General features: G+C 67.7%; 38 protein-coding genes, 1 tRNA gene and 1 pseudogene (1 of these 40 only partly in view). 23 read left to right on the top strand and 17 right to left on the bottom strand.

The window, feature by feature from the left end; translation table 11 throughout:
- The 3 genes from E5A74_RS04605 to E5A74_RS04595 form a co-directional block, all read left to right on the top strand.
- Positions 1–1,208, top strand: a 1,208-nt coding sequence (locus E5A74_RS04605) for a calcium-binding protein (RefSeq protein WP_135983043.1), incomplete at its 5' end; no start/stop codon positions are given.
- A 234-nt stretch (positions 1,209–1,442) separates the two neighbouring features.
- Positions 1,443–1,901: a MarR family winged helix-turn-helix transcriptional regulator gene (locus E5A74_RS04600; RefSeq protein WP_135983042.1), complete on the top strand. Its 459-nt coding sequence runs from the start codon at positions 1,443–1,445 to the stop codon at positions 1,899–1,901.
- Positions 1,898–3,178, top strand: coding sequence for an MFS transporter (locus E5A74_RS04595; RefSeq protein WP_135983041.1), 1,281 nt, complete (start codon positions 1,898–1,900; stop codon positions 3,176–3,178). The genes E5A74_RS04600 and E5A74_RS04595 overlap by 4 nt, the downstream gene beginning before the upstream one ends.
- Before the next feature lie 2 nt (positions 3,179–3,180).
- Here E5A74_RS04595 and E5A74_RS04590 read toward each other — a convergent pair whose 3' ends face one another.
- From E5A74_RS04590 to E5A74_RS04555, 8 genes and pseudogenes are all read right to left on the bottom strand, one after another.
- Complete coding sequence (locus E5A74_RS04590) at positions 3,181–4,782, bottom strand: methyl-accepting chemotaxis protein (protein WP_135983040.1); 1,602 nt, start codon at positions 4,780–4,782, stop codon at positions 3,181–3,183.
- A gap of 83 nt (positions 4,783–4,865) precedes the next feature.
- The gene (locus tag E5A74_RS04585; RefSeq protein WP_240699641.1) at positions 4,866–5,999 is read right to left on the bottom strand and encodes an acyltransferase family protein; all 1,134 of its coding nucleotides are present in this window, start codon (positions 5,997–5,999) and stop codon (positions 4,866–4,868) included.
- Complete coding sequence (yihA, locus tag E5A74_RS04580) at positions 5,996–6,634, bottom strand: ribosome biogenesis GTP-binding protein YihA/YsxC (protein ID WP_240699640.1); 639 nt, start codon at positions 6,632–6,634, stop codon at positions 5,996–5,998. Before yihA ends, E5A74_RS04585 begins: the two co-directional genes overlap by 4 nt.
- Positions 6,631–8,367 (bottom strand): membrane protein insertase YidC, encoded by a 1,737-nt coding sequence (gene yidC / locus E5A74_RS04575; RefSeq protein WP_240699639.1) that lies wholly within the window; start codon positions 8,365–8,367, stop codon positions 6,631–6,633. The genes yihA and yidC overlap by 4 nt, the downstream gene beginning before the upstream one ends.
- A 22-nt stretch (positions 8,368–8,389) precedes the next feature.
- Positions 8,390–8,602: a membrane protein insertion efficiency factor YidD gene (gene yidD / locus E5A74_RS04570; protein ID WP_135983037.1), complete on the bottom strand. Its 213-nt coding sequence runs from the start codon at positions 8,600–8,602 to the stop codon at positions 8,390–8,392.
- Positions 8,599–8,910, bottom strand: a pseudogene (gene rnpA / locus E5A74_RS04565) (ribonuclease P protein component); the annotation flags it as partial. The pseudogene rnpA and the gene yidD, both read right to left, overlap by 4 nt.
- A gap of 26 nt (positions 8,911–8,936) precedes the next feature.
- Positions 8,937–9,071: a 50S ribosomal protein L34 gene (gene rpmH / locus E5A74_RS04560; RefSeq protein WP_135983209.1), complete on the bottom strand. Its 135-nt coding sequence runs from the start codon at positions 9,069–9,071 to the stop codon at positions 8,937–8,939.
- 87 nt (positions 9,072–9,158) lie between these two features.
- On the bottom strand, positions 9,159–9,488 hold the full coding sequence (locus tag E5A74_RS04555; RefSeq protein ID WP_240699637.1) for a hypothetical protein: 330 nt from the start codon (positions 9,486–9,488) through the stop codon (positions 9,159–9,161).
- 164 nt (positions 9,489–9,652) lie between these two features.
- Between E5A74_RS04555 and E5A74_RS04550 the strand changes: the two genes are divergently transcribed.
- The gene (locus tag E5A74_RS04550; RefSeq protein WP_135983036.1) at positions 9,653–11,161 is read left to right on the top strand and encodes a YifB family Mg chelatase-like AAA ATPase; all 1,509 of its coding nucleotides are present in this window, start codon (positions 9,653–9,655) and stop codon (positions 11,159–11,161) included.
- A 3-nt stretch (positions 11,162–11,164) separates the two neighbouring features.
- Here E5A74_RS04550 and E5A74_RS04545 read toward each other — a convergent pair whose 3' ends face one another.
- Together E5A74_RS04545 and E5A74_RS04540 are read right to left on the bottom strand one after the other, a co-directional pair.
- Positions 11,165–11,824 (bottom strand): LamG domain-containing protein, encoded by a 660-nt coding sequence (locus E5A74_RS04545; RefSeq protein ID WP_135983035.1) that lies wholly within the window; start codon positions 11,822–11,824, stop codon positions 11,165–11,167.
- 31 nt (positions 11,825–11,855) lie between these two features.
- Positions 11,856–13,250 (bottom strand): glycosyl hydrolase family 18 protein, encoded by a 1,395-nt coding sequence (locus E5A74_RS04540; protein WP_166745600.1) that lies wholly within the window; start codon positions 13,248–13,250, stop codon positions 11,856–11,858.
- A gap of 292 nt (positions 13,251–13,542) precedes the next feature.
- On the opposite strand from E5A74_RS04540, the gene E5A74_RS04530 reads away from it, so the two are divergent.
- A tRNA-Leu gene (locus E5A74_RS04530) sits at positions 13,543–13,631 on the top strand.
- Between the two features lie 19 nt (positions 13,632–13,650).
- Here the strand turns inward: E5A74_RS04530 and E5A74_RS04525 are convergent.
- The gene (locus E5A74_RS04525) at positions 13,651–15,258 is read right to left on the bottom strand and encodes an ABC-F family ATP-binding cassette domain-containing protein (protein WP_135983032.1); all 1,608 of its coding nucleotides are present in this window, start codon (positions 15,256–15,258) and stop codon (positions 13,651–13,653) included.
- A gap of 739 nt (positions 15,259–15,997) precedes the next feature.
- Between E5A74_RS04525 and E5A74_RS04520 the strand changes: the two genes are divergently transcribed.
- The 16 genes from E5A74_RS04520 (at position 15,998) to E5A74_RS04445 (ending at position 32,955) form a co-directional block, all read left to right on the top strand.
- On the top strand, positions 15,998–17,389 hold the full coding sequence (locus tag E5A74_RS04520; RefSeq protein WP_135983031.1) for an exopolysaccharide biosynthesis polyprenyl glycosylphosphotransferase: 1,392 nt from the start codon (positions 15,998–16,000) through the stop codon (positions 17,387–17,389).
- 107 nt (positions 17,390–17,496) lie between these two features.
- Positions 17,497–17,694: a hypothetical protein gene (locus E5A74_RS04515; protein WP_135983030.1), complete on the top strand. Its 198-nt coding sequence runs from the start codon at positions 17,497–17,499 to the stop codon at positions 17,692–17,694.
- Positions 17,695–17,967: 273 nt separating this feature from the next.
- On the top strand, positions 17,968–19,128 hold the full coding sequence (locus E5A74_RS04510; RefSeq protein WP_135983029.1) for a porin family protein: 1,161 nt from the start codon (positions 17,968–17,970) through the stop codon (positions 19,126–19,128).
- 13 nt (positions 19,129–19,141) lie between these two features.
- Positions 19,142–20,008 (top strand): polysaccharide biosynthesis/export family protein, encoded by an 867-nt coding sequence (locus E5A74_RS04505; RefSeq protein WP_135983028.1) that lies wholly within the window; start codon positions 19,142–19,144, stop codon positions 20,006–20,008.
- A gap of 23 nt (positions 20,009–20,031) precedes the next feature.
- Positions 20,032–21,372, top strand: a complete 1,341-nt coding sequence (locus tag E5A74_RS04500) for an ATP-binding protein (protein WP_135983027.1) — start codon at positions 20,032–20,034, stop codon at positions 21,370–21,372.
- The gene (locus E5A74_RS04495) at positions 21,369–22,730 is read left to right on the top strand and encodes a GNVR domain-containing protein (protein ID WP_135983026.1); all 1,362 of its coding nucleotides are present in this window, start codon (positions 21,369–21,371) and stop codon (positions 22,728–22,730) included. The genes E5A74_RS04500 and E5A74_RS04495 overlap by 4 nt, the downstream gene beginning before the upstream one ends.
- Complete coding sequence (locus E5A74_RS04490; protein WP_135983025.1) at positions 22,727–23,476, top strand: CpsD/CapB family tyrosine-protein kinase; 750 nt, start codon at positions 22,727–22,729, stop codon at positions 23,474–23,476. Before E5A74_RS04495 ends, E5A74_RS04490 begins: the two co-directional genes overlap by 4 nt.
- Positions 23,477–23,486: 10 nt before the next feature.
- Complete coding sequence (locus E5A74_RS04485; RefSeq protein WP_135983024.1) at positions 23,487–24,293, top strand: WecB/TagA/CpsF family glycosyltransferase; 807 nt, start codon at positions 23,487–23,489, stop codon at positions 24,291–24,293.
- A gap of 10 nt (positions 24,294–24,303) precedes the next feature.
- The gene (locus tag E5A74_RS04480) at positions 24,304–25,554 is read left to right on the top strand and encodes a polysaccharide biosynthesis protein (protein WP_240699636.1); all 1,251 of its coding nucleotides are present in this window, start codon (positions 24,304–24,306) and stop codon (positions 25,552–25,554) included.
- The gene (locus tag E5A74_RS04475) at positions 25,551–26,924 is read left to right on the top strand and encodes an O-antigen ligase family protein (protein WP_135983022.1); all 1,374 of its coding nucleotides are present in this window, start codon (positions 25,551–25,553) and stop codon (positions 26,922–26,924) included. The genes E5A74_RS04480 and E5A74_RS04475 overlap by 4 nt, the downstream gene beginning before the upstream one ends.
- Positions 26,921–27,847 (top strand): glycosyltransferase family 2 protein, encoded by a 927-nt coding sequence (locus E5A74_RS04470; protein WP_135983021.1) that lies wholly within the window; start codon positions 26,921–26,923, stop codon positions 27,845–27,847. Before E5A74_RS04475 ends, E5A74_RS04470 begins: the two co-directional genes overlap by 4 nt.
- On the top strand, positions 27,844–28,791 hold the full coding sequence (locus tag E5A74_RS04465) for a glycosyltransferase family 2 protein (RefSeq protein ID WP_135983020.1): 948 nt from the start codon (positions 27,844–27,846) through the stop codon (positions 28,789–28,791). The genes E5A74_RS04470 and E5A74_RS04465 overlap by 4 nt, the downstream gene beginning before the upstream one ends.
- Positions 28,792–29,757, top strand: a complete 966-nt coding sequence (locus E5A74_RS04460) for a glycosyltransferase family 2 protein (protein WP_135983019.1) — start codon at positions 28,792–28,794, stop codon at positions 29,755–29,757. It abuts the gene before it with no gap.
- The gene (locus tag E5A74_RS04455; protein WP_135983018.1) at positions 29,754–30,914 is read left to right on the top strand and encodes an endo-1,4-beta-xylanase; all 1,161 of its coding nucleotides are present in this window, start codon (positions 29,754–29,756) and stop codon (positions 30,912–30,914) included. Before E5A74_RS04460 ends, E5A74_RS04455 begins: the two co-directional genes overlap by 4 nt.
- Positions 30,911–31,999 carry an acyltransferase family protein gene (locus tag E5A74_RS04450; protein WP_135983017.1) on the top strand — a complete coding sequence of 363 codons (1,089 nt, stop codon included), beginning with the start codon at positions 30,911–30,913 and terminating at the stop codon, positions 31,997–31,999. The genes E5A74_RS04455 and E5A74_RS04450 overlap by 4 nt, the downstream gene beginning before the upstream one ends.
- Positions 32,000–32,001: 2 nt before the next feature.
- Positions 32,002–32,955 carry a glycosyltransferase family 2 protein gene (locus tag E5A74_RS04445; RefSeq protein ID WP_135983016.1) on the top strand — a complete coding sequence of 318 codons (954 nt, stop codon included), beginning with the start codon at positions 32,002–32,004 and terminating at the stop codon, positions 32,953–32,955.
- On the opposite strand, the gene E5A74_RS04440 is transcribed toward E5A74_RS04445, so the two are convergent.
- From E5A74_RS04440 to E5A74_RS04425, 4 genes are all read right to left on the bottom strand, one after another.
- Positions 32,927–34,192, bottom strand: coding sequence for a glycoside hydrolase family 16 protein (locus tag E5A74_RS04440; protein WP_135983015.1), 1,266 nt, complete (start codon positions 34,190–34,192; stop codon positions 32,927–32,929). The genes E5A74_RS04445 and E5A74_RS04440 overlap by 29 nt on opposite strands.
- A gap of 239 nt (positions 34,193–34,431) precedes the next feature.
- Positions 34,432–35,775: a UDP-glucose dehydrogenase family protein gene (locus tag E5A74_RS04435; RefSeq protein ID WP_135983014.1), complete on the bottom strand. Its 1,344-nt coding sequence runs from the start codon at positions 35,773–35,775 to the stop codon at positions 34,432–34,434.
- Positions 35,776–35,801: 26 nt separating this feature from the next.
- Positions 35,802–36,695, bottom strand: a complete 894-nt coding sequence (gene galU, locus E5A74_RS04430) for a UTP--glucose-1-phosphate uridylyltransferase GalU (RefSeq protein WP_135983013.1) — start codon at positions 36,693–36,695, stop codon at positions 35,802–35,804.
- A gap of 101 nt (positions 36,696–36,796) precedes the next feature.
- On the bottom strand, positions 36,797–37,828 hold the full coding sequence (locus tag E5A74_RS04425) for a LacI family DNA-binding transcriptional regulator (RefSeq protein WP_135983012.1): 1,032 nt from the start codon (positions 37,826–37,828) through the stop codon (positions 36,797–36,799).
- A gap of 131 nt (positions 37,829–37,959) precedes the next feature.
- Here E5A74_RS04425 and E5A74_RS04420 point away from each other — a divergent pair, with 131 nt between their 5' ends.
- Both E5A74_RS04420 and E5A74_RS04415 read left to right on the top strand, forming a co-directional pair.
- On the top strand, positions 37,960–39,396 hold the full coding sequence (locus tag E5A74_RS04420) for a glycoside hydrolase family 28 protein (RefSeq protein ID WP_135983011.1): 1,437 nt from the start codon (positions 37,960–37,962) through the stop codon (positions 39,394–39,396).
- Positions 39,397–39,403: 7 nt separating this feature from the next.
- Entirely contained in the window at positions 39,404–40,723 is a 1,320-nt protein-coding gene (locus tag E5A74_RS04415) for a pectate lyase family protein (protein WP_135983010.1), read from the top strand.
- Here E5A74_RS04415 and E5A74_RS04410 read toward each other — a convergent pair.
- Positions 40,720–41,709: an alpha/beta hydrolase gene (locus E5A74_RS04410; protein ID WP_135983009.1), complete on the bottom strand. Its 990-nt coding sequence runs from the start codon at positions 41,707–41,709 to the stop codon at positions 40,720–40,722. The two genes, E5A74_RS04415 and E5A74_RS04410, sit on opposite strands and share 4 nt — an antisense overlap.
- A 27-nt stretch (positions 41,710–41,736) precedes the next feature.
- Positions 41,737–42,721, bottom strand: partial view of a carboxylesterase/lipase family protein gene (locus E5A74_RS04405; RefSeq protein WP_135983008.1) — the 3' portion only. The gene runs 566 nt beyond the window's last position; the window shows 985 of its 1,551 coding nt (coding positions 567–1,551); its start codon lies beyond the right edge, outside the window; the stop codon is at positions 41,737–41,739.

Below are 42,721 nucleotides of genomic sequence, written 5' to 3'. Positions count from 1 at the left end.
CGGACGCCCTCGGCACTGGCGATCTCAACTTCACCGGCAACGGCTTCGGCCAGTATCTGTTCGGAAACGCCGGCGCGAACCGTCTCGACGGTGGTGGCGGCGCCGACACGATGACCGGCTTCGACGGCCACGACTGGTACTATGTCGACAATGCCGGAGACGTCGTCGTCGAGGCGGTCGGTCAGGGGTGGGACCGGGTCTATGCGTCGGCGAGCTACACACTGACCGCGGGCGCCGAGATCGAGGAGATTCGCACCACCGACGCCCTCGGCACTGGCGATCTCAACTTCACCGGCAACGGCTTCGGCCAGTATCTGTTCGGAAACGCCGGCGCGAACCGTCTCGACGGTGGTGGCGGCGCCGACACGATGACCGGCTTCGGCGGCCACGACTGGTACTATGTCGACAATGCCGGGGACATCGTCGTCGAGGCGGTCGGTCAGGGGTGGGATCGGGTCTATGCGTCGGCGAGCTACACGCTGACCGCGGCCGCCGAGATCGAGGAAATGCAGACGACCGATATTGCCGGTACTGCCAGCATCAACCTCACCGGCAACGGCTTCGGCCAGTATCTTTTCGGAAATGCCGGCGCGAACCACCTCGACGGTGGTGGCGGCGCCGACACGATGACCGGCTTCGACGGCCACGACTGGTACTATGTCGACAATGCCGGAGACGTCGTCGTCGAGGCGGTCGGCCAAGGGTGGGATCGGGTCTATGCTTCGACGAGCTACACGCTGACCGCGGGCGCCGAGATCGAGGAGATTCAGACGACCGATATTGCCGGTACTGCCAGCATCAACCTCACCGGCAACGGCTTCGGCCAGTATCTTTTCGGAAATGCCGGTGCGAACCGCCTCGACGGAGGCGCCGGAGCCGACATTCTTGAAGGATTCGACGGCAATGACAGCTTTGCATTCACCACTGCGTTAGGAAACGGAAACGTGGATGCGATCGTCGACTTCCAGGCGGGTGACAACATCCTCCTCGACCATGCCGTGTTCACTGGTCTCGAACTCGGTGCACTCATCGGCGGAGCTTTCCATCTGGATGCCAAGCCTCAGCACTTGAATGATCGCATTCTCTACGATGCCGCCACCGGCAGTCTCTATTTCGACGCGGACGGCATTGGTGCCGCAAATGCCATGCTGTTCGCTACCATTACTCCGTGGACCCACCTCAGCGCCTTGGACTTCCAGGTGATCTGACGTGCCCGTGGTCAGAATTCCCGAAGCGTGCAGAACGAAAATAGCGATTGTTCGGCGCGACCGTGCCTGGTTCTGCTCGGCAAGTCCGTAGCGGTGCGGTGACACAACGCCGGCCGCGCCTCGTCAAACCAGCGAACGCCGGTATCCGGCCGGGAGCGGAACGGCAGTTTCATTAGCCAGACGCTGGCCGGCCGCCAAACCGTCTTGCGCAACCCATAATGATGCATATACATCATGTATATGCATCATGATTCGCCCGCCGCATCGGCCGCCTGTGCCTGCACCACGCTTCGCAAGGCCGCACGGGCAGTGACGCGCGCCTATGACGACGCGCTCGCCGTCAACGCGATGACGACCGCACAATTCGCCATCCTGCGGTACATCGCCCGCGGCGAGCCGCTGCCGCTCAGCCGGCTCGCCGAGCAGCTCGCGCTCGACCGGACCTCGCTCTACCGCGCGCTCGCGCCGATCGAGGCCAAGGGTTGGGCGATCGTCGCTGCGGGGGAGGGGAAGACCAAATTGGCTTCGCTCACCGCCGCCGGGCGCGCGGCGATCGCCACCGCGGAGACGGATTGGGAAGGCGTGCAGGAACGGATCGTCGGGGCGATGGGGAAGGAGAAGTGGGTGGAGCTCGAGGCGGCGCTGCAGCTGGTCACCGAACTGGCCCAGCGCGGCCCGGGAGCGCGCGCATGACCGCGATGCTCCGGCGGCTGCCGGTCTCGACGCGCGGCTATGCCGGGATCGTCGTCGCGGTGACCTTTCTCGCGCTCCTCGTCTCGGCGGGGCTGCGCTCGGCGCCGAGCGTGATGATGCTGCCGCTCGAACAGCATTTCGGCTGGGACCGCGCGACGATCTCGGCCTCGGCGGCGATCGGCCTGCTGCTCTACGGGCTGGTCGGGCCCTTCGCCGCGGCGCTGATGCTGTCGATCGGGATCAAGCGGACCATGCTCGGCGGGCTGGTGCTGATGGCCTCGGCGACCTTCGCCAGCCTGTGGATGCGCGAGCCGTGGCAATATGTGCTGAGCTGGGGCCTCGTCTCGGGCGTGGGCAGCGGCGCGGTCGCGTCGGTGCTCGGCGCGGCGGTGGTCAATCGCTGGTTCGCGACGCGGCAGGGGCTGGTGATGGGCATGCTCACAGCCAGCACCGCGACCGGCGCGCTCGTCTTCCTGCCGATGCTGGCCTGGCTCGCGCAGGGCGGCGCGTGGCGGCCGGTCGCGCTCGCGGTTTCGATCGCCTGCGCGGCGATGGTGCCCTTGGTGCTGCTCTTCGTCCCCGAACGGCCGCAGGACGTCGGGGTGCGCCGCTTCGGCGAGACCGGGGACAGCGCACCGCCACCGCCGCTCAAGCAGGCGGCAACCGCGAGCCTCGCCTTCACCGCGCTGTTCCGTGCCGCACGCTCGCCGATGTTCTGGCTGTTGTTCGGCACCTTCTTCGTCTGCGGGCTCACCACCAACGGACTTGTCGGCACGCATCTGATCGCCTTTTGCGGTGATCACGGCATCGCCCCGGTCCAGGCCGCGGGTCTGCTCTCGCTGATGGGGCTGTTCGATCTGGTCGGCACCACCGCCTCGGGCTGGCTGACCGATCGCTATGATCCGCGCAAATTGCTGTTCGTCTATTACGGCATTCGCGGGCTTTCGCTGCTCGCTTTGCCCTTTCTCGATTTCAATGCGCCGAGCCTGTTCCTGTTCGCGCTGTTCTACGGTCTCGACTGGATCGCCACCGTGCCGCCGACGGTGAAGCTCGCCAATCTCAGCTTCGGCGAGCGCGACGCGCCGATCATCTTCGGCTGGGTGATGGTCGGGCACCAGCTCGGCGCCGCCACCGCGGCGTTCGGCGCGGGCGCGATCCGGGCGTGGATGGGCACCTACACCCCGGCTTTCCTGATCGCCGGCGCGTTCGGCCTCGCCGCGGCGGTGGCGATCCTGGCCGGGCGGACCGAGCCGCGGGCGCTCCAGCCCGCGACCTGAGATCAGGCGGCTTCGAGCGTCTCGATGAAGCTGCGCATCTCGCGCATCAGCAGCTGGGTCTTGTCGACGAGGTCGGTGGTCACCGTGCCGAGCTCGCCGGTCACCTCGGCGGCAGCGTCGGCGGCCTGCTCGGCGATGGTCGCGCTGCCGTGGAGGTTCGAGGCGAGCGACGCGGCCGAGCCGGCATATTGCTGGATCGACCGGATCACATTGCCCTGCCGCGCCATCGCCTGCTCGACGGCGCCGGCGACTTCGCTGATCCGGTCGAAGCTCGCGCGCATGTCGCCGACGATGCTCGCCGTCGAATTCACCGCCTCGGTGATTTGGGTGAGCCGGCACCGAATGTCCTTGGTCGCGACCGCGGTCTGCGAGGCGAGTGCCTTCACTTCCTGCGCGACGACCGCGAAGCCATGCCCTGCCGCGCCCGCACGCGCCGCCTCGATCGAGGCATTGAGCGCGAGTAGATTGGTACGCGCCGCCACTTCAGCGATCAGATCGGCGATCGTCCCGGCGCTGCTGGCATAGCCGACCAACGTGGCGAAGCGATCGTCGGCGGCGAGCGACAGCGTGTGGAGATGCGCGGTGGTGGCTTCCTGCGCCGCGATGCTCGTTTCGACGGCCGTGCGCGAATGGCCGAGATTGGCGGATTCGCCGAGCAACACGCTCGCGCCCATCTCTGCCTCGCCGACATTGCCGACGACGCTGCGGACCTGATCCTGCGAGGTGCGCGCGCTCAGCGTGAGCAGCTCGGCCGATTGGCGCGTCTGATCCGCCGCTGCGGCGAGATCGGTGATGCTGCGCACGAACAGATGCTCGAACCGGTTGGCGATCCGGCGGACCTCCTCGTCGCGACTGCGCCGGCTCTCGGTTTCGGCGCGGGTGCGCGCCTCGGCGGCGGTGGCCTGGCGCTGCCACTCCTCGCGCTGCGCCTCGGCGCGGAGCAGGTCGCGCTCGTGCTCGGCAAGCGCGCGCGCCTGGCCCGATTCGAACTGGCTCGCGACCAAGGCGGCCTGCTCGACAATGAAACGCCCGAGCAGCATCACGAACACCGCAAGGAACACCGACATGCCGAGGGGCATGTCCCATAAAACCGCGAAGGCGAGTGCGACGAGGTTGGCGGTGAACAGGAAGGCCAGGCTCGCCGGCGGAAGCGCGGCATAGCGGAGCGCACCGACGGCGATCACGCCGGTGATCACGGTGGCGACCACGACGCGCTCGTGCTCGCTCGCGCTCATTCCGCAGGCGCCGAGAAATACCATCCAGCCCGTGGCGGCCATGGCGGCCTGCGCCACGGTGATGCGAATCGATCGGCGCGCATCGTCGACCTGCCAGTTGCGCTTCTGCTGACGCAGATACCGTACCAGCAACGTGCCGAGGATGCCGAGATGGATGATGAGCGCGATGCAGCGGAAGACGAGATGCTCGGTTTCGCGGAACATGGCCATCATGCCGATGCTGACGATGACTCCCATGGTGAACGTGAACGGGAAGCCGTGCGAAGTCGACTTGATCTGGGTGCGAACCAGATCCTCGGGCAGCACCACCCAGCGACCGTAAACGGTGCGGGCGACGCGTGAGGTCAAGGATCGCAGCGCGGAGATCATCAACCTATTTTAGCGCGAAGATGCGCCGCTACGCGTTTTCACAGGGGCGCTAAGTAGTTGAACGTAGGCCTATCCGGTGTGGCTCACAGCCGCAAATGGATGCCGCGGCGATGGAATGGGAGCAGCGCGGCCAGCACCAGCGCCAGCGCGATCAGCGCATAGGCGAACGAGGCGACATAGGGATCGGGGATCAGCGCGTTCAGTCGCGCGAAGCTCCACGCCTGCACGCTCTCGGCGCCGATGAACAGCCGGAAGCCGGCGATGCCGATCAGCACCGAGAGGATATAGCCGAGGATCGCGTTCATCCCGAGCATGTGGAACGGCGCGAGCAGACGCGGCACGCCTCTGCGGGTCGCGGCCATGCACAAAGCGAGGAGGAGTGCCGCGCTTCCCGAGGTGAAGATCGCGAAGCTGCTCGTCCACAGCTTCTTGTTGATCGGCAGGATCGGGTGGAGGAGCAGCCCCAGCGCGATCAGCGCCGCGCCGGCCAGCGCGATCCGCAGCGTCGCTCGTTCGGGTGCGCGCTGCCACGCGATCGCGGCGAGCATGCCGAACAGCACATTGGCGAGCGCGGGGAGGGTCGAGAGCAGCCCTTCGGGATCGTAGACGATGTTCCCCGCCGCATCGGTGCCGCCGCGCCAGATATGCGCGGTGGTGAACACCAGCCGGTCGACATAGCTCGCGAGATTGCCTTCCGGGCTCAGCTGGCCTGCGCCATGGCCCGGGACGGGCACGAAGGCGAGGAGCGCCCAATAGACGAGCAGCGCGCCCAGCGCTCCGGCGAGGATCGCGCCCGCGCGCAGGCTCCGGCGCCCGTCGGGCAAGCGTGCGGCACAGGCGATCGCGAAGCCGGCGGCTAGCGCGTAGCAGAGCCCGATCCGCTGGAGCACGCCCGGAAAGCGGAAGCTGGCGAGTTCGGGGCGTGCGAGCAGCTGGAGCCCCCAGCCGATCGCGATCAGCAGCAGCGTGCGCCGCGCGATCCGCGCCCAGGTCGCGCCGTCCACCTTGCGCGGAAAGGAGAGGGCGAGCGCCACGCCGACCGCGAACAGAAAGGCGGGGAAGACGAGGTCGGTCGGCGTCCAGCCGTGCCATTCGGCATGATCGAGCGGCCACCAGAGATGCGCCCAGCTCCCCGGCGTGTTGACGAGGATCATACCCGCCACCGCGAGCCCGCGGAAAATGTCGAGACCGGCGAGACGCGGCCTCGCCGCGATCAACCCACGGCCTCCAGCACCGCGGCGCGGAGCTCGGCAAGGCCCATGCCCTTCTCGCTCGAGGTGGCGAGGATATCGGGATGCGCGGCGGGGCGCTTGCGCGCTTCGGCCTCGGTGCGCGCGCGCACCTCGGCGAGCTCGGTCGCCTTGATCTTGTCGGTCTTGGTCAGGACGATCCGGTAGCTCACCGCTGCGGCGTCGAGCATGTCGAGGATCTCGTTGTCGACTTCCTTGATGCCGTGGCGCGAGTCGATCAGCACGAGCGTCCGCTTGAGCACGTCGCGCCCGCGCAGATAGTCGTTGATCAGATAGCGCCACTGGCGCTGCATGTCCTTGGGCGCTTTGGCGAAGCCATAGCCGGGCATGTCGACCAGCCGGAATTTGAGCGGCTCGCCCACGTCGAAGAAGTTGAGCTCCTGCGTGCGCCCCGGCGTGTTCGACGTGCGCGCGAGCGTGTTCCGGCTGGTGAGCCCGTTTATCAGCGACGACTTGCCGACATTCGAACGGCCGGCGAACGCGACCTCGGGCACCGCCGGGTTGGGCAGATGCTCAAGCTTCGGTGCGGATTTCAGGAAGGCGATCGGGCCGGCGAAGATCTTTCGCGCGGCCTCGATCTGATCCTCGTCGAAGCTGCTCACTTCGCCTTGGCTTCCTTCTTGGGCGGATCCTTCTTGATCGGCTCCTTGAGCGCCGGGTGCTTCTTGTAGAGCAGCCATTGCTGGCCGATCGTCAGCACGTTCGACGTGATCCAGTAGACCTGCAGGCCCACCGCGAAAGGTGCCATCAGGAACATCATCATCCACGGCATGATCGAGAAGATCTGCTTCTGCATATCGTCCATCGGCGCCGGGTTGAGCTTGAACTGGAAGTACATCGAGATGCCGAGCAGGATCGGGATCACGCCGATCGCGATGAAGGTCGGCGGCGCGAAGTTGAGCAGCCCGAACAGGTTGAGCGGAGTCAGCGGATCGGGTGCCGAAAGATCGCGGATCCACGCCACGAAAGGCTGATGCCGCATTTCGATCGTGAGCAGCAGCACCTTGTACAGCGCGAACATGATCGGGATCTGGATCAGGATCGGAAGGCAGCCGGCGAGCGGATTGACCTTCTCTTCCTTGTACAGCTTCATGATCTCCTGCTGCTGGCGCTGCTTGTCGTCCTTGTAGCGTTCCTGCAGCGCCTTCATCTTGGGCTGCACCGCGCGCATCGCCGCCATCGAGGCGAACTGGCGCTGGGCGATCGGGAAGAGCAGCAGGCGGATCGTGATCGTCAGCAGGATGATCGCGACGCCGAAATTGCCGACGAGGCGGAACAGCCAGTCGAGATAATAGAAGATCGGCTGCTCGATAACGCCGTACCAGCCCCAGTCGATGGCATGGCCAAACTTCACGATGCCCAGCTCGTCCTGATATTTGTCGAGCAGCTTCACTTCCTTCGCGCCAGCGAAGAAGCGGCTATTGTAGGTGACCTTCTTGCCCGGGGCGAGGTTGATCGGATCGCTGAGCTGATAATCCGCCTGATAGCCCTTGGCCGGGGTCGGGCGCTGCTGGAGCGCGACGGGGACGCGCTGATCGGGGACGAGCGCGGTCAGCCAATAATGGTCGGTATAGCCGACCCAGCCGCCGGTGGTGGCGAATTGCTGCGCCTCCGCGTCGACGTCCTTCCAGTTGACATATTTCGCCGCGCCGCCGGCGCTCGCGATCGGACCGACATGCGCCGCCCATTGATCGGGGTCCGCCGAGCGCTCGGCGCGCGAGATCAGCGCGAACGGCGTGATCGATACCGGCGCGCTGCCGTTGTTCGCCACCGTCTGGCGGATGCTGAACATGTAATTTTCATCGACCGAGAGCTCGATGCGGAACAGCTGGCCGGTCGCGCTCTGCGAGGTCAGCGTCACCGGGGTGGTCGGAGTCAGCCTGGGGCCGCTCGCCTGCCAGATCGTGTTGGCGTCCGGCGTCTCCGCGCCCGCGCCCTGCCAGCCGAACTGCGCGAAATAGGCGCCCTTGGCACCGCTCGGCGAGAGCAGGTGGATCGGCGGCGAATTCTTGGCGACCGTCTCGGCATATTGGGTGAGGACGAGATCGTCGATCCGCGCGCCCTTGAGGTTGATCGAGCCGCGCAGGCTGGGAGTCTCGATCTGCACGCGCGGCGTCTCGGCGAGCACGACCTGACGATCGCGCAGCGCCTTGGGCGAATCGGCCGCGGGATCGGTGCCGGCATTGGCGACCGGCTTGGTCTTGCCGCCCTCGATCTTGACCGAGGCGGGCTGCTGCTGCGGGAAGATCCAGTGAGTGATCTGCGGCCAGCCGAACAGGATCAGTGCGGCCAGCACTGCGAAGATCACGAAATTCTTTTGATCGTCTTTTTTCACCGAATAGTCCCCGGAAAGTCCGTCATGGCACGGGATCGTAGCCGTGCCCGCCCCATGGATGGCAGCGCAGGAGGCGCCTTGCGGCAAGCCAGCCGCCCTTGAGCGCTCCATAGCGGCGAAGCGCCTCGATTGCATAGGCCGAACAGCTGGGCGCGTAGCGGCAGCTGGGCGGCAGGATTCGCGACGGGCCGATCTGCCAGAATCGCGCGATCAGGATGAGGACGCGCGCGATCATCGACCGAGCTTCGCGCACGCCTTGGCCAGCTCGGCCCGGAGCGCGGCATAATCGCGCTCGATCCCGCCGTTGCGGCCGATCAGCACATGGTCCGCGCCGGGAATCCCGGCCTCGGGCAGCACTTCGCGGGCGAGCGCGCGGAAGCGCCGCTTCATGCGGTTGCGCACCACGGCGTTGCCGACTTTTTTGGATACGGTGATGCCGACCCGAATCGTCGGATCGGCATCGTCACGCGCGCGCACCAGCAGGACGAAGCCGGGCATGGGTGCCCGCTTCCCCGCATTGGCGGCGAGATAGTGCTTGCGCTCGGTGAGCCGCGCGAGCGGTACGGCGGTTAGGCCGACAGCTTCTTGCGGCCGCGGGCGCGGCGGGCGCGGATCACGTTGCGGCCACCGACGGTCGCCATCCGCGCGCGGAAGCCGTGCCGGCGCGCACGCACCAGGTTGCTCGGCTGAAAGGTCCGCTTCATCGCTCATCCTCGGTAATCTGGAACGTAAAAGGGCCGCCACAGGGGCGGCCGCGTGTCGGGTGCCCATACGCAGCTCGAGGCCCCAAGTCAACGCGGGTCTGCGGGAAAGCCGAGAACGCGCGCTTCGGCCTCGGCCAGCGCCATCTCCTTGGCACGTTCCTGGCGTCGGCGGAAGCTGCGCCGGCGCAGCGCCATGTCGCTGTAATGGCCGAAACGCGGCCAGCGCCGCTTGAGTCGCGCGAAATGGCGGCGGGCCCAGGTCGCGTTCTTGAGCACCAGCACCAGCCCGAGCGCGAAGACGAGGATCCCGCCGGGGCCGGGGATGATTCCGACCAGCGGCGACGCCGCCATGATCGCAAATCCGAGCACGACCAGTGCGGTGCGGACGAGATGGGGGCGGGTGTTTGAGTTCGCCATGACACCGATGTGGGGTTGCCGTGCGCCGCTGCCAAGTATCCCTTGCCCGATTGTGCAGGTCTTCGTCGCGGCGCGGGCGCGAGTCGCCGATCTCGCCGTTTCGGAGGAGTTCGGTTCCATCGCGGACGAAAGCCGGTAAGAACAGGCGCTGGGGAGGGCGGCGCATGATCGCGAGCGTTTCGACGGTGGCCTATCTGGGGCTCGAAGCGCGCGCGGTCGAAGTCCAGTGCAACCTCGTCGCCGGGCTGCCGAGCTTCGTCGTCGTCGGATTGCCCGACAAGGCCGTGGCCGAAAGCCGCGAACGCGTCCGCGCCGCGATCGCCGCAATCGGGCTCGCGCTGCCGCCCAAGCGGATCATCCTCAATCTGTCGCCTGCCGACCTGCCCAAGGAAGGCGCGCATTTCGATCTGCCGATCGCACTCGCGCTGCTCGCGGCGATGGGCGTCGCCGATGCCGAGACGCTGTCGGGCTATGTCGTCGTGGGCGAGCTCGGCCTCGACGGACGAATCGCGCCGTCGCCGGGCGTGCTGCTCGCCGCGCTGCACGCTTCGGAGACCGGCAAGGGGCTGGTCTGTCCGGTGGCGCAGGGCCCTGAAGCGGCGTGGGCCGGATCGGTCGAAGTGGTCGCCGCGCCCGATCTGATCGGGCTGCTCAATCACTTCAAGGGCAACCAGCTGCTCCCTGCCGCGCCGGCGGGCGAGATCGAGGCGGCAGGGTACGGCCCCGATCTCGCGCAGGTGAAGGGGCAGGAGACGGCGAAGCGCGCGCTAGAGATCGCCGCGGCGGGCGGGCACAACATGATCATGGTCGGGCCGCCGGGCGCGGGCAAATCGCTGCTCGCGTCGTGCCTACCAGGCATCCTGCCGCCGCTCGACGCCGCCGAGGCGCTCGAAGTCTCGATGGTGGCCTCGGTCGCCGGGACGTTGTCGAGCGGTCAGCTGACGCGCACCCGGCCGTTCCGCAGCCCGCATCATTCGGCGTCGATGGCGGCGCTCACCGGGGGTGGGCTGCGGGTCAAGCCCGGCGAGGTCAGCCTCGCGCATCTCGGCGTGCTGTTTCTCGACGAGCTTCCCGAGTTCCAGCGCGCGGTGCTCGATTCGCTGCGCCAGCCGCTCGAGGCTGGCGTGGTCAGCGTCGCGCGCGCCAATGCCCATGTCACCTTTCCCGCGCGCGTCCAGCTGATCGCGGCGATGAACCCGTGCCGCTGCGGCCATCTCGGCGATCCCGCGCTCGCCTGCGCTCGCGCCCCGCGCTGCGCCGCCGACTATCAGGCCAAGGTCTCGGGGCCGCTGCTGGATCGCATCGACCTGCACGTCGAGGTCCAGCCGGTCACCGCCGCCGATCTGGTGCTGCCGGCCGCGTCCGAGAGCTCGGCGGAGGTCGCGGCGCGCGTCGCCGCTGCCCGTGGAATCCAGACAGCACGTTATTGCGGGGCCCCCGCGCGCACGAACGCCGAGGCGGAGGGCGAGATGCTCACCGAGGTTGCGACGCCCGACGCGCCCGGCAGCCAGTTGCTCGCCCAGGCCGCCGAAGCGCTGCGCCTTTCCGCGCGCGGCTATACCCGCGTGCTCCGCGTCGCGCGCACGATCGCCGATCTCGCCGGCGCGGACGGCGTCGGGCGCATGCACGTGGCAGAGGCGCTGAGCTATCGCCGTCAGGTTCCGCGCAGCTGACGCTCATCCGGGCCGGACGCGGACATCCGAGAAATAGCCGATCGTCTCGGGCCCGATCTGCAGCGCCACCGCACCGGCCCCATCCGGGCCCGAGCGCAGATCGTTGACGACGAGCGCAGGCTGGTCGCTGCCGTTGAGGTACAACCGCGCCTTGTCGCCGCGCACCTCGATGCGGAACTTCACCCAGCGGCCGACCGCGACATCGGCATAGCTCTCATATTGACCCGGCGCCGAGGCGCGCAGCCGATCCCAGGGGAAGTCCGGCTCATATTCATATTGCACCGTGCGGTTGCGCCGCAGCTGATCGGGCGCGCGGCCATTGGTCATCCGCACATAGAGGACGTCGTAGCGCTTCGGCACGCCGTTGATGCGGAAGGCGATCCCGACAAAGCCGCGCGCCCCGGGCGAGCTGCCCGGCGTCGGCATGCCGGTGAGATAGCCGTCGATGACGCCGTCATGAAACGCCGGGCCGGGGAGCGGCACCAGCCGTTCGGCGCTGACGAGCCCCGCGCGATCGACCACCCGTGTCGCCTTGCGGCCCGCATGGCTTGCCTGGGTAACCTCGATCGCCGGGCTCTGCGTTCCCGACGCGAGCGGCAACGCCACCGCCACCGTCGTGGCCAAAGCCACTGCGGCGCATGCCGCCATGGCCCCCGCGATCATGCCGTTCCTTGCCAATTTGCCTCGATCCGATTCAGCGCTGGAGGAAGCTGGTCTTCGCCGCGGTGAGCAGCGGGTTGGTCTTGCTGCCGGGCAGATAGCCGTAATTGACCGTCCAGATGATCGCCCCGCCCAATTTGGTCTCGCGCACCCATTTGCCCTTGGCGGCGATCGAGGCTTCGTCCTCGTAGCTCAGAAAGCCCGCCCGGCTGAGACTTGGCTCGAGCGCGGGGACGTAGCCGCCGCCAGGATAGGAACGATAGCCGACCTGCGAGATCTCGTCCCAATAATAGGTGCCGTGCGAGAGATAGCCGAGCCGCACCAGCTCCGAATAGCGCAGCGCGACGTCGTTGGTTTCGAAGATGTTGTTGTGTTCGGTGTCCTGGCGCGGCCCCGTGATCGTCGGGCCGTAGAAGATGCCGTAGAAGCCGATGCCGATGCCGATGCGTTCGCGCGGCACGCCGGTCTTCACATAGGCGGTGATGCTGCTGTCGAGATCGCGCGGCGTGGTGCCGGTGGCGCCGAAGATCGGCGAGGAGAACCACGATGACCAGCCCGCTTGGTTCCACGCGGTGCCGATGCCATAGCTCATCAGGTTGAACTGATCGACGAGGTTGGCGATGTCGGCCTGCCATTGCTGGACCTTGCCGCCCGGTTCGAGGTCGTTGATGCTCACCGTATAGTGCGGATAGGTGATCAGCACGCCTGTGTTCGGCGCCTGATAGCGCGGGCGCGCATTGGCGGCGGCGCGAACGTCGATGATCAGCTGCTTGAGGCGGCGGCGCGCTTCGATCGGATCGATCTTGGCATCGCGGGTCTCCTGGGTATCCGCGAGATAATTTTCCCAGTCGACATCGACCCCATCATAGTCATGGGCGACGAGGTAATCGACGATGTTCTTGACGAAGGTCGGGCGGATATTGTCGGCAGTGGATTTGTAGAATCCGATCCCGTCCGCGCCGTCGCCGCCCAGCATCAGCAACGCCTTGGTGCCCGCCGTGTGCGCGCGCCCGATCAGATAGTCCTCGACGGTCTTGTTGGGATCGGGGCGCTCGGGGTCATGCGGATCCTGGGAGCTGCCGCCGCCAGGAACGAGTTCACCCGGAACACCCCCCGGCAGCGACCCGCCACCCGGTGCCACGCGGCCGAAGACGAAGTGCGTCATCGCGCGCATATCGACCTGCTCGGGCGGATAATCCGGCCAGAAATAGCCGACATAATAGCCGGTCACCCAAGGCGTGGCCGACGGCGTCGGGGACGGTGACGGCGAGGGAGTGGGGGAGGGGGAAGGGGTGGGTGAAGGGCTCGGCGACGGGGAGGGGCTGGGCGAAGGCGCAGGCGAGACGATGCCGCCGCCACCTCCGCCGCCGCCGCAGCCGCTAACGGCGAGCGCCAGCGCGGCCGCGAGCGTCGCGCGGGCGGCGGGCATGCGGGGAGCGGCTCTGTGGATCGAACGCATAACTGTTCCTCCCGATCGGATCGCCGGTCGATCCGGCGGACGGGGCGAGGGAGGCCTTGCATACTTAAGCCGGACTTAAAGCCATCACGGGACATCGACGAAGGGGTGATTTCCTGTCGACGAACACGGATCGCGCGGCGCGAAACTATCCACGGATTTGCCCCTCACGGTGGCATTTCGGGATATGGCAATCTGAATCGCGCCGCCCTATAGGCTCGTGCGAGGCATCTTCTGCGCCGCGGCAAAGGCGGTCTCACGGGATGCGGGTGTGGCGGAATTGGTAGACGCAGCGGATTCAAAATCCGCCTCTGAGTGATCAGATTGTCGGTTCGAGTCCGACCACCCGTACCAGAATGGTTTCCGCCTCCGCCTAGACTTTAGCCCCGCAATAGTCCGGCGGCAGCGCGATGCGCCGATCGATGCCGATCGCCGCGAGGAAGCACTCGTCATGACTGACGACGAGGAGCGCCCCGTCATAGGCGAGCAGCCCGGCCTCGACCGCCGCGACCGCCTCTAGATCGAGATGGTTGGTCGGCTCGTCGAGCAGGAGCAGCGCCGGCGGCGCGGGATTGGCGAGGATGCACGCCAGCCCCGCGAGCAGCATCTGCCCGCCGCTCAACGAACCCGCCGGTTGATCGGCCGCCTCGGCGCGGAAGCGGAAGCGGGCGAGCGCGGCGCGGCAATCATTCTCGCTGACGCCGGGATTGAGCCGCATGAAGTTCTCGGCGATCGTCTCGCCGGGGCGCAGGATGCTGACATGCTGGTCGAGCAAGGTGAATGCGCCATGCCGCGTCACGCTTCCGGACCGGGGCGCCAGCGCGCCCGTGATGACGCGGATCAGCGTTGATTTGCCCGCGCCGTTCGCGCCGGTGACTGCGATCCGCTCGGGCCCGGTGATCTTCAGCGACAGGTCGCGCAGGATCGGGGCGCCTTCTGCATATCCGGCGGTCACCTCGTCGAGGGTGAGCACCTCGTGCGACGGGTTGAGGCCGGTCGAAGCGATCCGGACCGAGAGCGGCTCGACCCGCTCGATCTGGTCCTTCGCCTCGGCCACCGCGCGATCGGCCTCGCCGAGCTGCCGCTGCGCCAGTCGACGATTTTCGGCGCCGCTATTCTCCGCGCGTTCGCGCCGCGCACCGAGCAGGATGCGGGGCATCCCGCCGCGCGCTGCCGCGCGACCACCCGCCGCGTCGCGGCGTTGCTGGCGCTCGGCGGTAAGCTGCGTCCTGCGCGCGATGTCGGTCCGCTGTCGCCGGGCGACCTCGAGATCGCGCTCGGCCGCGGCGCGCTCGACCGCCTTGCGCGCGCTATAATCGCTCCAGTTGCCGCCATAGCGGCGCGCGCCCAGCGTGGTGAGCTCGACGATCGCATCCATCGTCTCGAGCAGCGCGCGGTCGTGGCTGACCACCACAGCGCCCGCGCGCCAATTCTCCAGCAGCGCACGGACAAGGTCACGCCCTTCGCGATCGAGATTGTTGGTTGGCTCGTCCAGCAGCAGGAAATCGGGCTCAGCAAAGACCAGTCCTGCCAACGCCGCACGAGTCCGCTGGCCGCCCGACAGGCGGACGAGCGGAGTCTCGAGCGCAAAGTCGAGGCCTGCCGCGGCGAGCGCTTCGGCCGCGCGCGGCTCCAGCGTCCAGTCGGCCTCGGCCAGATCGTCCATCGTCGCGGTGCCGTTCTCGGCCCGGCGCAGGATGGCGAGCGCCTCGCGGATGCCGAGCAGATCGGACAGGGTTTCGTCAGGCGCGACCTGAACGGTCTGCCGCAACGCAGCCACCGTGCCTTGAACGTGGATGGTGCCCCGCGCCGGCGCGAGCTGGCCCGCCAGAAGCTTGAGCAAGGTCGATTTGCCGACGCCGTTCCGTCCCGTCAGTCCGGTGCGCTCGGCGCCGGCGAAGTCGAGGGTCAGGTCGTCGAGGACACGGTGTCCGTCAGGCGTGGACCAGGCGAGATGGGAAACGGAGATCGAAGCGGACATGGGCAGAGCTTTCCTTGGCGGCAAGGCGGGTGGGCATTGCAGTCAAGGTGAGGTCCATCGTCGCGTACTCCTGCGTTGAGGCCGGAGGTAGGTGCGGGGCATTCGCGGGTCAAGTCGAGCGGCGCGAGCATGCCGATACGGCGGAGGCGCCCGCGTGGATTGCGCTCGAAAGCGTTGCCCTGATGCGGTACAGTCGCATTCCCGGAACGAAACCCCTAAGGGCGTTCCGTATGAGAGGATGCGATGTCTGAAGGATCGGGCGGGCCATGGACCTCGTCTGGAGCGCATGTATCGGCGCCCCCGCACGAAGTTGGTCGAAGCGAAAACGTCGAGCCGGCGCGCCCTGAGGGCCGTCTGCCGGCGTTCCCGGCCGAGCGCGCCGAACGCGGCATCCAGCTCGTCTCGCGACTCGCCGGGCCCGCCGTGTTCGTCCTCGCGCTGGGCGGAATCGCATGGTGGTTGATCAAATAGCCAAGACCCGCGACTCCCGCGCCTGGCCGACCGGCGCGACGACAGGAGCGGATCGCAAGACGCGCTGAAAACTTCCGATACGCGAACGTATCGATGATCTCGCTCCGGGCACGGGTCGTCCCGAAAAGTCCCCTGGTTCGCCGCCGCCCGCTTGCCTTCGCCGGATGCATATGGCCCTGCTGCGCCGCAGCAAGTTCTACGCGTTTATCAGTACGTGGAATTGCTGGCCCGCAAAGGGTGTGTTGCGTCAGGGAGTATCGGGTGTCGCATGTCAAAGATTGACCTCGCGATCCGCGGCTATCCGAGTCGAACGCCGTTCGTCTCGGCAGCGAGGCGAAGCGCCAAGATATGGTTGTGCCTCGCGCTGATCGGCGCCGATGCGCTGGCGCTCTTCATCGGCTTCGCGGTCGGCCTCAGCGTCGAGCAGCCCGGCACGATCTCGGGCAATGTCTGGACCTCGATGCTCGGCGCGATCCTCGTCTTCGTGGGCATCGCTTTCCAGAACGAGGCCTATGCCAGCAAGAGCCTGACCAGCGGCGTGACGAGCTGCCGCCAAGCGCTGGTCTCGATCGCGGCGACGCTGCTGCTCTTCCTGCTCGTGGTGTTCTCGCTCAAGGTGACCGGCCGGATGCCGCGGTTCGCGCTTTCGCTCGGCATCATCTCGACCGTGGTGCTGATCCTCAGTCAGCGCATTCTGATCTGCCACCTCGTCCAGCGCCTCTATGGCAGCCAGCTCCACACCGAGCTGGTGATCGTCGACGGCGGCAACGTGCCCGACGCCTATCTGGGCAGCGACATCGTCGATGCCGGCGTCGCGGCGCTGCGCTCGGACCTCGACGACCCCTATATGCTCAACCGGCTCGGCACCTTGCTGCGGCATTATGACCGCGTCGTCATCAGCTGCGCGCCCGAGCGCAAGGTCGAATGGGCGCAGGTGCTCAAGGGTGCCAACATCCAGGGCGAGATCATCGTCCCCGAGATCGGCGAGCTCGGCCCGCTGGCCGTGCACCAGCTGAGCGGCGCCACCACCGTCGTCGTCTCGCGCGGGCCGCTCAGCCTCGCCGACCGCGCCAAGAAGCGCGCGCTCGACATCGCGCTGACCGTGCCGGTGCTGATCATGCTGCTGCCGCTGATGGTCGCGGTGGCGCTCGCCATTCGCCTCGATTCTCCGGGTCCGGTCTTCTTCCGTCAGGAGCGGATGGGGCGCGGCAACCGCATCTTCCACATCCTCAAATTCCGCAGCATGCGCGTCGAGACGAGCGACTCGGACGGCACGCGCTCGGCGAGCCGCGACGATGATCGGATCACGCGGATCGGCCGGCTGATCCGGCGGACGAGCATCGACGAACTGCCGCAGCTGATCAACGTGCTGCTCGGCGAGATGAGCCTTGTCGGGCCGCGCCCGCACGCGCTCGGCTCGCTTGCCGGCGACGAGCTGTTCTGGCGCGTCGACCGCCAATATTGGCACCGTCATGCGCTCAAGCCGGGCATCACCGGTCTCGCGCAGGTCCGCGGCTTCCGCGGCGCGACCGAGCATCGCCGCGACATCGTCAATCGGCTCGAGGCCGACCTCGAATATCTCCAGGGGTGGAGCCTGATGCGCGACATCGGCATCCTCGCGATGACCGCGCAGGTGCTGACGCACAAGAACGCCTATTGAGCCACGCGCGGGCGAAAAGCCGCTCGCGCTCGATGTTAATGATCGCCAAAAAGCTTCCATAAAGGATTTTCGGCGATAGCCGCTGCGGGCAACAAGGATCGCGGGCAGTGGCAAAGAAACTGGTGATGGCGAACGATGCCGACGCGCGCGTCGCCGAGCAGGCGCAAGCGCAGCCGATGTGGCTGATGCCGGCGGACGTCAACGAACCTCTATCCGAGCGCCTCGTCCAGGCGGGCTCGCGTTGGGCGGGCATCGCCAGTTTCGTGGTCGCGCTTGGCGCGGTCGGCCTCTGGCTGCTCGGCTGAATCCGACTCGCGTCGGCAGCTGCGGGACGGTCGTTCCCGTCCAGAAACGAACAAGCCGTGCCTCGGGTACGACCAACCGAATTAACTAAGGTGGGCAGCGGCGACCGAACGCTCTAGCATGACCAAATTGCTGCACTGCAATGAGGTCCTGAGCGCGTGCTTTGCTCTGGCGAAAGCGTATCTAATCTAAATTGTTTCGCAGCTGCGAAGGGCTGGGAGACTGTGCGACGACGCGTGTTCAAGCGTCGATCGGCCGAGCTTTTTGCGGGCACTATGTTGCTCTGCACAATGTCGGTCGCATCGGCGCGGGCGCAGGAAGTCGATCGACCCAAGCCCAAGGCGCAGCCGCAGGCCGAGCAAGGGCTGCGGATCGAGCCGTCATTGTCGATCGTCTATGACGACAATGTCTATCGCGTCGATTCCGACGCGGCGGATCCCGTCGCCGATGTGATCGTCACCCCGGCGATCGAGGCGCGCTTCGATCGCGACATCGGCGTCCGCGCTATAAGCCTGCGCGCATTGGTCGGCTACGACCGGTTCGTCTCGGAAAGCGGCCGGAGCAAGCCGCGCCTCGAGCTCGAGGGTTCGGGCAAGCTGCTGATCGCCGGCACCTGCGCGGTGAAGCCTTATGCGAGCTATCGCCAGCAGCGCGCCGATTATGGCGACATCAACAGCGCCAGCGAGAACCTTCAGAAATTCTCGACGCTCGGCGTCTCGGCCGATTGCGAGCGGCCCGCCGGCCTCTATCCGGTGGCGAGCTGGCGGCGCGACACCACGCGCAACGGCGATGGCTTCGAATATGCCGATCAGACCAGCAACCTCTGGCGTGCCGGGGTGGGCTACGCCAAGCCGAGCCTCGGCAAGCTCACTGCCTATTACGAGCACGTCACCAGCGACCGGCCGGCGCTGGCGGCGGAGAATCGCAGCGACGCCTGGGGGCTGTCCTTCTCGCGCGCGGTCTCGCCGCTGACGTCGATCGACGCCGATTTCCGCTGGATGCACGTGACGAGCACCTCCGCGGCGATCGGTGACTATGACGGCCCGGGCTGGGCGGTGCGCGTCTCGACAATGGCGATTCCGCGCGTGAAGCTCACCGCATCGACCGAGCGGACGATCGTCAACGACAGCCTGATCGCCACCGGCTTCGCGATCCGTACGGCGCATCGTCTCTCGGCCGAGGTCGGGCTGAGCGAGCTCACCACGATCGGCGCGTTCGGCGAGCTCGTCCGGCGCGATTTCCGTCAGGACGCTGCGATCCGGCCGTTCAGCTACACCCATGATCGAACCAACCAGTTCGGTTTGATTGCGCGGCGCAAGATCAGCGAGGCGCTCGCGCTGGATCTGTCGCTCACGCATCTCGACCGCGCCACTAACAGCGATGTCTCGAACTATCGGGCGAACCGTGTCTCGCTCGGCGCAACCATGAGGTTTTGAACCTATGAGGTACATGCAACATCACCGAACCCGCCTTCCGGCCCTCGCGCTGGCAGTATCGATCCTCGCTTTTCCGGCGGCCGCGCAGACCAGCGGCGCCGGACTCGCCGCGGCGACCCCGCCGCCAGGGGCTGCCGCTGCTGCGCCGCCTGCTGCGGCCGCCGCCGCGACGGCACCTGCTGCCGCGCCCGGCTACCGGCTCGGTCCCGACGATGAGGTCAAGGTGTTCATCTATGGCCAGCCCGATCTCTCGGTCACCACCCGGGTGAAGGCCGACGGAACGATCCGCCTCGCGATGCTCGGCGCGGTCGATGTGCGCGGCAAGACCACCGCCGAGCTCGCCGATGCGATCGCCAGCGGCTATGCTTCGGGCGGCTATCTCGAGCGGCCCTCGGTCAATGTCGAGGTGTCGCAGTTCGTCAGCCGCTCGGTCGCCGTGCTCGGCAACGTGTCCGAGGCGGGCAACTATCCGCTAGACCGGCCCTATACGGTCGCCTCGATGCTCGCCAAGGCGGGCGGGGCGAATGCGACCGGCGCCAATGCCGTGATCCTGACGCCCGCGGACGGCAGCGGCCCGGTGCGGATCTCGCTGGCCGACATGAACGCCGGCGCCAATCGCCCGCTCGGCCCTGGCGACATCCTGTTCGTGCCGCCGGCCGAGAAGGTCTATGTCTATGGGCAGGTGCAGGGCCCCGGCGCCTTCAACTTCGTTCCCGGCCAGACCTTCCGCCAGGCGCTCGCGCTGGCCGGCGGGCCGACGCTCGCCGGGTCGACCAAACGCATCAAGGTGCGCCGTGCGGGCAAGGAGATCGAGGGCATCACCCTCGATGACGCCGTCCAGCCCGAGGACGTGCTGATCATCCGCGAGAAACTGTTTTGAGCGTAACCCACGGGAACCACGACATGGGCTGGACCGAACGATTGCAGCATTGGCTGCAGAGCCTGTTCTCGGGAGAGCCGGGCGGCAGGCGCATTCCTGAGCGCCTCGAATATGCGGCGCCGGCAGAGGACGAGACCCCGGTGATGCCGATTTCCGGCGGGCGCGGGGCCGGCGGGCAGCCGGCGATCGCGTTTCGCCGGAATGCCGTGTTCGCGGCGTTCAACACTGCGGTGCCGGTGAGCGATCGCCATGGCCTTGCCGGCCGCAAGAAGGAGCTGGCGCGGCTGATCGATGCCGTCGTCAAGCAGCGCAAGCACGCGCTGATCTATGGCGCGCGCGGATCGGGCAAGACCTCGCTCGCGCGCGTCTTCGGCGATCTCGCCGATGAGGCGGGCTGCGTCGCGCTCTATGGCTCGGCCAGCGAAGGCGCCGATGTCGACGGGCTGTTCCGCCCGTTCCTCGACGAGCTGCCGCTCCAGCGTGGCATCGCCGCATCGATCCCCGCAGACAAGCCGCTGGGCATCCAGCAGATCGCCAATCTCTTCGTCCAAGGCGTCAACCAGCGCACCTTGCTGATCGTCGACGAATTCGATCGCGTCGCGGCCGAGCGCACCCGGCACGAAGTCGCGTCGCTGCTCAAGCTGCTCACCGACATGCATTCGACGGTGCAGATCGTGCTCGTCGGCATCGCCGGCAATGTCGACGGGCTGCTCGCCGCGCATCCGTCGCTGCGGCGGCATCTCGCGGCACAGCCGGTGGCGCCGATCGAGCGCGACGAACTCGCCGGTTTGCTGCGGCTTTGTGCGCAGCAGGCGGGGCTGTCGTTCGAGGAGGAGGCGGTTCAGACGATCGTCTCGGCGGCGATAGGCTCGCCTTATCATGCCCGGCTGTTCGGCATGCACGCCGCGCTCAACGCCGAGGCGGCAGGGCGCGACCGCATCGTGCTGGCCGACGCCCAGAAGGGCCTCGCCGAGGCGCTTGCCGAGTGGAGCGATCTCACGCCGGACATGTGTCGGGTCTTCGAGCGCGCGCTCGCCCAGGCGGGTTCGTTGCGCGGGATGATCGCGCTGGCGGGGGTGCTCGCGGCGCATGCACCGATCCTCACCTTCGAACGGCTCACCGCGGCAGGCACCGACCTGTTCGGCGAGGAACTGGGTGGGGCAACCGCAGTCGATCGCACGATCGGCCTGATCGCCCCCGCGCTCACCGAAGACGGCATGCCGGGCGAGCTGCAATTCGCCGATTCGCTGTCCCCGCAATTCCTCGTGCTGATGGCCAATGGCGCGGCGCGAACCCGCGACGCCGCATCGGTGGCGCGTGACACGCTCGACGCGCGCGAGCTTCTGCAGGGAGTCGGGCTATGACCATCAAGGCAGCCGATCTGGTCGAGGCGCTCAAGGCGCGCTGGCTGCTCGTTGCGGCGATCGCGGGCGTGCTGTTCGCTATCGTCGCCGCGATCGCGCTGGTCCAGCCGCGGCAATATGTGGCGACGTCGTCGCTGCTGCTCGACCTCTCGCAAACCGATCCGACCGACAGCACCCAGCAGCAGCAGGGCCGCGTCGAGACCGATTCGATCATCGCCACCCAAGTCGATCTGATCCGCAGCGCCAAGGTCACCGATGCGGTGGCGAAGGCGGCCGGCTTCCTCGACGCGATCCCGGCGGACGTTCCCCCCGAGGCGCGGCTCCAGCAGGCCGCGGCGCGGGTGCGCGCGGGGCTGACGGTCACCACCGGCCGGCAGAGCAACGTGCTGCAGATCCAGTTCCTCGATCCGGATCCGGCGGTGGCGGCGCGCGTCGCCAATCTCGCCGCGCAGATCTACATGCGCGAGCAGGTCAGCCTGCGCGCCTCGGCGGCGCAGGGTTCGGCGCAATGGTTCGAAGCGCGCACCGCCGACGTCCGCCGCCGCTACGAAATCGCGCAGAAGAAGCTCTCTGACTTCCAGCGCGCGCACGACATCATCGGCATGAACCGCATGGATCTCGAGGCGGAGAAGCTCAAGAACCTCTCGGCGCATCTCGTTCAGGCGCAGGCCGATGCCGCCGCGGCGCACTCCAAATCGGGATCGGCGGCGGTGCCCGAGGTCGCGACCTCGCTCGTCGTGCAGAATATCGAGGAAGCGGTCGCCACCCAGGCCGGCAAGGTCGCCCAGCTCGCCAAGTCGCTGGGCCCGAACCATCCGCAGATGGTCGCCGCAAAGGCCGAACTGGGCGAGCTTCAGGGCAGCCTGCGTGCCGCGCGGGCCAACCAGGCTTCGTCGATGACCGCCAACAGCAGCGCGGCCAGCCGTCGCGAAGGCGAGCTGCGCGGCGAGATGGCGGCGCAGGAGGATCGCATGATCCGGATGTCGGGCGTGCAGGACCAGCTGATGGTCATGCAGCGCGACGTCGAGGCGGCGCGGCAGACCTATGACACGGTCCGTCAGCGCTTCAACGAGGCGGCGCTCAAGAGCCAGATCTCGCAGCCCAATGCCAGCCTGCTTGATCAGGCGACGGTGCCGCTCTTCCCGGCCCGGCCGAGCCTGCCCCTGTGGTTCGCTGGCGGCATCGCGCTCGGGCTGCTCGCGGGTATCGCTACGGTGATCCTCGGCGAGATCCTGCGGCCGCGCGTGCGCACCCTCCACGGGCTCGCGGCGTCGACCGAAGTCGAGGTGATCGCCGATCTCTCCCCCAACTCCCAGCCGGCCGGTGGCTGGTTCATCCCACGTGAGGAGGCTGCATGAGGCTCCGTTCCACTGCGGGCGCAAACCCGCTGCTCGCCGAGGCCGCGTTCCATCCGGCCGATGCCGAAGCCCCGGGGCAGGGCGGTCTTGCGCTGCTCGCGCGCGGCGACGACCGTGTCGATCCGCTGGTCACCGCCGCGTTCGACGCCGACGATGCCTATGTCGCCAAGGTCCGCAAGGTGCGCGCCAAGCTGCTCGCCACCGCGCGCGAGGCGAGTGGCGCCGACGGGCGGCTGCGGCTCGCGATCCTCTCGCTCCAGGCCGGCGACGAGGCGTCGATCCTCGCCGCCAATCTCGCCACGGTGATGGCGCAGATGGACGGGCCGACGATCCTCGTCGACGCCGATATCGAGCGACCCTCGCTCGACCGGCTGCTGCGCCTGCCCAACCGCATCGGGCTTGCCGAGCAGCTGGGCGGCATGGCGTTGCGCCTGCCGGTGACGCAAACCGCGATCGAGCGGCTCTGGCTGATGCCGGCGGGGCAGGCGGCAGGCGGCGCGGCGACGTTGGTCGAGAAGGGCTCGCTCGCCGAGGCGGCCGCCGGCTGGAACCTGCCCGAGGCCAATCTGCTCGCCTATCTCGCCGAGCGCGCACGGGGGGCGACGGCCTTCGGCAACATCCTCGAGAAGTTCGATGCCGTGGTTGTCGTGGCGCGGCGCGGAGTCACGCCGGTGTCCGAGATCCGCCGCGTGATCGACGATCTCGATCGGCACCACATCCCGATCGCCGGCTCGGTGGTCAGCTGAGGAGCGCCCGATGCACGGAAGCACGATAGAGCTCTCGCTGCGCGAAAGCGGGGCCGGCGACGGCCATGCCGAGACCGCATGGGTGGGCGGCGTGCCAGTGTCGACGCTGTCGCTCCGCGCGCTGATCGAGAAGATGCTGCGCGATGCGCCGCTGGGGCTGGCGGCGGGCGAACGGCCCGCGCTGGTGTTCGATTGCAACGGCCACGGCCTGTCGCTCAACGCGACCGACAAGGCCTTCGCCGCCGATCTCGCCGAGGCCGACCTGATCCATGCCGACGGCCAGGTGATCGTCAAGGCCTCGGAATGGCTCGGTGGACCGAAGATCGCCGACCGCTCGAGCACCACCGACATGTTCATCGACAGCCTGCCGGGCGCCGCGGCCGCCGGAGTGCGCTATTATCTGCTCGGCGGCACCGAGCAGGTGAACGCCGATTGCGCCGCGCGCATCACCGGCTCGACGCCCGGGCTCGCGCTCGCCGGGCGTCGCAACGGCTTCTGGAAGCCCGACGAGGAGGCCGCGGTGATCGATGCGATCAACGCCGCAGCACCCGATGTGCTGTGGGTCGGCACCGGCAAGCCGCGCGAGCAGGCGTTTTGCGTGCGCAACCGCGATCGGATCAAGGCGGGCTGGATCGTCACCTGTGGCGGCCTGTTCAACTACATCACCGGCGATTATCCGCGCGCGCCGCAATGGATGCAGAATGCCGGGCTCGAATGGCTGCACCGCATGGCGACCAATCCGCGGCATCTCGCCTGGCGCTATCTCACCACCAATCCGCACGCGCTGTATCTGATCTGGAAGCACCGGAATGGTTGAGGCTGCTGCCTTGCCTGTTGAAAAGAAACCCCTGCGCGCCACGCTGGCGCGCTTCGGGCTGGCGAGCATGTCGTCGGCGGCGGTGTCGGTCAGCCATTTGCTCGTCCAGCTGGCCTCGGTGCGCCGGCTCGATGCGGCCGAGATCGGTACGCTCGCCTTCCTGCTGGTGATCATCCAGTTCGGCTATGGCCTGTCGAACGCGCTGGTCTCGACTCCCTATGCGATCGCGGTGAACCAGCACGAGGAAGAGGGCGAGGGCTTCGACTTCTTCTATCCGGTCAATCTGCTGCTCGCGCTCGCGCAGGGGCTGCTCTGCGGGACGATCGGCTGGGTGATGGCCGGCCCCTGGGCGGCGGCGGCGTTCGGGCTGGCGGGAGTGTTCTCGCTGCTCCGCTGGTTCGGCCGCGCCAATGCCTATGCGCACCACACCCCGGGCGGTGCGGCGATCTCCGATCTCGTCTATGCGGTCTGCGTGGTCGCCGGCGTCGGCGCGACGCTCGCCTTCGGGGCGCATCTCGAGCTGTTCGGCGCGGTGATCGCGGCGGCCGGCGCGGTGGCGCTGATCCCCTTCGGCGCGCGCTTCCTCGCGCGGCATCGGCCGGTGGGGCTGGGCAGGGCGCTGGCCGATTATCGTCCGGTGTGGAAGCGCCAGTCGGCCTGGACGCTGATCGGCGTGGTCACCACCGAAGCGACCTCGAACGCGCACAGCTACATCGTCACGCTCTTTGCCGGCCCGGCGGCGTTCGCGCCGATCGCGGTGGGCATGTTGTTCTTCCGTCCGGTCAATGTCTGCATCACCGCGCTCACCCAGCTCGAGCGGCCGCGCATGGCGCGCGCCATAGGCAAGGGCGACGCGCGCGGCGCGCGCGGATCGGCGCGCGCGTTCATGGCCGCGCTGGTGGCGATCTGGATCGCGACCGTCGTTCTCGCGGGGCTGATCCTCACGCTCGTCCCGCAGGTGATCATCAAGCCGACGCTGTCGGTGCCGACGGTGATGACCGCGGTCGCGCTCTGCGCGGGGCTGTCGCTCGTGCAGTGTCTGCAGGCGCCGATGAGCGTGCTCACCCAGGCGCGCGGCGCGTTCCGGCCGCTCGCCGCGACCAGCGTGCGGAGCTGCATCGTCGGCGTCGCGGCGGTGGTGGCGATCACGCTCTTCGCGCCGTCGGTCTACACGATCGCTGGCGTGGTGCTCGCCCAGCTGGTGATGATGCTCGGCATCTGGCGGCTCGACCGGCGCGCCCGGCGCGGGGAGGCGCAATGAGCCTCGCGCTTCCCTGGCACCGCGGACGGCTGCCCGAGCGCAGCGGCGGCATCGCGCAGCCGCGCGCCGAGGCGCTGATCCCGGTCGCGCAGTTCGTCTATTACATCTTCCTGATGCTGATCTTCATCGGTCAGCAGCCCTTCTCGTCGCGCAACCAGGAACAGCTGGTGGCGATGGCGGCGAACAATGACGGGTCGGACCCGTTCAAGCAGGCCTTCTTCATCGGCTTCGCGCTGGTGCTGACGCTGCTCGAGCTCGTCCGGCGCTATCAGCCGCAATATCGCTTCACCTATTGGCCGCTGCTGCTGATGCTCGCCTGGTTCCTGATCAGCTGCAGCTGGGGCGTCGACCCGTTCGTCTCGTTCAAGCGGGTGATGCAGCAGGTGATCGTGATCTACATCACCTTCCTGTCGCTCGCGCTGCTCGGCCCGCAGCGGCTCTATCACACGCTCGTCGCGGCGCTGGTCACCTCGCTGCTGATCTGCTGGGTGTCGCTGCCGCTCACTCCCAATGCGGTTCACCCGCCGACCGAGAGCGACAAGGCGCTGATCGGCGCGTGGCGCGGCTTCTTCTTCCACAAGAACATCGCCGGCGCGGTGATGGCGCTCACCTTCGTGGTCACCGCGCACGCCTATTTCACCTCGCGCAAATGGGTTTTCGCGCTGTTCTCGGTGATGGCCTTCGTCTTCGTCGTGGGAACCAAGAGCAAGACCTCGCTCGCGCTCTGCTTCGCGATCCTCGCGGTGAGCTCGGTCTATCGGCTGCTCAGCCAGTCGGTCGCCAAGCGCGCGGTGCTGCTGCTGCTCGTCGGGCTCGGCATGCTGCTCTTCCTCGCGCTCTACATCGCCTTCCAACCGATGATCGAGCGCTGGTTCGCCGATCCCACTGCGTTCACCGGACGCGTGTCGATCTGGAAGGTGGCGATCGACTATCTCGGCGATCACCCGTGGCTCGGCGCCGGTTTCGGCGGCTTCTGGCAGGTCGGCGATCTCTCGCCCGCGCACGACTATCTCAACCAGAAATTCCAGCTGCTCACCGCGCATTCGCACAATGGCTATCTCGAGATCCTCGTCACCACCGGCCCGGTCGGGTTGGTGCTGCTGCTCGTCTCGTTCGTGGTGCTGCCGGCGTGGTGGTTCCTCACCGGCACCACCAAGGCCAACGCCACGCTGATGGCGAGCGCCTTCGCGATCTGGAGCTTCGTCCTCTACCAGAATCTGCTCGAGACCTCGTTCTTCGACAAGGACCGGCAGGTCTGGGTGATCTTCCTTTCGTCGCTCGCGATCGCGCACGCCTCGTTCAAGGCGGTCGAGCGGCCGCGCTGGCGCCGCCAACCGACGCGCGCCGTCGCCCCCGGAGTTCCTGCATGACCGAGATCGCCATCTGCATCGCCACGCGCCAGCGACCGCAGGGCATTACCCGAACGCTGCGCTCGCTCGCCGGGCTCGTCACCGAACGCGCGGTCACGGTGATCGTCGCCGACAATGACGCCGTGAAGCGCGAAGGTATCGCCGCCGCGGAAGCGCTGCGCGCCGAAGGCTATCGTTGGCCGCTCGAGCTGCTGACCGTCGCCGAGCCCGGAATCCCGCAGGTCCGCAACGCGCTGGTCGCCGCGGCGCTGCGGCTGCCCGACATCGCCTTCGTCGCAATGCTCGACGACGACGAGGCAGCCGATCCGCACTGGCTGCATGCGATGCTGGCCTGCCAGGCCGCGACGCGCGCCGATATCGTCGGCGGCGCGGTGCTGCGCGAGATGGAGGGCGAGATCCCATCCTGGATGCTCGACCATCCGATCCTGCGGCCCAAGCTCCGCGGCGGCTCGGGGGTGGTCGATCTGGTCGACAGCACCGGCAATGTGCTGATCGCCGCCGAGGCGCTGCGAGCGCTGGGCGACAAGCCCTTCCACGAGGCGATGGCGCTCACCGGCGGCTCGGACAAGGAGCTGTTCACCCGGATGCAGCGCGGCGGGCGGCGTTTCGCCTGGGCCGAGGATGCGCGCGTCACCGAACTGATCCCGGCCAGCCGGATCTCGACGAAGTGGCTGCTGATGCGCGGCTACCGCATCGGGATGACCGACACGATCACCGCGCTGACCCACAGCACGCCCTTCAAGGTGGCGACCGCGGAGGCGCCGCGAATCTTCGGCGGCTTCGTGCTCGGCTCGCTCGGCGCACTGACCTTCGATCCGGGCAAGCGCGCCGAGCGGCTCGGCAAGCTCTATCGTGCGGCGGGCAAGGTCGCCGCGCTCACCGGCCATCGTTACGAGGAATATCGCAAGGTGCACGGCGCATGAGGAACGACACCGGCCAACCCACCTTCTCGGTGGTGATCCCGCTGTACAATCGCGCGGAGATCGTCGCGACGACGATCCGCTCGGTGCTCGACCAGGATTTCCGCGATTTCGAGATCATCGTCGTCGACGATGGCTCGAAGGATGCTGCCGAGCCCGTGGTCGCCGCGATCGGCGATCCGCGTATCCGCTATGTCCGGCAGGAGAATGCCGGCGGCGGCGCGGCGCGCAATCGCGGCATCGAGGAGGCGCGCGGCCGCTACATCGCCTTTCTCGATTCCGACGATCAGTTCCTGCCCGGCAAGCTCTCGATCATGGCGGCGGCGCTGCCCGACGAAGGCGATACGGTGCTCTATTCGCAGATGAAGGTCGATCGCGGGGTCGACCGCTATTGGGTCCGCCCAGAGCGCGGCATCCGCGAGGACGAGGATGTCGGCGAGTATCTGTTCTGCGCCAATCAGTTCATGCAGACCTCGACGCTGGTCGTGCCCGCCGCGCTGGCCAAGCGGGTGCGCTTCGATCCGGCGCTGAAAAAGGGGCAGGATCTCGATTTCGCGGTGCGGCTGCAGGTGGCCGGGGGGCGCTTCCGGATGATCGAGCAACCGCTCACCATCTGGCTCGACGCGACCGAGGTCGGCCGCACGTCCTATGTGCGCGGCTACGAGACCTCGCTCGACTGGCTCGAGCGCTGCGGCCATCTGCTCACCAGCCGCGCCCGCCACGGCTATCGCGCCACGGTGCTCGCCTATCACATGGCCCCGGTCCGTCCGCTCGCGACGATCCCCGAGCTGGTTCGTGGCCTGTTCTACGGGCGCGTGCCGCCGCGCATCCTCGCGCGCCAGCTGCTCCGCTCCTATTTGCCCAAATCCTTCTACCGATCGCTGGTGAACCAGTTCGTCCATCGCTTCGGTAAGACCGGCGCGCTGGCGGGCAAGGCGGGTGAGTGAATGGACGCGCTGAGCCAGCTCCAGCCCATCGAGGCGAGCGCAGCGGAGGCGCCGCTGTTCACTGTCGTCATTCCCACCTTCAATCGCCGCGATACCGTGGTCGAAGCGGTGCGCTCGGCGCTCGACCAGAGCGTGCGCGATCTCGAGGTGATCGTGGTCGATGACGGTTCGACCGACGGCACCGCCAGCGCGGTCGCGGCGATCGGCGACGAGCGGCTCCACGTCATCGTCCAGCCCAATGCCGGCGCGGCGGCGGCGCGCAACCGCGGCATCGATTATGCCCGCGGGCGCTATGTCGCCTTCCTCGATTCCGACGATCGCTTCTTCCCCGATCATCTCGCCGATCTGCTGCCGCTGCTCGCGCAGGGCGACGATGTCGTCGCCTATTGCCGCGTCGTGGTCGATCGCGGCGCGGGGCGGCAGTTCCTCAAGCCCTATCGCGAGATTTTGAGCGGCGAGGGCGTCGACCGCTATCTGATGTGCGAGCGCGGCTTCATCCAGACGAGCAGCCTCGCGCTGCGCCGCAGCCTCGCCAATACCGTGCGCTATCGCGAGGATGTCGGGTTCGGCGACGATACCGATTTCGCGGTACGCCTCTCGCTTGCCGGCGCGCGGTTCCTGATGGCGCCGGACGCGACCGTGCTCTGGGCCGACCGCCGGACCGAGAACCGGCTGTCGCAGGTTCGGGCGAACATCGGCAACCTCGCCTGGCTCAAGGATCTGCGCCCGCACATCTCGGCGCGCGCCTATTCGGCCTATATGGGCTGGCACGCCGCCAAGAGCGTCTGGCCGACCAGCCGGCGTACCGCGCTGCGCTACTATTTCGGCGCGCTGCGCCATGGCGCGTTCCGCCCGCATGTCGCCGCCATCGTGCTATTGCAAATCATTATCCCAGACAATCTTTACCGAAAGACGGCTGATCGATGGATCGCGTTGACCAGCCGGGGGAAGGGCGCGCGGATATGAGGCGACGCGCCTTCCTCGCCGGTGCGGCGGCCGCGTGCAGCGTGCCGCTCGCCACCAGCGCGGTGCCGTTCGTTCCGCCCCGGCCCGATACCCACGGCCCCGGGCTCGATGCGCGCGCGCGGCGGAGCGGGCGGCGTTTCGGTTGCGCGATCAAGTCGAGCCAGATCGCGAAGGACACCGCCTTCACCGCCGCGGTGCTGCGCGAGGCGGGCACGATCGTGCAGGAATATGAGCTCAAGCGGCACGTCACCCAGGCGAAGCCGGGCCGCTATGATTTCAGCGGCAACGATCGCCTGCTCGCCTTCGCGCAACGGCACGGGCTGGCCGCGCGCGGGCATACGTTGGTCTGGTACGCGGCCAATCCACCCTGGCTCGAAGCGGCGCTGCCCAAGGCCGCGCCGCGGGCGAAGGAAGCCCTGCTCACCGGTTATATCGACGCCGCGATGCGGCGTTATTCGGGGCAGATCGGCGAATGGGACGTCGTCAACGAGGCCGTCGAGCCAAACCAGGGCCGTAGCGACGGCATGCGCGCGCAGAATATCTGGGAGCAGGCGTTCGGCGAGGATTATATCGACATCGCCTTCCACACCGCCCGCGCCGCCGATCCGCATGCGCGGCTGTTCCTCACCGATTTCGGGCTCGAGCACGCCTCGCGGCGCTGCGCCGCGCGGCGCACTGCGATCCTCAAGCTGCTCGAGCGCGCATTGGCACGGCGTGTCCCGATCGACGCGCTCGGTATTCAGGGGCATCTCAAGCCGTTCCGCGAGCCGTTCGACGAGCGCATCTTCGCCGGCTTCCTCGACGAAGTCCGCGGCATGGGGCTGTCGATCGCGATCACCGAATTCGACATCGCCGATCGCGGTGGGCCGCAGGCAGTCGAGCCGCGCGACGCGCAGGTCGCCGCGGTCGGCAAGGCGTTCCTCGACGTCGCGCTCGACAATCCGGCGGTGACCTCGGTGCTCAGCTGGGGACTGTCCGACCGCTATTCGTGGCTGTCGACCTATCCCGAATATCGCTGGCCCGACGGCAAGCCCTCGCGCGGGCTGCCGCTCGATGCCGATCTGGGCCGCAAACGGCTCTGGGCGTCGATGGCGGCGGCGTTCGACGCTGCGCCTGCGCGGCAGGCAAGACATCAAGGCAAGGGAGTGCCGGCATGAGGATCGCGCCATTGACGGGGTTGCGCGGGATCGCGGCGATCGCCGTGCTGCTCTACCATATCCCGCATTCGCCGGCCTTCTCGGCATTCCATCTGACGCTGTTTTCGCGCGCCTATCTCGCGGTCGATCTGTTCTTCATCCTGAGCGGCTTCGTCATCTCGATCGGCTATTATGAGCGCGTGGTGAAGCATCCGGGCTGGTCGAGCTATGGCGACTTCCTGCTCAACCGCATGGCGCGGGTATGGCCACTCCATTTCATCGTCGCGCTGGTGTTCCTGCTCCGGATTCTAGTCAACGTCTCGGGCGATCAGCCGGTCGCGCTGACCTCGGCGAACCTGTTCACCAATTTCTTCATGATCGAGAGCTGGGGTTGGGGGACGCAGGCGCTGGCGGGCAATAGCTGGTCGGTGAGCACCGAGCTGCTCGCCTATCTCGCCTATCCGCTGGTCGCGGTGATCGCCTTTTCGCGCGCGGCATGGGGGCAGGCGATCGCGGCGCTGGTCCTGCTGATCCTCGTCGCGACCTATGGGCATGGCGCGCAGGGGCCGCTCGACGTCAACGACGGCGACAGCATCCTGCCGGTGCTGCGCTGCCTCGCCGGCTTCTCGCTCGGCGTGATCGCCTATCGGCTGGTGCGGCATCCCCTGTGCGAGCGGCTGCTCGGCGGCGAGCATGGCTTTATCGGCAGCTGCCTGCTGATCGCCGCCGCGCTGCTGATCCCGGGTGCCGACGTGCTGGTCGCGCTGGCCTTCGTGCCGCTGGTGATCGCCTGCTATTATAACGGCCAGACAGCGCGGCGCCTGCTCGCCAACCCGGTCGTCTTTCATCTCGGGCTGATCAGCTATTCGATCTATCTCTGGCACCCGCTGGTCCGCGACATATTCGCGCGGACGATGGGGATCGCGCATCGCCATGGCGTCGTCGGCTTCGACTGGGCATTCGTCGGGGCCCTGCTGATCGCGACCTGGCTGATCTGCTGGGCGAGCTATCTGCTGATCGAGGTGCCCGGGCATCGCGCGATCAAGAAGCTCGAGCGCCGCGTCGTCCCGCGGCCGCCGCTGCCCTTCCAGCAAGCTGCCGAATAGCGATGCACGCCGCCTCGACGATCATCGCGGTCCCCACTTTCCGGCGCCCCGAGCAGCTGCGCCATCTGATCGCGGCGATCGCCCGGCTCGACGCGCTCGACGATGCGGCGCTGCTGGTCGCCGACAATGGCGGCGGCGAGGGAGCGGTAGTGGCGGCGGCGATGGCGGAGCAGGGCCTGCCGCTCCCTGTCGAGGTGATCCATGTGCCCGAGCCGGGGCTGTGCCATGCCCGCAACGCCATCGTCGCGCACGCGCTCGCGATCCCGTCGATGCAGCGGCTGGCGATGCTCGACGACGATGAATGGCCCGAGCCGCAATGGCTCGCGGCGCTGCTTGCGGTCCAGCGGCGCACCAACGCCGCGGTGGTCGGCGGGCCGGTGATCCCGGTCTTCCCCCAAGGCGCGCCCGATTGGGTCGAGCAGACCCTCGTCTTCCGCCCCGAGCAACGCACCGAAGGGCCCACGGGCATGCTCTACGCGAGCAACAACCTGCTGGTGATGCGCACCGCGCTCGAGGCGCTGGGTGCACCGTGGTTCGATCCCGCTTTCAACCGCAGCGGCGGCGAGGATCTCGATTTCCTCACCCGGCTGCAGGCGATCGGCTTCCGTTTCGCCTGGGCGCCGGGCGCGCGCGTGTCCGAATGGGTCGGCGCCGAGCGCGCGCGCAAGGCATGGGTGCTGCGGCGGATGTGGCGGATCGGCGTGACCGACACGCGCGTCGCCCGCAAGCAGCGGCGCGGGCTGGTCGGACATATCGTGCTCGGGCTGCGCTCGCTGGCGCTGCTCGGCCTGCGCACCGCCGCGCTGCCGGCGATGCTCTGGCGGCAGAAGCGCCGCCTCGACATCGCCGGTCAATGGGTCAAGGCGGTCGCGCGCCTCTATGCGCTGGCGGGCGGGAGCGACGCGCTCTACGCCGCTCCCGCGCCGCTCAGTTCTGCCAGGCGCGGAAGCTCTTGACGATCATGTCGCCCGAGCCGTCGTCATAGGCGCTGGTCGTCTTCACCGCGACGTCCATGATCGGATACCAGCGGTGCCCGCGGAACGGATTGACGCTCTGATAGGTCTCGAGCCCGTCGACGAACCAGGTGATGTATTCCGGCCCGATGTCGACCGCGTAGCGGTGATAGCCCTGCGCGAACCCCGACAGTCCATAGGCCTGCTCGGCCTGGATGTTGGTGCCGCGCTGGAAGCTCCGCACCCCGCCGCTGCCGCCGTGGATCGTCGCCGAGACGTGCCGGTCGAAGTCCCAGTAGCTCTGATATCCGAAGCCCTCATAGACGTCGATTTCGGGCGGCCAGCCCGAGGTGGAGATCAGCCAGAAAGCCGGCCACGCCCCGCGCCGGGTCGGCATCTTGGCGACCCACTCATATTGGCCATAGCCGATCTGGGTGGCCGGGGTGTTGTGGCCGCTCAGCACCACCGAGCCATATTGATAGGCCGTGCCGTTATAGGTGATCGCCGACCACAGCTTCTGGGTGTGGAACACCAGCCCCTCGTCGGTATAGCGCAGCGGCGCCTCGACCCAGGGGTAGAGACTCTCGTCGAGGTAGAGGCCGGTCTCGCCGTTCGCGGGCTGGGCGCGGCCATGCGAGAGCTGGGTCGCCCAGGCGCCCGACCAGCCGACGTCGGACCAGCGCATGGTGTCCTTGGTCATGTCGTACTGGAGCGCGCCATAGGTGCGGAAGCTCCGCGGGTTGCGGAAGCCGCTGGTGGCGGCCGCGGTCGGCGTGGCGCCGGCGTTCGCCGTCACGGTCGCACTGGCGGTGCCCTGGTTCGCGCCCCACGGCGCCTCGCGCAGCTTCAACGAGAATTGCTGGCCATTGGTGGCAGAAAGGATCGGCACCGCCACGGTCTTGCGCAGCGGATCGCCGGGGCGGAAGATCACCACGTCCTCGGTCGCCTTGTACTGATAGCCCGAGATCGCCTTGGTGCTGCCCGATCCGTTGACGGTGATCACGCGCGCGATGACGGTGTTGGGCGTCGCCTGGTTCAATATCACCGGAACATAGGCGACCGAAGCGCCCGGCTGGAACGTCGCGGCGCCGATCGACAGCGTGGCCTTGGCCGGAAGCCTGGTGCCGTTGGCGAAGTCGAAGCTGGCGAAGCTGTTGGTGCTCGCGATGGTCTGGGTTTGCGCAGGCGCCGCGACCGCGCTCGTCGCCTCGGCAGTAGTCGCATCTGAAACGACGATCATGCCGGTCTGTTGTTGTGAAGAGCTGGAGTCCTCACCCGAGCACGCCGCGAGCGCGCACAGAGAGACAGCGCCCGCAAGCGGACGCAACATAGTGATACGCATGTAAACACCCCCCGGTGTCAGCGGCCAACAACTGTGCCGCCTAAGGGGTATTTAGGAAAGAAAGGGCGCCCGAACCAAGGTCGGACGCCCTATTTGCGTTGAGTTGAAGCTAAAAGCTGTCGATTTGCGAAACTAAATTACTCTGCCGCAATCGCGAGTGCTTCTGGCGCAACTGTCAGTCCGCGACCGACGCCGGTATAAGTGAAGCCGGCGGCCTCTACGGCCTCGGGCCGATAGATGTTGCGCAGGTCGACCAGCGCATCGCCTTCCATGCGCGCGCGCAGCTCGGCTAGGTCGAGCGCGCGGAAGGCGTTCCATTCGGTGACGATCACCAGCGCCGCGGCCCCGTCGGCGGCCTCGTAGGGCGATGTCGCGAAGTCGACATTGGGAAGCAGCGGCCGCGCCGCGGCCATGCCCTCGGGATCGAAGGCGCTGACGCGCGCACCGCCGTCCTCGAGCGCCTGGATGATCGCGAGGCTCGGCGCATCGCGCATGTCGTCGGTATTGGGCTTGAAGGTCAGCCCGAGCACCGCGATCTTCTTGCCGCGCACCGATCCGCCGCACGCGGCGATGATCTTGCGGCCCATCGCGCGCTTGCGGCTGTCGTTGACCGCGACGGTCGCCTCGACGATCCGCACCGGCGTGCCGGCATCCTCGGCGGTCTTGACCAGCGCGAGCGTGTCCTTGGGGAAGCACGATCCGCCATAGCCGGGGCCGGCGTGGAGGAACTTCGAGCCGATGCGGTTGTCGAGCCCGATCCCGCGCGCAACCTGCTGGACGTCGCCGCCCACCGCCTCGCACAGGTCCGCCATCTCGTTGATGAAGGTGATCTTGACCGCGAGGAACGCGTTCGCGGCGTATTTGATCAGCTCGGAGGTGCGCCGGCCGGTGAACAGCAGCGGCGCCTGGTTGAGATAGAGCGGGCGATAGACTTCTTCCATCACCGGGCGGGCGCGCTCGTCCTCGATGCCGATGACGATGCGGTCGGGGCGCTTGAAGTCCTCGATCGCCGCGCCCTCGCGCAGGAATTCGGGGTTCGAGGCGACGGCGAAATCGGCCTCGGGATTGGTCTCGGCGATGATGCGTTCGACCTCGTCGCCGGTGCCGACCGGAACGGTCGACTTGGTCACCACCACGGTGAAGCCCTTGAGGCAGGGCGCCATCTCGGCGGCGGCGGCGTGGACATAGGAGAGGTCGGCATGGCCGTCACCGCGGCGCGACGGCGTGCCGACCGCGATGAACACCACATCGGCCTTCTCGACCGGACCGGACAGCTCGGTAGAGAAGGCGAGCCGCCCCGCCGCGACGTTGCGCGCAACGAGGTCGTCGAGGCCCGGCTCGTAAATCGGGATCTGGCCCGCGTTGAGCCGGGCGATCTTGCCTTCGTCCTTGTCGACGCAGGTCACCTGGTGCCCGAAATCGGCGAAGCAGGCGCCCGAGACGAGTCCGACATAGCCCGATCCGATCATTACGATACGCATGTACGATACTCCTGGAATTATCGGATTCAGGCCGCGCGGCGCGGCTGGCGGGCGGCGAGCAGCTGGCTCGCGAACAGCTCGACTTCGTCGGCGAGGTCCTCGCGCTCGAGCGCCATCGCCAGATTGGCGTGGAGGAAGCCGGCCTTGTCGCCGCAATCATAGCGCGTGCCGGCGAAGGTCAGGCCGTGGAATGGCTGCTCGCCGATCATTCGCGACATCGCGTCGGTCAGCTGGATCTCGCCGCCGGCGCCCTTTTCCTGGCTCGCCAGCACGCGCATCACGTCGGGCTGTAGAATGTAGCGGCCGATCACCGACAGGTTCGACGGCGCGGTGCCGGGCGCCGGCTTCTCGACCAGCCCCTGCACTTCGGTGAGCGAGCCCTCGCGCTTGCCCGGGGTGATGATGCCATAACGATGCGTCTGCTCGTCGGGCACGGTCTCCGCGCAGATCACGTTGCCGCCGACCTGCTCGTACGCATCGATCATCTGCTTGAGGCAGCCGGGGCGGCCGACCATGAAATCGTCGGCGAGCAGCACCGCGAAGGGCTCGTCGCCCACCACGTCACGCGCGCACCACACCGCGTGGCCGAGTCCCATCGGCTCCTGCTGGCGGACATAGGTGACCGCGCCGGGCTTGAGCCGGGTGCGGCCGAGAATGTCGAGCGATTTGCCGCGCCCGCTCATCGTCGTCTCGAGCTCGAAGGCGATATCGAAATGATCCTCGATCGCCGCCTTGCCGCGGCCGGTGACGAAGATCATCTGTTCGATCCCGGCCTCGAGCGCTTCCTCGACGGCATATTGGATCAGGGGGCGGTCGACGACCGGTAACATTTCTTTGGGAATTGCCTTCGTCGCCGGCAGAAAACGGGTTCCAAGCCCGCCGACGGGAAACACAGCCTTACGCACTCGCTTCGGGGTCATATACGCCACCTCCTTCGCTGCGATGCAGCATAGTCAGGCGACGTCATGGCGGCAATTTCGCCTCGCCGCCCGGGCGGCTCCGGTGGTCCGTGTTTTGAGGGTCAGCCCTGCGCCGCGGCGACCGATGCGCGACGGATCAGCGTCGATACGAACAGCGACGCTTCGCCGTCCTCGCCCGCCGGGCCACCGCCTTCGCCGCCGACCAGCTTGAGCGCCGCGGCGCGCGCCATCGTCGCGATCGGCCAGCGTACCGTGGTGAGCGGCGGCCAGAGGTGTGAGGCGATCGGCGTGTCGTCGAAGCCGATGATCGACAGATCCTGGGGCACGTTGAGCCCGCGCTGGCGCGCGACGTGGAGCACGCCGGCCGCCATTTCGTCGTTCGAGGCGAACACCGCGGTGGGGCGGGGCGCGAGGTCGAGCAGCTGCTCGGCGGCGCGCATCCCCGATTCGAACTTGTAGTCGCCCTGGACGATCAGCGTCCGCTGGATCGGCAGCCCGGCGCGTTCGAGCGCTTCCTCATAGCCCTTTTGCCGCTCGGCCGCCGAGCGGAAGCCATGCGGCCCGAGCACCAGCCCGATCCGGCGATGGCCCGATTCGATCAGATGCTCGACTGCGCCGCGCACCGCTTCGCGATCGTTCGAGGCGACCATGTGCGCCACCTCGTCGAGCGGCGCCGATCCCATGCGGACATAGCGGACGCCGAGCTGCGCGCAGAGCGCCGCGAGCTGATCATTCTCCGAGATCGGCGGCAGGATCATCACCCCGAACGGGCGCTGGCGTTCGAGGAACTGGCCGATATCCTCGAGCATCGTCGGCGAGCCGCGATTGACCGGGTGGACGATCAGCTCGAACTCGGTGTCGCGCAGCACCTCGAGCATGCCCTGCTGGACGTTGAGCACCATCTGCGCGTTCGGGTTGTCATGGATCAGCCCGATCAGAAAATTGCGGCGCAGCGCCAATGCGCGCGCTTGCGGATTGGGGACGTAGCCGAGCTCGGCGATGACTTCCTCGACACGCTTGCGGGTGTCGCCGTTGAGCAGCGGGGATTGGTTGATCACCCGGCTGACGGTCTTCTTCGAGACGCCGGCGATACGGGCGACGTCGTTGATCGTGGGTTGCGAGCTGCGCTTCATCACAGGACGACATACCCCGGACACGCGCTTGCGCCAAATGCATCATGCACGCGTGCTGTTGCCAATCGCCCTCTTTGCTTGATACCGGTGTCATAGACGGCCGCAGAGCCGAAAAGCGAGAGGATATGGAAATGCTGCTACGACCATCGCGGCGCGACCTGCTGCGCTACGGCGCGCTCGCCGGTGCGGGGACGCTTCTGCCCGGTAGCGCCCGTTCCGCGCCCGATCCCTGGCAGCGCGCCGCCGATATCGCCCGGACGGTTCGGGCGCCGGTCTTCCCCGCACGTAGCTTCGACATCACGCGCTACGGCGCGAAGGGCGATGGCGTGACTCTCGTCACCGAAGCGATCGCCGCCGCGATCAAGGCGTGCGCCGCGGCGGGCGGGGGCAGGGTGGTGGTACCCGCCGGCACCTTTCTCACCGGCGCGGTCCATCTCCAGTCGAACGTCGAGCTGCATCTTGCCGCTGGCGCGACGTTGCTCTTCAGCACCGATCCCGCGCATTATCCGATGGTCTTCACGCGCTGGGAAGGCATCGAGCTGATCAACTATTCGCCGTTGGTCTATGCGTACAAGGCAAAGAACATCGCGATCACCGGTTCGGGCACGCTCGACGGACAGGGCAGCGCCGAACATTGGTGGGCGTGGAAGGGGCCATGGGGCGGCACCGCCGAACATGGCTGGCGCGAGGGCATGCCCGATCAGCGCAAGAGCCGCGCGGTGCTGTTCCAGATGGCCGAGGATCGCGTGCCGGTCGAGAAGCGCGTGTTCGGCGACGGCCATTATCTGCGCCCGCCCTTCATCCAGCCCTATCTTTGCGAGAATGTGCTGATCGAAGGCGTCAAGATCCGCCGCTCGCCCTTCTGGAACGTCCATCCGGTGCTGTGCCGCAACGTCATCCTGCGCGGCCTCGACATCATGGGGCACGGCCCGAACAACGACGGCACCGATCCGGAATCGGTCGACATGATGCTGATCGAGGGCTGCTCGTTCGACACCGGCGATGACTGCATCGCGGTCAATTCGGGACGCAACGAGGATGGCCGCCGCATCGGCGTGCCCTCGCAGAACATCCTGATCCGCAATTGCCGGATGAAGGAAGGCCATGGCGGGATCACCGTCGGCTCGCAGATCTCGGGCGGGGCACGCTGGGTGTTCGCCGAGAAATGTCGACTCGACAGCCCGGATCTCGACTATGCGATCCGCTTCAAGAACAACGCGCTCCGCGGCGGGCTTCTCGAGAATTTTCACTATCGCGACATCGCGGTGGGCGAGGTCCGCCGCGCGGCGATCGCCTGCGACTTCAACTATGAGGAAGGCGCGAAGGGCCGGTTCACTCCGATCCTGCGGCACATCAACATCACCCGGCTGCACGCCCGTCACGCGACGCGGGTGCTCGACAGCCAGGGGCTTCCCGGCGCGCCGGTGACTGACATCGCGCTCCGCGACTGCAGCTTCGACGGGGTCACCCAGCCAAGCATCCTCCGCCATACCGAGCGCGTGACGCTCGCCAGGGTGCGCGTGAACGGCAGGTCTGTCACCGCGCTCGACCCGCTCCAGCCGTCCTGAGACGCCCATGCTCGCGTTGACCGTGCTGGCATTGCTGGCTTCGTCAGAAGCGGAGCCGCAACCCGCCTTTCCCGGTGCGGAGGGTGCGGGCCGTTTCGCGCAGGGCGGGCGTGGCGGGGAGGTGCTGTTCGTCACCAACCTCGCGGATAACGGCCCGGGCAGCCTCCGCGCCGCGGTCGAGACCAAAGGGCCGCGCACTATCCTGTTCCGCGTGTCGGGAACGATCCGGCTCGCCACGCCGCTCGTCGTTCGCGAGGGAAGGGTGACCATCGCCGGCCAGTCGGCACCGGGGGGCGGGATCACCCTGCGCGATCACATGCTGCAGATCGCCGCCGACGATGTGATCGTGCGCCACATCCGCTCGCGGCTCGGCGACGAATCGAAGACCGAGTCCGATGCGATCACGATCACCAAAGGCCGACGGATCATCCTCGATCACGTCTCGGCGAGCTGGTCGGTCGACGAGACGCTGTCGGTCTCGGCGAACTACACCAATGCCGGACAGGGCTTTTACGACGTCACCGTCCAATGGTCGATCATCTCGGAATCGCTGACCCACTCGCTCCATGCCAAGGGCGAGCATGGCTATGGCAGCCTGATCCGCGGCGGGCGCGGTTCGAAAGCGAGTTTCCACCACAATCTCTGGGCGAGCCATTCGGCGCGGATGCCGCGCCCCGGCAATTACAGCGGTCCCGAGGTCGACCCTGTCGGCGCCTTTTTCGATTTCCGCTCGAACGTCTTCTACAATTGGGGCCGCACGCGCTCGGGCTACAATGCCGACAAGGCGACGCTCGTCCGCTACAATTTCGTCGACAACGCCTATGTCGCCGGCCCGCAATCGCAAAAGCCGATCGCGTTCGATGAATCCGATATGCTCGCCAGGGCCTGGTTCGCGGGCAACAGCATGAACGGCACGATTCCCGCCGATCCGTGGAGCCTCGTCACCGGCGTCCAGCCGGAAGGCTATCGGCTGGCGCAGCCGGTGGATGTCGCGCCGGTCACGGCGGATCCTGCCGCGTCGGCCTATGCCAGGGTGCTTGCGGGCGCGGGCGCGTCGAGGGTGCGCGACGCCGTCGATCTGCGGGTCATCGCCGGGGTGCGCGATCGGACGGGCAAGCAGATCGACAGCCAGCGCGAGGTCGGCGGCTGGCCCGCGCTCGAAAGCTTGCCGGCGCCGCCCGATGGCGACGGCGACGGCATGCCCGACGCGTGGGAGCGCCGGCACGGCCTCGATCCGCGCAGGGCCGATGCCAATGACGATCGCAATCGCGACGGCTATACCAATATCGAGGAATGGCTCGCCGCCGCCGCCGAGGGCAAGGGTTAAGCGAAACCCTGGCTGCGTGCCCAGCTGAGGAAGAGCTCGGGCCAGACCGCGGCCGGCTTGCCCGCCACGCGCGTCATGCCGAAGCCGTGCCCGCCATGGGTGAAGAGGTGCGTCTCGACCGGCACCCCGGCCTGTTTGAGCGCGGCGCGCATCAACAGGCTGTTCTCGACCGGCACGACATCGTCGTCCTCGGCGTGGAGCAGGAAGCAGGGCGGGGTATTCCTGTCGACATTGCGATGCGGGGCGTGCGCGGCTTCGAGCGCGGGGCTGGCATTCTCGCCGATCAGCTGCTTGCGCGAGCCCATATGCGCGTCGGGCGCGCTCATCGAGATCACCGGGTAGATCGGCGCGGCGACCATCGGCCGCGCGCCGAGCTTGTCGGCCGCGTCGACGGGATCATAGGTTTTGACCGCGTGGCGCGTCGCGAGATCGGCGCAGAGATGGCCACCCGCCGAGAAGCCGATCGCGGCCACCCGCTCGGGATCGAGCGCGTCGCGGAGCGCGCGCGCGCGGATCAGCCGCATCGCACGCTGGGCATCGGAGAGCGCGACGTTCGGCCCCGCGCCCCATCCGTCGCCCGGCAGGCGATAGAAGAGCACATAGGCCGTGAAGCCCTGCGCGGCGAGCCAGCGCGCCAGCACATAGCCTTCGTGATCGAGCACGATCCGGACATAGCCGCCGCCCGGCATGATCAGCACCGAAGCGCCGTTGGCGATGCGCGGGCGGAACACCGCCAGTCGCGGGTTGGCGACGCCGCTCACCGAGCGATCGGCGAGCATAGCGTTGGTGCTGCGCTCCTCGACCTTCTCGATCGGCAGCTTTGTCGGCTTGCCCGGCACGCCTTTGGGCCAGAGGTCGATCGTCTCGGTCGGGTCGGTCAGCCCTGCCGGCAGCGTCTTGTCGCCCTTGGGCGGCGCGGTCTGCGCGCTGGCCGCGATCGGTGTGGCAAGCGCCGCGAGCAAGGCGGAACGACGATCGAACTTCATCCGGCAGAACCTCCCGAAAAGCCGGCTTCAGGTGCCGGGCTGAATATAGGGCACGCGCGCGAACAGCTCGCGCTGCCATTTGCGCGGGTCGTTCTCGATGCGGCTGCGCGCATCGAAGACCATCGTCGCGCGCTTGTCGAGGCCGTAGCGCGGCCAGTGCGGCAACCCGGCGTGATTGGGGTCGCCGGTCCTGGTGAAGGCGACGAAGCTGTCCTGCATCGCTTTCGACGCGGCGCGCGCATCGGCGCCGGTGCCGGTCTGCGAGCCCGCGGCGCCGAGCGTCCCAAATACCAGCGGAATGTCCATCGTGTGGAAGGCCCCGCGGCGCGGATCGGTGCGCGAGGCGAAATCGAGCTGATAAACCCAGCCCGGCGCGCCGGCGCGGGCGCGTGCCTCGGCCTCGATCACTTGCCCGCGCCAGCTCCGTCCACAGGTGGTCGCGTCGTAAAACACCTGCTCGGGCGTCCAGGCGGGATAGTGCGCGCGATATTCGGCGACGACCCATTCGGGCAGGATGTCGATGCGCAGCTCGGGCGCGATCCGCTCGGCGATATTGTCCCAGCCGAGCCCCCGCATCTTCGCCGAGTCCGGCGCGATGAAGGCGCGGGTCTCGTCATGCGTGTTGCCGAGGATCATCGGGATCGCGTTCGACCGGGGATCGGCGTCGGGCCAGAAGGGGTGGCGTGTCAGCCATTTCATGTCGAGCACCGGCCCGAAATAGACGCCGCCGCCGAGCACCGGATCGGTTGCCGAAAGCCCTTCGATCAGCTTTTCCCGCGGCATCGCCAGCAACGCGCCGAGATCGGTCTCCTGTACCCCGAGCTTGCCGAGATAGGCCCGCGTCCGCGCGGTGGCATTGAGCGGACCCGAGGCGGTAATCTGCTGGCCGCTCATCGTCGCGGCGCGGTGGAACAGCCCGTCGGCAGCTGCCATGCCCATCATCGTCGCGATCTTCGCGCCGCCGCCCGATTGGCCGAACACCATCACCCGGCGCGGATCGCCACCGAACGCT

It is taken from the genome of Sphingomonas naasensis (assembly GCF_004792695.1).
GTDB lineage: Bacteria > Pseudomonadota > Alphaproteobacteria > Sphingomonadales > Sphingomonadaceae > Sphingomonas > Sphingomonas naasensis.
The sequence above is the reverse complement of the archived record's forward strand: the minus strand, read 5'-3'. Positions and strand labels throughout refer to the sequence as shown.

Bases quoted from the DNA above. Each gene is read 5' to 3' on its own strand.
- E5A74_RS04465 (WP_135983020.1), top strand. From the start codon at position 27,844: ATGAGGAACGACACCGGCCAACCCACCTTCTCGGTGGTGATCCCGCTG.
- E5A74_RS04410 (WP_135983009.1), bottom strand. From the start codon at position 41,709: ATGAAGTTCGATCGTCGTTCCGCCTTGCTCGCGGCGCTTGCCACACCG.
- E5A74_RS04525 (WP_135983032.1), bottom strand. From the start codon at position 15,258: ATGTCCGCTTCGATCTCCGTTTCCCATCTCGCCTGGTCCACGCCTGAC.
- E5A74_RS04420 (WP_135983011.1), top strand. From the start codon at position 37,960: ATGCTGCTACGACCATCGCGGCGCGACCTGCTGCGCTACGGCGCGCTC.
- E5A74_RS04600 (WP_135983042.1), top strand. From the start codon at position 1,443: ATGTATATGCATCATGATTCGCCCGCCGCATCGGCCGCCTGTGCCTGC.
- E5A74_RS04540 (WP_166745600.1), bottom strand. From the start codon at position 13,250: ATGCCCGCCGCCCGCGCGACGCTCGCGGCCGCGCTGGCGCTCGCCGTT.
- E5A74_RS04595 (WP_135983041.1), top strand. From the start codon at position 1,898: ATGACCGCGATGCTCCGGCGGCTGCCGGTCTCGACGCGCGGCTATGCC.
- E5A74_RS04520 (WP_135983031.1), top strand. From the start codon at position 15,998: ATGTCAAAGATTGACCTCGCGATCCGCGGCTATCCGAGTCGAACGCCG.
- E5A74_RS04555 (WP_240699637.1), bottom strand. From the start codon at position 9,488: ATGGCGAACTCAAACACCCGCCCCCATCTCGTCCGCACCGCACTGGTC.
- E5A74_RS04510 (WP_135983029.1), top strand. From the start codon at position 17,968: ATGTTGCTCTGCACAATGTCGGTCGCATCGGCGCGGGCGCAGGAAGTC.
- E5A74_RS04450 (WP_135983017.1), top strand. From the start codon at position 30,911: ATGAGGATCGCGCCATTGACGGGGTTGCGCGGGATCGCGGCGATCGCC.
- E5A74_RS04590 (WP_135983040.1), bottom strand. From the start codon at position 4,782: ATGATCTCCGCGCTGCGATCCTTGACCTCACGCGTCGCCCGCACCGTT.
- E5A74_RS04435 (WP_135983014.1), bottom strand. From the start codon at position 35,775: ATGCGTATCGTAATGATCGGATCGGGCTATGTCGGACTCGTCTCGGGC.
- E5A74_RS04425 (WP_135983012.1), bottom strand. From the start codon at position 37,828: ATGAAGCGCAGCTCGCAACCCACGATCAACGACGTCGCCCGTATCGCC.
- E5A74_RS04545 (WP_135983035.1), bottom strand. From the start codon at position 11,824: ATGATCGCGGGGGCCATGGCGGCATGCGCCGCAGTGGCTTTGGCCACG.
- E5A74_RS04550 (WP_135983036.1), top strand. From the start codon at position 9,653: ATGATCGCGAGCGTTTCGACGGTGGCCTATCTGGGGCTCGAAGCGCGC.
- E5A74_RS04490 (WP_135983025.1), top strand. From the start codon at position 22,727: ATGAGGCTCCGTTCCACTGCGGGCGCAAACCCGCTGCTCGCCGAGGCC.
- galU (WP_135983013.1), bottom strand. From the start codon at position 36,695: ATGACCCCGAAGCGAGTGCGTAAGGCTGTGTTTCCCGTCGGCGGGCTT.
- E5A74_RS04455 (WP_135983018.1), top strand. From the start codon at position 29,754: ATGAGGCGACGCGCCTTCCTCGCCGGTGCGGCGGCCGCGTGCAGCGTG.
- rpmH (WP_135983209.1), bottom strand. From the start codon at position 9,071: ATGAAGCGGACCTTTCAGCCGAGCAACCTGGTGCGTGCGCGCCGGCAC.
- E5A74_RS04415 (WP_135983010.1), top strand. From the start codon at position 39,404: ATGCTCGCGTTGACCGTGCTGGCATTGCTGGCTTCGTCAGAAGCGGAG.
- E5A74_RS04440 (WP_135983015.1), bottom strand. From the start codon at position 34,192: ATGATCGTCGTTTCAGATGCGACTACTGCCGAGGCGACGAGCGCGGTC.
- E5A74_RS04445 (WP_135983016.1), top strand. From the start codon at position 32,002: ATGCACGCCGCCTCGACGATCATCGCGGTCCCCACTTTCCGGCGCCCC.
- E5A74_RS04485 (WP_135983024.1), top strand. From the start codon at position 23,487: ATGCACGGAAGCACGATAGAGCTCTCGCTGCGCGAAAGCGGGGCCGGC.
- E5A74_RS04475 (WP_135983022.1), top strand. From the start codon at position 25,551: ATGAGCCTCGCGCTTCCCTGGCACCGCGGACGGCTGCCCGAGCGCAGC.
- E5A74_RS04495 (WP_135983026.1), top strand. From the start codon at position 21,369: ATGACCATCAAGGCAGCCGATCTGGTCGAGGCGCTCAAGGCGCGCTGG.
- E5A74_RS04470 (WP_135983021.1), top strand. From the start codon at position 26,921: ATGACCGAGATCGCCATCTGCATCGCCACGCGCCAGCGACCGCAGGGC.
- E5A74_RS04460 (WP_135983019.1), top strand. From the start codon at position 28,792: ATGGACGCGCTGAGCCAGCTCCAGCCCATCGAGGCGAGCGCAGCGGAG.
- E5A74_RS04505 (WP_135983028.1), top strand. From the start codon at position 19,142: ATGCAACATCACCGAACCCGCCTTCCGGCCCTCGCGCTGGCAGTATCG.
- yidD (WP_135983037.1), bottom strand. From the start codon at position 8,602: ATGATCGCGCGCGTCCTCATCCTGATCGCGCGATTCTGGCAGATCGGC.
- E5A74_RS04500 (WP_135983027.1), top strand. From the start codon at position 20,032: ATGGGCTGGACCGAACGATTGCAGCATTGGCTGCAGAGCCTGTTCTCG.